The 55,741-nt window shown below is 71.2% G+C and carries 54 protein-coding genes and 6 tRNA genes (2 of these 60 running past the window's edge); 39 read left to right on the top strand and 21 right to left on the bottom strand.

Features of this window, described 5'->3' with window-relative positions; translation table 11 throughout:
• The 4 genes in view from argJ to ACIBK3_RS38870 are tightly spaced (at most 19 nt apart) and all read left to right on the top strand, a layout consistent with a single transcriptional unit that may run on beyond the window.
• Positions 1–524, top strand: the 3' portion of a protein-coding gene (argJ, locus tag ACIBK3_RS38885) for a bifunctional glutamate N-acetyltransferase/amino-acid acetyltransferase ArgJ (RefSeq protein ID WP_399372631.1). Its footprint begins 628 nt before the window's first position; the window shows 524 of its 1,152 coding nt (coding positions 629–1,152); its start codon lies off the left edge, out of view; it ends in the stop codon at positions 522–524.
• Positions 521–1,438: an acetylglutamate kinase gene (argB, locus tag ACIBK3_RS38880; protein ID WP_399372630.1), complete on the top strand. Its 918-nt coding sequence runs from the start codon at positions 521–523 to the stop codon at positions 1,436–1,438. Before argJ ends, argB begins: the two co-directional genes overlap by 4 nt.
• The gene (locus ACIBK3_RS38875) at positions 1,435–2,631 is read left to right on the top strand and encodes an acetylornithine transaminase (protein ID WP_399372628.1); all 1,197 of its coding nucleotides are present in this window, start codon (positions 1,435–1,437) and stop codon (positions 2,629–2,631) included. Before argB ends, ACIBK3_RS38875 begins: the two co-directional genes overlap by 4 nt.
• Before the next feature lie 19 nt (positions 2,632–2,650).
• Positions 2,651–3,190, top strand: coding sequence for an arginine repressor (locus tag ACIBK3_RS38870; RefSeq protein WP_399372627.1), 540 nt, complete (start codon positions 2,651–2,653; stop codon positions 3,188–3,190).
• A 59-nt stretch (positions 3,191–3,249) separates the two neighbouring features.
• Here the strand turns inward: ACIBK3_RS38870 and ACIBK3_RS38865 are convergent, their stop codons facing one another.
• From ACIBK3_RS38865 to ACIBK3_RS38845, 5 genes are all read right to left on the bottom strand, one after another.
• Positions 3,250–4,050: an FAD:protein FMN transferase gene (locus tag ACIBK3_RS38865; RefSeq protein ID WP_399372625.1), complete on the bottom strand. Its 801-nt coding sequence runs from the start codon at positions 4,048–4,050 to the stop codon at positions 3,250–3,252.
• Positions 4,043–4,840 (bottom strand): FMN-binding protein, encoded by a 798-nt coding sequence (locus tag ACIBK3_RS38860; RefSeq protein WP_399372624.1) that lies wholly within the window; start codon positions 4,838–4,840, stop codon positions 4,043–4,045. Before ACIBK3_RS38860 ends, ACIBK3_RS38865 begins: the two co-directional genes overlap by 8 nt.
• Positions 4,841–4,868: 28 nt before the next feature.
• Positions 4,869–6,251 (bottom strand): ferric reductase-like transmembrane domain-containing protein, encoded by a 1,383-nt coding sequence (locus tag ACIBK3_RS38855; protein ID WP_399372623.1) that lies wholly within the window; start codon positions 6,249–6,251, stop codon positions 4,869–4,871.
• Positions 6,252–6,329: 78 nt separating this feature from the next.
• Positions 6,330–6,815 (bottom strand): FMN-binding protein, encoded by a 486-nt coding sequence (locus ACIBK3_RS38850; RefSeq protein ID WP_399372622.1) that lies wholly within the window; start codon positions 6,813–6,815, stop codon positions 6,330–6,332.
• A 73-nt stretch (positions 6,816–6,888) separates the two neighbouring features.
• The gene (locus ACIBK3_RS38845) at positions 6,889–8,241 is read right to left on the bottom strand and encodes a ferric reductase-like transmembrane domain-containing protein (protein ID WP_399372621.1); all 1,353 of its coding nucleotides are present in this window, start codon (positions 8,239–8,241) and stop codon (positions 6,889–6,891) included.
• A gap of 157 nt (positions 8,242–8,398) precedes the next feature.
• On the opposite strand from ACIBK3_RS38845, the gene ACIBK3_RS38840 reads away from it, so the two are divergent.
• Together ACIBK3_RS38840 and ACIBK3_RS38835 are read left to right on the top strand one after the other, a co-directional pair.
• Positions 8,399–9,139 carry a response regulator transcription factor gene (locus ACIBK3_RS38840; RefSeq protein WP_399372620.1) on the top strand — a complete coding sequence of 247 codons (741 nt, stop codon included), beginning with the start codon at positions 8,399–8,401 and terminating at the stop codon, positions 9,137–9,139.
• Positions 9,136–10,614 carry a sensor histidine kinase gene (locus ACIBK3_RS38835; RefSeq protein ID WP_399372618.1) on the top strand — a complete coding sequence of 493 codons (1,479 nt, stop codon included), beginning with the start codon at positions 9,136–9,138 and terminating at the stop codon, positions 10,612–10,614. The genes ACIBK3_RS38840 and ACIBK3_RS38835 overlap by 4 nt, the downstream gene beginning before the upstream one ends.
• On the opposite strand, the gene ACIBK3_RS38830 is transcribed toward ACIBK3_RS38835, so the two are convergent.
• The 4 genes from ACIBK3_RS38830 to ACIBK3_RS38815 all read right to left on the bottom strand — a co-directional run bounded on the left by ACIBK3_RS38830 (position 10,601) and on the right by ACIBK3_RS38815 (position 14,257).
• Positions 10,601–11,302, bottom strand: a complete 702-nt coding sequence (locus ACIBK3_RS38830; RefSeq protein ID WP_399372617.1) for a L,D-transpeptidase — start codon at positions 11,300–11,302, stop codon at positions 10,601–10,603. The genes ACIBK3_RS38835 and ACIBK3_RS38830 overlap by 14 nt on opposite strands.
• A 173-nt stretch (positions 11,303–11,475) precedes the next feature.
• Positions 11,476–12,531, bottom strand: a complete 1,056-nt coding sequence (locus ACIBK3_RS38825) for a peroxidase family protein (RefSeq protein WP_399372616.1) — start codon at positions 12,529–12,531, stop codon at positions 11,476–11,478.
• A 69-nt stretch (positions 12,532–12,600) separates the two neighbouring features.
• Entirely contained in the window at positions 12,601–13,185 is a 585-nt protein-coding gene (locus ACIBK3_RS38820; protein ID WP_399372614.1) for a pyridoxamine 5'-phosphate oxidase family protein, read from the bottom strand.
• A gap of 148 nt (positions 13,186–13,333) precedes the next feature.
• Positions 13,334–14,257 carry a hypothetical protein gene (locus ACIBK3_RS38815; RefSeq protein WP_399372613.1) on the bottom strand — a complete coding sequence of 308 codons (924 nt, stop codon included), beginning with the start codon at positions 14,255–14,257 and terminating at the stop codon, positions 13,334–13,336.
• A gap of 618 nt (positions 14,258–14,875) precedes the next feature.
• Between ACIBK3_RS38815 and ACIBK3_RS38810 the strand changes: the two genes are divergently transcribed.
• The 5 genes from ACIBK3_RS38810 (at position 14,876) to ACIBK3_RS38790 (ending at position 20,965) form a co-directional block, all read left to right on the top strand.
• Positions 14,876–16,069 carry an argininosuccinate synthase gene (locus tag ACIBK3_RS38810; protein ID WP_399372612.1) on the top strand — a complete coding sequence of 398 codons (1,194 nt, stop codon included), beginning with the start codon at positions 14,876–14,878 and terminating at the stop codon, positions 16,067–16,069.
• 111 nt (positions 16,070–16,180) lie between these two features.
• Positions 16,181–17,614 (top strand): argininosuccinate lyase, encoded by a 1,434-nt coding sequence (gene argH, locus ACIBK3_RS38805; protein ID WP_399372611.1) that lies wholly within the window; start codon positions 16,181–16,183, stop codon positions 17,612–17,614.
• Between the two features lie 167 nt (positions 17,615–17,781).
• Positions 17,782–18,753, top strand: coding sequence for an aldo/keto reductase (locus ACIBK3_RS38800; protein ID WP_399372610.1), 972 nt, complete (start codon positions 17,782–17,784; stop codon positions 18,751–18,753).
• Between the two features lie 83 nt (positions 18,754–18,836).
• The gene (locus tag ACIBK3_RS38795; RefSeq protein ID WP_399372608.1) at positions 18,837–19,403 is read left to right on the top strand and encodes a TetR/AcrR family transcriptional regulator; all 567 of its coding nucleotides are present in this window, start codon (positions 18,837–18,839) and stop codon (positions 19,401–19,403) included.
• Positions 19,400–20,965: an MFS transporter gene (locus ACIBK3_RS38790; RefSeq protein WP_399372607.1), complete on the top strand. Its 1,566-nt coding sequence runs from the start codon at positions 19,400–19,402 to the stop codon at positions 20,963–20,965. The genes ACIBK3_RS38795 and ACIBK3_RS38790 overlap by 4 nt, the downstream gene beginning before the upstream one ends.
• A 114-nt stretch (positions 20,966–21,079) precedes the next feature.
• On the opposite strand, the gene ACIBK3_RS38785 is transcribed toward ACIBK3_RS38790, so the two are convergent.
• Positions 21,080–21,814 carry a lysophospholipid acyltransferase family protein gene (locus tag ACIBK3_RS38785; RefSeq protein WP_324606363.1) on the bottom strand — a complete coding sequence of 245 codons (735 nt, stop codon included), beginning with the start codon at positions 21,812–21,814 and terminating at the stop codon, positions 21,080–21,082.
• Positions 21,815–22,117: 303 nt separating this feature from the next.
• Here ACIBK3_RS38785 and ACIBK3_RS38780 point away from each other — a divergent pair, with 303 nt between their 5' ends.
• The 3 genes from ACIBK3_RS38780 (at position 22,118) to ACIBK3_RS38770 (ending at position 24,443) form a co-directional block, all read left to right on the top strand.
• Positions 22,118–23,320 (top strand): glycerophosphodiester phosphodiesterase, encoded by a 1,203-nt coding sequence (locus tag ACIBK3_RS38780; RefSeq protein ID WP_399372606.1) that lies wholly within the window; start codon positions 22,118–22,120, stop codon positions 23,318–23,320.
• Positions 23,321–23,393: 73 nt separating this feature from the next.
• Positions 23,394–23,900, top strand: coding sequence for a sigma-70 family RNA polymerase sigma factor (locus ACIBK3_RS38775; protein WP_399372658.1), 507 nt, complete (start codon positions 23,394–23,396; stop codon positions 23,898–23,900).
• A 45-nt stretch (positions 23,901–23,945) separates the two neighbouring features.
• Positions 23,946–24,443, top strand: a complete 498-nt coding sequence (locus tag ACIBK3_RS38770; RefSeq protein ID WP_399372657.1) for a GNAT family N-acetyltransferase — start codon at positions 23,946–23,948, stop codon at positions 24,441–24,443.
• Between the two features lie 21 nt (positions 24,444–24,464).
• Here ACIBK3_RS38770 and ACIBK3_RS38765 read toward each other — a convergent pair whose 3' ends face one another.
• The gene (locus ACIBK3_RS38765; protein ID WP_399372605.1) at positions 24,465–24,902 is read right to left on the bottom strand and encodes a hypothetical protein; all 438 of its coding nucleotides are present in this window, start codon (positions 24,900–24,902) and stop codon (positions 24,465–24,467) included.
• A complete protein-coding gene (locus tag ACIBK3_RS38760) occupies positions 24,883–25,242 on the bottom strand; it encodes a hypothetical protein (protein WP_399372604.1) in 360 nt (119 codons plus the stop codon). Before ACIBK3_RS38760 ends, ACIBK3_RS38765 begins: the two co-directional genes overlap by 20 nt.
• A 69-nt stretch (positions 25,243–25,311) precedes the next feature.
• Here ACIBK3_RS38760 and ACIBK3_RS38755 point away from each other — a divergent pair, with 69 nt between their 5' ends.
• The 9 genes from ACIBK3_RS38755 to ACIBK3_RS38715 all read left to right on the top strand — a co-directional run bounded on the left by ACIBK3_RS38755 (position 25,312) and on the right by ACIBK3_RS38715 (position 38,123).
• Complete coding sequence (locus tag ACIBK3_RS38755) at positions 25,312–25,962, top strand: HAD family hydrolase (RefSeq protein WP_399372602.1); 651 nt, start codon at positions 25,312–25,314, stop codon at positions 25,960–25,962.
• 375 nt (positions 25,963–26,337) lie between these two features.
• Complete coding sequence (locus ACIBK3_RS38750) at positions 26,338–27,381, top strand: methionine ABC transporter ATP-binding protein (protein ID WP_399372601.1); 1,044 nt, start codon at positions 26,338–26,340, stop codon at positions 27,379–27,381.
• Complete coding sequence (locus tag ACIBK3_RS38745) at positions 27,378–28,115, top strand: methionine ABC transporter permease (RefSeq protein ID WP_399372600.1); 738 nt, start codon at positions 27,378–27,380, stop codon at positions 28,113–28,115. Before ACIBK3_RS38750 ends, ACIBK3_RS38745 begins: the two co-directional genes overlap by 4 nt.
• Positions 28,116–28,181: 66 nt before the next feature.
• Positions 28,182–29,009 carry a MetQ/NlpA family ABC transporter substrate-binding protein gene (locus tag ACIBK3_RS38740; protein ID WP_399372599.1) on the top strand — a complete coding sequence of 276 codons (828 nt, stop codon included), beginning with the start codon at positions 28,182–28,184 and terminating at the stop codon, positions 29,007–29,009.
• A 170-nt stretch (positions 29,010–29,179) separates the two neighbouring features.
• Positions 29,180–29,818, top strand: a complete 639-nt coding sequence (locus ACIBK3_RS38735; RefSeq protein WP_399372598.1) for a GNAT family N-acetyltransferase — start codon at positions 29,180–29,182, stop codon at positions 29,816–29,818.
• A 106-nt stretch (positions 29,819–29,924) separates the two neighbouring features.
• On the top strand, positions 29,925–31,142 hold the full coding sequence (gene cbiE, locus ACIBK3_RS38730; RefSeq protein ID WP_399372597.1) for a precorrin-6y C5,15-methyltransferase (decarboxylating) subunit CbiE: 1,218 nt from the start codon (positions 29,925–29,927) through the stop codon (positions 31,140–31,142).
• Positions 31,143–31,521: 379 nt separating this feature from the next.
• Positions 31,522–35,793: a nicotinate-nucleotide--dimethylbenzimidazole phosphoribosyltransferase gene (gene cobT / locus ACIBK3_RS38725; RefSeq protein WP_399372596.1), complete on the top strand. Its 4,272-nt coding sequence runs from the start codon at positions 31,522–31,524 to the stop codon at positions 35,791–35,793.
• Between the two features lie 205 nt (positions 35,794–35,998).
• Positions 35,999–37,231 carry a uroporphyrinogen-III C-methyltransferase gene (gene cobA, locus ACIBK3_RS38720; protein ID WP_399372595.1) on the top strand — a complete coding sequence of 411 codons (1,233 nt, stop codon included), beginning with the start codon at positions 35,999–36,001 and terminating at the stop codon, positions 37,229–37,231.
• Between the two features lie 73 nt (positions 37,232–37,304).
• Complete coding sequence (locus tag ACIBK3_RS38715; protein ID WP_399372594.1) at positions 37,305–38,123, top strand: TrmH family RNA methyltransferase; 819 nt, start codon at positions 37,305–37,307, stop codon at positions 38,121–38,123.
• On the opposite strand, the gene ACIBK3_RS38710 is transcribed toward ACIBK3_RS38715, so the two are convergent.
• A complete protein-coding gene (locus tag ACIBK3_RS38710; RefSeq protein WP_399372656.1) occupies positions 38,090–39,628 on the bottom strand; it encodes a protein kinase in 1,539 nt (512 codons plus the stop codon). The two genes, ACIBK3_RS38715 and ACIBK3_RS38710, sit on opposite strands and share 34 nt — an antisense overlap.
• Positions 39,629–39,824: 196 nt before the next feature.
• Between ACIBK3_RS38710 and ACIBK3_RS38705 the strand changes: the two genes are divergently transcribed.
• The 4 genes from ACIBK3_RS38705 to ACIBK3_RS38690 all read left to right on the top strand — a co-directional run bounded on the left by ACIBK3_RS38705 (position 39,825) and on the right by ACIBK3_RS38690 (position 42,077).
• A complete protein-coding gene (locus tag ACIBK3_RS38705) occupies positions 39,825–40,100 on the top strand; it encodes a hypothetical protein (RefSeq protein WP_399372593.1) in 276 nt (91 codons plus the stop codon).
• Between the two features lie 196 nt (positions 40,101–40,296).
• A complete protein-coding gene (locus tag ACIBK3_RS38700) occupies positions 40,297–40,494 on the top strand; it encodes a hypothetical protein (protein WP_030670594.1) in 198 nt (65 codons plus the stop codon).
• Positions 40,495–40,712: 218 nt separating this feature from the next.
• Positions 40,713–41,711, top strand: a complete 999-nt coding sequence (locus ACIBK3_RS38695) for a phosphotransferase family protein (protein ID WP_399372591.1) — start codon at positions 40,713–40,715, stop codon at positions 41,709–41,711.
• Between the two features lie 81 nt (positions 41,712–41,792).
• On the top strand, positions 41,793–42,077 hold the full coding sequence (locus ACIBK3_RS38690; protein ID WP_399372589.1) for a zf-TFIIB domain-containing protein: 285 nt from the start codon (positions 41,793–41,795) through the stop codon (positions 42,075–42,077).
• Positions 42,078–42,148: 71 nt separating this feature from the next.
• Here ACIBK3_RS38690 and ACIBK3_RS38685 read toward each other — a convergent pair.
• From ACIBK3_RS38685 to ACIBK3_RS38665, 5 genes are all read right to left on the bottom strand, one after another.
• Positions 42,149–42,220: transfer RNA gene (locus ACIBK3_RS38685), tRNA-Val, on the bottom strand.
• A gap of 33 nt (positions 42,221–42,253) precedes the next feature.
• Positions 42,254–42,325: transfer RNA gene (locus ACIBK3_RS38680), tRNA-Val, on the bottom strand.
• A 40-nt stretch (positions 42,326–42,365) separates the two neighbouring features.
• Positions 42,366–42,437 (bottom strand) — tRNA-Val (locus tag ACIBK3_RS38675).
• Position 42,438: 1 nt separating this feature from the next.
• Positions 42,439–42,512: transfer RNA gene (locus ACIBK3_RS38670), tRNA-Cys, on the bottom strand.
• A 38-nt stretch (positions 42,513–42,550) separates the two neighbouring features.
• Positions 42,551–42,623 (bottom strand) — tRNA-Gly (locus tag ACIBK3_RS38665).
• A 179-nt stretch (positions 42,624–42,802) separates the two neighbouring features.
• Here ACIBK3_RS38665 and ACIBK3_RS38660 point away from each other — a divergent pair.
• The 3 genes from ACIBK3_RS38660 to ACIBK3_RS38650 all read left to right on the top strand — a co-directional run bounded on the left by ACIBK3_RS38660 (position 42,803) and on the right by ACIBK3_RS38650 (position 45,572).
• Positions 42,803–43,858 (top strand): chorismate-binding protein, encoded by a 1,056-nt coding sequence (locus ACIBK3_RS38660; RefSeq protein WP_399372587.1) that lies wholly within the window; start codon positions 42,803–42,805, stop codon positions 43,856–43,858.
• Positions 43,855–44,676: an aminotransferase class IV gene (locus ACIBK3_RS38655; RefSeq protein WP_399372586.1), complete on the top strand. Its 822-nt coding sequence runs from the start codon at positions 43,855–43,857 to the stop codon at positions 44,674–44,676. The genes ACIBK3_RS38660 and ACIBK3_RS38655 overlap by 4 nt, the downstream gene beginning before the upstream one ends.
• A 71-nt stretch (positions 44,677–44,747) precedes the next feature.
• Entirely contained in the window at positions 44,748–45,572 is an 825-nt protein-coding gene (locus ACIBK3_RS38650) for a GNAT family N-acetyltransferase (protein WP_399372585.1), read from the top strand.
• A 3-nt stretch (positions 45,573–45,575) separates the two neighbouring features.
• On the opposite strand, the gene ACIBK3_RS38645 is transcribed toward ACIBK3_RS38650, so the two are convergent.
• On the bottom strand, positions 45,576–46,097 hold the full coding sequence (locus tag ACIBK3_RS38645) for a DsbA family protein (protein WP_399372584.1): 522 nt from the start codon (positions 46,095–46,097) through the stop codon (positions 45,576–45,578).
• Between the two features lie 310 nt (positions 46,098–46,407).
• Between ACIBK3_RS38645 and ACIBK3_RS38640 the strand changes: the two genes are divergently transcribed.
• Positions 46,408–46,854, top strand: coding sequence for a hypothetical protein (locus ACIBK3_RS38640; RefSeq protein ID WP_399372582.1), 447 nt, complete (start codon positions 46,408–46,410; stop codon positions 46,852–46,854).
• Positions 46,855–47,002: 148 nt separating this feature from the next.
• Positions 47,003–47,185: a hypothetical protein gene (locus ACIBK3_RS38635; RefSeq protein WP_399372662.1), complete on the top strand. Its 183-nt coding sequence runs from the start codon at positions 47,003–47,005 to the stop codon at positions 47,183–47,185.
• A gap of 93 nt (positions 47,186–47,278) precedes the next feature.
• Here ACIBK3_RS38635 and ACIBK3_RS38630 read toward each other — a convergent pair whose 3' ends face one another.
• Together ACIBK3_RS38630 and ACIBK3_RS38625 are read right to left on the bottom strand one after the other, a co-directional pair.
• Entirely contained in the window at positions 47,279–47,839 is a 561-nt protein-coding gene (locus ACIBK3_RS38630) for a CGNR zinc finger domain-containing protein (protein ID WP_399372581.1), read from the bottom strand.
• 292 nt (positions 47,840–48,131) lie between these two features.
• The gene (locus ACIBK3_RS38625; RefSeq protein WP_004002642.1) at positions 48,132–48,545 is read right to left on the bottom strand and encodes an SsgA family sporulation/cell division regulator; all 414 of its coding nucleotides are present in this window, start codon (positions 48,543–48,545) and stop codon (positions 48,132–48,134) included.
• A gap of 191 nt (positions 48,546–48,736) precedes the next feature.
• On the opposite strand from ACIBK3_RS38625, the gene ACIBK3_RS38620 reads away from it, so the two are divergent.
• The 7 genes from ACIBK3_RS38620 to ACIBK3_RS38590 all read left to right on the top strand — a co-directional run.
• Complete coding sequence (locus tag ACIBK3_RS38620; protein ID WP_399372580.1) at positions 48,737–49,189, top strand: TIGR02611 family protein; 453 nt, start codon at positions 48,737–48,739, stop codon at positions 49,187–49,189.
• A 78-nt stretch (positions 49,190–49,267) separates the two neighbouring features.
• A tRNA-Val gene (locus tag ACIBK3_RS38615) sits at positions 49,268–49,339 on the top strand.
• A 400-nt stretch (positions 49,340–49,739) separates the two neighbouring features.
• On the top strand, positions 49,740–51,029 hold the full coding sequence (locus ACIBK3_RS38610; RefSeq protein ID WP_399372579.1) for an ABC transporter substrate-binding protein: 1,290 nt from the start codon (positions 49,740–49,742) through the stop codon (positions 51,027–51,029).
• On the top strand, positions 51,029–52,027 hold the full coding sequence (locus ACIBK3_RS38605; RefSeq protein WP_399372578.1) for a carbohydrate ABC transporter permease: 999 nt from the start codon (positions 51,029–51,031) through the stop codon (positions 52,025–52,027). Before ACIBK3_RS38610 ends, ACIBK3_RS38605 begins: the two co-directional genes overlap by 1 nt.
• Complete coding sequence (locus ACIBK3_RS38600; RefSeq protein WP_399372576.1) at positions 52,027–52,923, top strand: carbohydrate ABC transporter permease; 897 nt, start codon at positions 52,027–52,029, stop codon at positions 52,921–52,923. Before ACIBK3_RS38605 ends, ACIBK3_RS38600 begins: the two co-directional genes overlap by 1 nt.
• A gap of 11 nt (positions 52,924–52,934) precedes the next feature.
• Positions 52,935–53,534, top strand: coding sequence for a hypothetical protein (locus ACIBK3_RS38595; protein WP_399372575.1), 600 nt, complete (start codon positions 52,935–52,937; stop codon positions 53,532–53,534).
• 114 nt (positions 53,535–53,648) lie between these two features.
• Positions 53,649–55,741, top strand: partial view of a Tat pathway signal sequence domain protein gene (locus ACIBK3_RS38590; protein WP_399372573.1) — the 5' portion only. It continues 643 nt past the right edge of the window; the window shows 2,093 of its 2,736 coding nt (coding positions 1–2,093); its start codon is at positions 53,649–53,651; its stop codon lies off the right edge, out of view.

The following is a 55,741-nucleotide window of genomic DNA, read 5'->3' as shown; positions in this document are numbered from 1 at the left end:
TCGACTCCGACGGCTGCATGTCCACCAACGACACCGTGCTGCTGCTGGCCTCCGGAGCCTCCGGAGCCACGCCGGAATACGAGGAGTTCGCCGAGGCCGTACGGACGGTCTGCGACGACCTCGGACAGCAGCTGATCCGGGACGCCGAGGGCGCCAGCAAGGACATCAAGATCGAGGTCGTGAACGCGGCCACCGAGGACGACGCCGTCGAGGTGGGCCGGTCCATCGCCCGCAACAACCTCCTGAAGTGCGCGATCCACGGCGAGGACCCCAACTGGGGCCGCGTGCTCTCCGCGATCGGCACCACCCGGGCCGTCTTCGAGCCCGACCGGCTGAACGTCGCCATCAACGGCGTCTGGGTCTGCAAGAACGGCGGCGTCGGCGAGGACCGCGAGAAGGTCGACATGCGCTACCGCGAGGTCCACATCGTCGCCGACCTCGCCGCCGGCGCCGAGACCGCCACCATCTGGACCAACGACCTCACCGCCGACTACGTCCACGAGAACAGCGCCTACTCCTCATGAGCACCACGCGAAAGCACACCGCCCTGCCCAAGGCGCAGATCCTCATCGAGGCGCTGCCCTGGCTGGTGCGGCACAACGGCAAGACCGTCGTCATCAAGTTCGGCGGCAACGCCATGATCGACGAGGACCTGAAGGCCGCGTTCGCGCAGGACGTCGTCTTCCTGCACCACGCCGGCCTCAAGCCCGTCGTCGTGCACGGCGGCGGCCCGCAGATCAGCGCCGCCCTCGACAGGCACGGCATCGTCAGCGAGTTCAAGGCGGGCCTGCGCGTCACCACCGAGGACGCCATGGACGTCGTACGCATGGTGCTGGCGGGGCAGGTCCAGCGCGAACTGGTCGGGCTGCTCAACCAGCACGGCCCGCTCGCCGTCGGACTGACCGGCGAGGACGCCCACACCATCACCGCCACCAAGCACCAGCCCGAGATCGACGGCGAGTTGGTCGACATCGGGCGGGTGGGCGAGATCACCGACATCGACACGGGCGCGATCGAGGCGCTGCTGGCGGACGGCCGTATCCCGGTCGTCTCGTCGATCGCCCGGAGCCAGGACGATCACCATGTCTACAACGTCAATGCCGACACGGCGGCCGCGGCCCTCGCTGCCGCGCTCGGCGCTGAAACCCTCATGGTCCTCACGGACGTGGAGGGCCTCTACGAGGACTGGCCGAACAGCGACGAGGTGATCAGCCGCCTCACCGCTTCCCAACTGGAGAAACTTCTGCCGGAGTTGAGCTCCGGCATGGTGCCGAAGATGGAGGGCTGTCTGCACGCCGTCCGAGGCGGCGTGAACACCGCCCGCGTCATCGACGGCCGGGTCCAGCACTCGATCCTGCTGGAGATCTTCACCGACGAGGGAATCGGCACGATGGTCGTGCCCGACGAGCAGGACAACGAGCAAGAGGGGGAGTCATGAGCAACGAGGAACTGACCGCGCGGTGGCAGGGCGCGCTCATGAACAACTACGGCACCCCCCGCCTGCCCCTCGTGCGCGGCGAGGGCGCCAAGCTGTGGGACGCCGACGGCAAGCAGTACCTCGACTTCGTCGGTGGCATCGCCGTCAACGCGCTCGGCCACGCCCACCCTGCGATCGTCGAGGCGGTCAGCACGCAGATCGCCGCCCTCGGACACGTCTCCAACCTCTTCATCGCCGAGCCGCCCGTCGCGCTCGCCGAACGGCTCATCCAGCGCTTCGGCCGCGACGGCAAGGTGTTCTTCTGCAACTCGGGCGCCGAGGCCAACGAGGGCGCGTTCAAGATCGGCCGGCTGACCGGGCGGACCCACATGGTCGCCACCGACGGCGGCTTCCACGGCCGGACCATGGGCGCCCTCGCACTCACCGGCCAGCCCGGCAAGCAGGAGCCGTTCCTGCCGCTGCCCGGCGACGTGACGCACGTGCCGTACGGCGACCCGCAGGCGCTGGCCGCCGCGGTCACCGAGGAGACCGCCCTCGTCATCATCGAGCCGATCCAGGGCGAGAACGGGGTCGTGGTGCCCCCGGCCGGCTACCTCAAGGCGGCCCGGGCGATCACCGCGGCGACCGGTTCGCTGCTGGTGCTGGACGAGGTGCAGACCGGGATCGGCCGCACCGGGCACTGGTTCGAGTACCAGGCCCACGAGGGCGTCCTGCCGGACGTCGTCACGCTCGCGAAGGGACTCGGCGGCGGACTGCCGCTCGGCGCCACGGTCGCCTTCGGGCGGGCCGCGGAGCTGCTCCAGCCGGGCCAGCACGGTACGACGTTCGGCGGCAACCCGATCGCCTGCGCGGCCGGTCTCGCCGTACTCGACACCATCGCGGACGACGGGCTGCTGGAGAACGTGAAGCGGCAGAGCGAGAAGCTGCGGGACGGAATCGAGGGCGCCGGCGGCGGCTCTCGTCATCCGCTGGTCGCTCATGTCCGGGGCGCGGGCCTGCTGCTGGGTATCGTGCTCACCGAGCCGCTCGCACCGAAGGTGCAGCAGGCGGCTCAGGACGCCGGATTCCTGGTGAACGCGCCCGCCCCCGAGGTGATACGGCTCATGCCGCCGCTGAACCTCGGCGACGCGGAAGTGGACGCGTTCCTCCAGGCGCTGCCCGGCATCCTGGACGTGGCCAAGGGGGACGGATGATCCGGAGAATGGGACGACGATGAGCCAGGCGCAGGAGCACGAACAGACCGCCGGGCCTGCCGTACCGCAGACCCGCACCGCGCGGCACCGCCGGATCGTGGACATCCTCAACCGGCAACCGGTGCGTTCGCAGAGCCAGTTGGCGAAGCTGCTGTCCGACGACGGGCTGAGCGTCACCCAGGCGACGCTCTCCCGGGACCTGGACGAGCTGAACGCGGTGAAGATCCGTAACACCGACGGCGACCTGATCTACGCGGTGCCGAGCGAGGGTGGATTCCGTACCCCTCGGGTGCCGCTGGGAGGGTCGGCGAAGGAGGAGCGGATGCGGCGGCTGTCGGCCGAGCTGCTGATCTCCGCGGAGGCTTCCGCGAACCTGGTCGTTCTCCGCACCCCGCCGGGTGCGGCCCAGTTCCTCGCGTCGGCGATCGACCAGGCGGAGCTGCACGACATCCTGGGGACCATCGCCGGGGACGACACGCTGCTTTTGATCAGCCGGGATCCTGTGGGTGGGCAGGCGTTGGCGGATCACTTGTTGCGGCTGGCTCAGAACGGGCACTGAAGGGACAGTGAACGGGCACTGAAGGGGCCGTTCCGGGAGCTCCCTCGAGGTGGATCCCGTCAGCCCAGTCGAGCGGCCAGCCCTCCCGTGCACCTCACCTCGTCGCCCGCCGTGATCAGCAGCGCCTCCACGTCCGGGAGGCTCTCCAGCCAGCCCAGTGCCTCTCGTGATCCCATCGCGAAGGCCGCGGTTGCCCAGCAGTCCGCCCAGGTCAGTTGAGGGGCGACCACGGTGACGGCCACCAGGTCGGTCACCGCGGAGCGGCCGGTGCGGGGGTCGACTATGTGGGCCCCGCGCTCGGCTGTGCCGGAGGTGGCGACCGCCAGTTCGGGGGTGCCCGCGGCCGAGATGACCGCGGCCAGGCCGCCCGGCCGCAGGGGGTCCGAGACGCCGACCCGCCAGGGGCGTTGCTGCCCCGGTACGCCGAGGAGCTGGACGTCTCCGCCGCCGTTGACGCTCACGCCGGTCGCGCCGGACTCGGCCATGCGGCGGGCCGCGCGTTCCGCCGCCCAGCCCTTGACGATGCCGGTGGGATCCAGGCGCCCCTCGTAGCGCATGCTGAACCAGCCGTCGCTCGCCTGTTCCGCCTCGGCGCCCAGGGCGAGCACCTCGGCGACCAGCGGATCGCACTCCTCGACGGTCAGTTCGCCCCGGGCCAGCCGGGAGACCTGACTGTCGTCGCGGTAGGTGGTGAACACCTCGTTCACCCGGTGCAGCCCGTCGACCGTCTCCCGCAGGGCCGCCCGGACGGCCTCGGGATCCCCGCCGCGGACGTCAAAGGAGAAGACCGTCCCCATGACCTCCTCCGCATGACGTACCGCGGCGGGAGCTTGTGCCGGTTCGGCCACGGTGTCAGCCACCGGCCTGGTCCAGCGCCGACTGCAGGGACTGCTTGTAGCCGTTGCTGGTGTACGTGGCCCCGGAGACCGTGTCGATGTTCCCGCTGCTCGCCGCCACGGCCTCCTGGTTGAGCTTGGGCACGGACAGGGCGGTCTTCTGGTCGCTGGTGCCGCCCTTGGGTGCCTGGACGGCCTCGGCCTTGGTGATCTTGCCGCCCGCGACCGTGATGCGGACCTGGACCGGGCCGTACTGGGTCTGGGCGACGGCACCGGTGACGGTCTTGGCGGCCTGCGCGCTGCCCGCGCCCTGCCCCTGGGAGGAACCCTGTCCCTGGGAAGAACCCTGCCCCTGGGAGGACGCCGCCTTCGCCTTGTCCAGCGCCGACTGCAGGGACTTCTTGTAGCCGTTGCTGGTGTACGTCGCCCCGGAGACCACGTCGATGTCCGCGCTCTGCGCGGCGACCGCCTCCTGGTTGAGCCGGGGTACGGACAGGGCGGTCTTCTGGTCGCTGGTGCCGCCCTTGGGTGCCTGGACGGCCTCGGCCTTGGTGATCTTGCCGCCGGCCACGGTCAGCCGGACCTGGACGGCGCCGTACTGCGTCTGTGCCACGTCGCCGGTGACCGTGCCGGTCCCGGCGGCCTGGGCGCCGCCCTGGGCCGACTCCTGCGCCACGGGCGGCGGGGACACGGCGCCGCCCGCCGCCGCGGAGGCCGGGTCGGACGACGGCTTCAGCGACAGCAGCAGGACGACACCGGACACGGTGGCGGCGGTCGCGAGCACGACACGTCGGACGGGGTGACTCTTCCTCATCGCTTCAACAGCTCCTGAATCCCGTCGCTCACATCTCGAACGACTCGTGATGAATACGGCGGGCGGGCACACCCGCGCCGCGCAGTGCTTCGTACACGGACTGCGCGAAACCGGCCGGCCCGCACATGAAGACGTCGTGCTTGTCGATGTCCGGCAGCTTCTGCTGCAGCCGCTCCGCCGAGATGTCGGGGCGCGCCCCGTCCGGACTGTTGACCGCGTACATCAGCCGGGCCCCGCGCTCGTCGGCGATCGTGGCGAGCTCGTCCCAAAGGGCCAGGTCCTGGGTGCTGTTGGCGCGGTAGAGGAGGGTGATGTCACCGGCCGCGCCGGGCAGCGTCTCGAACAGCGCCCGCATCGGGGTGATGCCCACGCCGCCCGCGACCAGCAGCACCTTGCCGCGGCTGCGGCGGGACGCGGTCAGCGCGCCGTACGGGCCCTCGGCCCACACCTTGGTGCCGGGCCGCAGCTCGCGCAGCCGTTCGCTGTGGTCGCCGATCGCCTTCACCGTGATCCGCAGCATGTCGGGGCGCGGGGCCGCCGACAGCGAGTACGGGTGCGAGCTGAACCGCATGCCCGGGGCCAGGAACCGCCAGCGGAAGAACTGGCCCGCCTCCGCGCCCATCCGGTGCAGCTTCCGCCCGCCGATGAGCACCGACACGATGCCCGGGGTCTCCTCGATGACCGCCTCGACCCGCATCCGGTGCCGCAGGTTCAGCCGGATCGGGGTGAGGATCCGGTACCAGATCACCAGGGCCGTCACCGAGCCGTACAGCCCGTACCAGACCGTCTTCGCGACCGGCTCGACGGCGAAGTCGTTGCCGGTGGTCAGCTGGTGCCAGAACGTCAGGAACACCGCCGCGTACGTCAGCAGATGGACGTGGTACCAGGTGTCGTAGGGAATCCTGCGGCGGACGCCGCCGATCGAGATCAGCCCGATGAGGAACAGCAGGCCGGTGCCGATGGCGGCCTTGCCCATGTCCGGCAGTTGGTTGATGGAGTCGATGGTCTGCTGGACGATGTCGCCGAGGCCCTTGCCGGCCTGGAGGGCGTAGCCCCACATGATCAGGAAGACGTGGGCGAGGACCAGGCAGAGCGTGTAGCGGCCGCTCATCGCGTGCCAGCGGGCCACCCGGTCGGAGCCCACCCGGCGCTCCAGTGCGGGCACCCGGGCCATCTGCAGCACCACGAGCGCCATCAGATAGCCCGCGAGCAGACCCGTGATCCGGCCCGCGTTGAGGATCTTGCCGTTGTTGTCGCTGATCGACGGGGTGTTGGCCCACCACAGCCACAGCACACCGGCCGCGCCGGCCCACACGGCGATCAGCAGGATGGTCGCCGGTGAGCGGCGCGGGCGGATGCGGCGCATCGTCTGGCGGCGGGCGGCGCGGCCGCCTGCGAGCGTCGTGGTCACGATTCCTCCGGGGACGGGGCAAGGGGGGTGGCGAGGTGGTCCCTTGGCCCAGAGATACGTGACGCGACGCCGGTGTGTTCAGCCGCCTGCCGAGTCCAGTGCGGACTGGAGTGACTGGCGGTAACCGTCACTCGTGTACGTGGCCCCGGAGACGGTGTCGATGTTCGCGCTCTGGGCTTCGAGTGCCTCGCCGCGCAACCTGGGAATCGCGTAACTGTTGATCTCCTGGTCTCGCGGGTTCTCCGTGGGGTAGGTGACCGCTGTCACCTCGGTGAGCTTGCCGTCCTTGAGCGTGATGCGGACCTGGACGGGACCCCAGCGGGTCTGGACGGTGTCGCCGGTGACGGTCTTCGTGCCGGTGGCGGAGCCGCTCGATCCGCCTGAACCGCTCGATCCGCCGGAACCGCTCGAACTGCTCGAACTGCTCGACGGCGCGGGCACCGCCACGGCTGCCGCCGGCGTCGAGTGCGGCTTCAGCGACAGCAGCATCACCATCCCGGAGACGGTGGCGGCACTCGCCAGCACGATGCGGCGCAACGGACGGTTCTTCTTCAACGCGTGCACTGGTGGGGCCTCACATATCTCACAGTTCTCACAGTTCTCACTGCTCTCAGGGCTTTCCGGGCTCTCACAGCTCTCACAGCTCGAACGACTCGTGGTGGACACGCCGGTCCGGCACACCGGCGGCGCTGAGCGCCTCGTAGACGTCCCGGGCGAAGCCGTGCGGCCCGCAGATGTAGACGTCGTGCCCGGCGAGTGAGGGGATGGTCGCGCGCAGGGACTCGGCCGTGAGGTTCGGGCGCTGCCCGTCCGGCCCGTTGAGCGCGTACAGCACCTTCGCCCCGCGCCACCGTGCGATGGCCTCCAGCTCGCCGCCGAGGGCGAGGTCCTCGGCCGTCCGCGCCCGGTAGAGCAGGGTGACGTCGCCGGGCAGCGTCTCGAACAGGGCCCGCAGCGGGGTGATGCCGACCCCGCCCGCGATCAGCAGGGACTTCGGGGCGGTCTGCCGGTCCGCGGTCAGCGATCCGTACGGCCCCTCCGCCCACACCCGGGTGCCGGGCCGCAGCAGGGCGACGGCCGCGCTGTGGTCGCCGAGGGCCTTCACGGTGATCCGCATCAGGTCCTGGCGGGGCGGTGCCGACAGCGAGTACGGCGTCGACGTCCAGCCCATGCCCTCGCCGAGGAACCGCCAGCGGAAGAACTGCCCCGCCCGCGCGCCCAGCTCGTCGAGCCGCTGTCCCCGTACGACGACGGAGTACACGCCCGGCGCCTCCTTGTGCACGGAGTCCACCCGCAGCCGGTGCCGCAGGTTCAGCCGCACCGGCACCAGGAGCCGGAACCAGACCACCAGGGCCGCGACGCCCAGGTACAGCGCGTACCAGGCGGCCGTGGCCGTGGCGTTGCCGCTGAAGTCGTCGCCCAGCGTCAGCTGGTGGAAGAAGGCGAGGAAGACGGCGACGTACGTGAGCAGGTGGACGTAGTACCAGAACTCGTGGCTGAGCCGGCGGCGTGCGGCGCGTGCCGAGGTGATGCCGACCGCGAACAGGATGACCGTGCCGAACGTGGCCTTGAGCATGTCCGGGTAGTCCAGGACCACCGTGACCGTCTCGTGCCACAACGAGGCGCGGTCCTGGGCCGCGTACCCGAGAAGGATCAGCGTGATGTGCGCGACCAGCAGGCAGACGGTGTACCGGCCGGCCATCGCGTGCCAGCGGGCCACCCGGTCGGAGCCGATCCGCCGCTCCAGCAGCGGAACGCGCGCCATCAGAGCGACGAGCACCGCGCAGGCGTACCCGCACAGCAGCCCGGCGATCCGCCCGGCTCCGGTCAGCCACCCCGCCGCGCCCACCACCGAACCGGTGTCCGCCCACCACAGGGCCACGACGGCCGCCGCCCCCGCCCACAACAGGGCGAGTACGGGGCCCGCGGGGGAGCGGCGCGCGGCCGGTCTCACGGCCGGTGCCGTCCGCCGTTCGTACACGGTGGTCATGTGTGCGTCCTTTCGCCGGCCCTTTCGCCTGCCAGGCCACTGTGCGGCGCGAAGCTCTGAGCAGGCTCTGAACCGGCGCCCTCGGAGCGCACTCAGAGGAAACTCAGAGCCTTCGCGGGCGGTCGCCGTCGCCGCGAGGGGTGATCCTGGAGAGGTCATGAACACCACCCGCTCCGGCCACCCCGCCCTCACCCGCCCCGACGGCACACCGCTGCGCGTCCTGGTCGTCGACGACGACCCCGACCTCGCCGAGGTGCTCTCCGGCGCCCTGCGCTACGAGGGCTGGCAGGTGCGCACCGCCGGCGACGGGGCCGCCGCGCTGACGGAGGCCAGGGAGCTGATGCCCGACGCCGTCGTCCTCGACGTGATGCTCCCCGACACCGACGGCTTCGCCGTGCTGCGCTCGCTGCACACCGTGAAGGCGGACGTCTGCGTCCTCTTCCTCACCGCGCGGGACGCGGTGGAGGACCGTATCGCCGGCATCACGGCGGGCGGCGACGACTACGTCACCAAGCCGTTCAGCCTGGAGGAGGTCGTCGCCCGGCTCCGCGGCCTGCTGCGCCGCGCCGGGATGGCCCGGCAGCTGGACGAGGGGCCGCGACTGATCGTCGGGGACCTGGTCATGGACGAGGAGGCCCGCGAGGTGACCCGCGCGGGGCAGCTGATCGAGCTGTCCCCGACCGAGTTCGAGCTCCTGCGCTTCCTCATGCGCAATCCGCGGCGGGTGCTGAGCAAGGCGCAGATCCTGGACCGGGTGTGGTCGTACGACTTCGGCGGGCGCGCCCATGTCGTGGAGCTGTACATCTCCTACCTGCGCAAGAAGGTGGACGCGGGCCGGGAGCCGATGATCCACACCGTGCGCGGGGCCGGATATGTGCTCAAGCCGGTGACGTCATGAGGCTCCTGCGGCGGCTGCCGCGCCCGCACACCTTGCGCGCCCGGCTCACCTTCGGCCTGGTGGTGCTGCTGGCGGTGAGCTGCGCGGCGGTCGGTGTGGCCGCTGTCGTCGGGCTGAACGGTTTCCTCACCAGCCGTCTGGACGAGCAGCTGGGCCAGGTCGGGAACCAGTTCCCGGAGAGCCTCGAACACGGTGGCAGGCCGCCGGACGACCACGACGGCGACGAGCACGGTGACACCCGCCGGCAGAGCACGGGGACGTTCGGCGCCCGCTTGGTCGGAGTCGCGGTCACCAACGCGGCAGTGGTCCGGCCGGGAACGGTCACTCGCGTCCCCCTGACGTCCGGGGACGCGAGGCGCCTCGGCGCGGTCCCACGTGACGGCAGGGGCCACACCGTTCACCTCTCCGCACTGCACGCCTACCGCGTCAGGGCCTCCCAGGGGATCGACGGCGACGTCCTGATCACCGGCCTGCCCCTGGAGCCGGTGGAGGCCACCGTCCACCGCCTGGAACTGGTCGCCGGGATCGTCTTCGGGGCGGCTCTGACCGCCACCGGCGTCGCGGGCGCCCTCTGGGTGCGCTGGTCGCTGCGCCCGCTGAGCCGGGTCGCCGCCACCGCCACCCGGGTCAGCGAACTCCCGCTCGCCAGCGGCCAGGTGGCGCTGCCGCCCCGCGCCCCCGAGGCGGACCCGCGCAGCGAGGTGGGCCGGGTCGCGGGCGCCTTCAACCGGATGCTCGGCCATGTCGAGGACGCGCTCACCAAACGCCATGCCAGCGAGGAACGGCTGCGCAGCTTCGCCGCCGACGCCAGCCATGAGCTGCGCACCCCGGTCGCCTCGGTACGCGGCCACGCCGAGCTGGCGCTGCTGCACCCGGGCCCCGTGCCGCCGGAGGTCACCCGGGCCCTGGACCGTATCGCCGCCGAGTCGTCCCGGATGGGCGAGATGGTCGACGACCTCCTGCTGCTGGCCCGCCTGGACGCGGGCCGCCCGCTGGAACGCGCCCCCGTCGACCTCACCCGCCTGATCCTCGACGCGGTCGCCGACGCGCGCGCCGCGGGCCCCGGCCACCAGTGGGAGCTGGAGCTTCCGGAGGACCCGGTGACCGTGCCGGGCGACGAACACCGCCTGCAACAGGTGTTGGCCAACCTGTTGGCCAACGCCCGTGTGCACACACCTGTGGGCACCAAGGTGACGGTGACGCTGGACATCGCCGTGGACACCGCCTCGGACATCGAGGGCCCCTCAGCCGTCCTGAAGGTCCACGACGACGGCCCCGGCGTCCCCGAGGAGCTCCGCCCCGGCGTGTTCGAACGCTTCACCAGAGCCGACCGCCGCAAGTCCGAGTCGCCCGGCGGCGGCGCGGGCTTGGGCCTGTCGATCGTGGCGGCCGTGGTGGAGGCGCACGGCGGGAGCGTGAGCCTGGACAGCCGCCCCGGCGCGACGACGTTCACGGTCACCCTCAGTACCGCGTGATCGCGGTACCGCCTCCCGCCGTCCCCACAGCGATGTGCGGCTTCCTGGACGGCTCGGCCCACCGCAGCAGCAGCCGCATCGCCTCCGCGGACACCGACACACAACCGGCCGTGGCCCCTCGCCCGTTGACATGCAGAAAGATCCCGGCCCCCCGCCCCCGGACCGGTCTGTGGTAGTTGAAGCCGATGACGAACGCGTACGCGTACTGCTTCTCGTACGAGATCAGCCGCTCCGACTCACCCGCACGGCAGTCCGCCGGCCTGGGCTCCACCCACCGGTTGTAGAACCGCGAGTCAGTGTCCTCACACCACCAGGAGTTCTTCCGGACCACCCGGTACCTGTACGCCGTCCCACCCGGCGCCCCTTTGATCCCGAAGGCGTACGGCAGGTCGTACAGCCCGGTGGGCGTCGTGTTCGTCCCCTGTCGGCGCGCGGCCCCCTCGACGAGCCCCTTCGCCCCGAACCGGGCAGCCGCCGAACCGGCCTTCGTCCACCGCCCGTTGCGCCGTTCCCACCAGGTCAGCGTCCCCGACGTGGAGCCGGTCTTCGCGGCCACCGCGGTGATCAGCCGGCTGCCGCCCCCGGTGTCGGCCATCCGCGCGGGCAGGGGCGGCGGCGAACCACCCGGAGCGGCACCGAGGCCGAGCAGGGACGCGGACAGAAGGGCGGCGGCGACAGCGGGGCGCATGGCCCCGAACCTACGGCGAGACGACGGCGACGGCACCGGGGCTGACCTGTTCGGGTCTGACTCGGTCGGGTCTGACCTGTTCAGGTCCGACCCTTTGGGGTCCGCCCCCCCTTTGGTCCGGCCCTTGGGGACCGAGCACAAGGTGCCGTCGCCGCTCTCCGGACTGTCCGCGCTCACTCACCCAGCGGATTCAGCAGATCAGCCCGCTCCTGGAAGGCGTACAGCATCAGGTCGGTCATCTCGAACACGTGCTTGGCGTGGCGCTCCGCGACCGGGCTGAGGAAGGGCCGCCAGAACGGGTCGCGCACGATGGAGTACCGGCTGCCCTCCATGGCCCGGTGGAACACCTCGGCGACGATGCGGCCGCCGACGCCGGTCAGCCGTCCGCTGCCGTTCGCCTCGGCCTCGCGCAGGATGTAGAACCACAGCGGGCAGTGCTCGGCGAGCTTCTTGCGGAGCGGCTCGCTGAGCTGGGCGCCGCCGCCGTTCTCGAAGTCGGACGGCAGGAGCGGCTTCACGCCGAGGCGCTTGGCCATCTGCTGACCCGTGGCCAGGCTCATCATGTTCGCCCGGGTGAGGTTGCGGAAGGCGAGGTTCAGCTCGATCGCCGCGGGAGCCGGCCCGCCGCGACCGCCGAAGGAGCCGAGCGGAAGGTCGGCCAGCGGGTTGACCAGCTGGGTGTCGATCCGCTTGGCGACGTTGAACTTCTCGGCCGGCACGCCCGGGTCGTCCCGGCCCGCCGCACGGAAGTCGAACAGGCGCCGGAAGTCGGCGATCCAGTTGGTGGGCAGCCGCTCGAAGGTCCCCGCCTCCGGATCGCCGGCGTCGGCGGGCGGCGGCGAGAGGATCCCGCTGGTGCCGGTGAAGCGGAACAGCAACGGCAGTGTTCCCCCGCCGTTGTCGAAGATCCGGTTCCAGTTGTACGCGCCGCGGACCATGCTGTGGCCCAGCCGGTACGCGGCCACCGAGAACTCGATCGGCATGGTCGGGAAGTCGTGTTCGCCCGGGGCCGGCTCGAAGAACTTGCGGCCCTTGGTGAACACCTCCTCGACGATGCCCGGGTCGACGATCCTGGGCAGGAAGTCGTGCCGCAGCATCCACTGGTAGTGCTTGACCACCGTCTCGCGTGCCGTCTCGAACAGGACCGCGCTGGAGACACCCTTGTTGATCAGGTCGCCCACGACCCGGTTGTGGAACCGGATGAAGGCGCAGTGGATCTGGGCGACCACGAGGTCGTCCTAGTAGAATTCCGACAATATTAAGGCAAGTTGCTTGTGTGTGTATGGATGAAATAAAAGCTACGAAATCGGACGCAGCGGCAGCGGAAGCCCGGGCAGTCCGTCCAGGCTGGTGGCGATGTGCTCCTTCTTGGCGAAGTACTCGCTGAGTGAGGCGTCGTCCTCGCGCGCGAAGCGCCGGCCGTGCAGGTCGCGGTCCCCGTCGTACGACATGTAGGGCACCGCGTACCCGCAGGAGTCGCGGATGAGTTCGGCCCGTACGACGATCACGGCACGCAGCCCGTGGGCGGTCGGGTCGATGTCCGGGAAGTGGGCGAGCAGCTCGGGGAAGCGCGGGTCGTCGCGGAAGACCGGCTCTCCGCGGCCGTGCACCCGAACGATGTTCGGCGGCCCCTGGAAGGCGCACCACATCAGGGTGATCCGGCCGTTCTCCCGCAGATGCGCGATGGTCTCCGCGTTGGAGCCGGCGAAGTCGAGGTAGGCCAGGGTGAGTTCGTCAAGGATCACGAACGAGCCCTTGAGGCCCTTGGGGGAGAGGTTGACCGTGCCGTCGCCGGACAAGGGGGCGGACGCGGTGAAGAAGAGGGGCTGCGCCTCGATGAAGGTGCGCAGTCGGCCGTCGATGCGTTCGTAGGTCTTTCCCATGTCTGACGATTATGAGCGCAGGTCTTTTGTGTGTCTAAGGAATTCGGGTAGAGCGCTTGTGGTCATGCGGGCGTCCTTGCCGGGACATCCAGACGCCCGTGGCCGCCCCGGCCGGCGCTCGCACGGGGCGGCCACAGCGCCTGTCACGTCACTGGTTGACCGTGCAGGCGGCCAGGGAGTCCAGACCCTGCGGCTTCTCGGCGGTGCGGCCGATGGAGAGGGCGATGCGGTCGATGGTCGACTTCCGCTTGTCCGCCAGCGGGCCGAGGATCGCGTTCTGGACGAAGTTCGGTCCGCCCTGGCCGACCGTGTCCACGAGCCGCTTGTCGGCCTCCTGGATCTGGGTGTCGAGGAGGGCCAGGTTGCGGTCGACCTCTGCCTGGGCGGAGGCCGGGATCGCGGGCAACTGCGAGGCGACGTCGGGGCAGTTGACGGCGCCGGCCGCGGCGGCGCCGCCGCCCGTCTCCGCGCCGCCCTCCTGCAGGGCGGTCTCGCTCGGCGTGGCCGCGGCCTCGCCGCCGCCGGCCTCCGCGCCCGCACCGGCGTCCGCACCGGCTTCCTGGCCCGCGCCCGCCTCACCGCCCGCGCCCGCCTCCTCGCCCGCGCCGGCGGCACCGTCGGCGTTGAGGGCGCACGGCGCGAGCGCGTCGAGCCCCTGCGGCTTCTCGGCCGTTCGGCCGATCGCGGTGGCGATGCGGTTGACGGTGGCGATCCGCTTGTCCTCCAGCGGACCGAGGATCGCGTTCTGGACGAAGTTGGGCCCGCCCTGGCCGACCGTGTCCACGAGCCGCTTGTTGGCCTCGTCGAGCTGGGTCTGCAGCAGGGTCAGGTTGCGGTCCACCTCGGCCTGGGCGGACGCCGGGACGTCCGGGAGCTGGGAGGCGACGTCCGGGCATGCGATGGTGCCGGGGCCGGCGGCCAGCGTCTTGGCGTTCGTACTCCCGCTCTGCGTGGAGCCGGGCGTTCCGGCGAGGGCGGAACCGGCGATCACCGCGCCGGACAACACCACCGCGGCAGCGCCGCCGATCAACGCGACGCGACGCTTGTTGTACTTCGGAAGAGCCCTGGACATGCGGATGCCTCACTCGGGTCGGGGGGTCTGCCATTCACAAACGCGGCGCCTGCGTTCGGCGAGAGGTACGGGTAAGCGGTTTCGGGTGTTCAAAGGCCGAGCAAATTTTCTGCCGACGGGCTGGGGGAGGGGGCTGTCGTCGGTGGGCGGCGCGGCTGCGTTTCTCGGCCGACGGGCCTTGGCCCCGCCCGCGACAGACCTGCGCCCGGCCGGCGATCCGCCGACGGAGTCGGCCATGACCGGCGAGCCCGGTCGGCTGCGGGCCGTGGCCCGTGTGGGCCGCGGCGGGGGCCGCGGCCGACGGCGGCCCGCTCCCCGTCGGCAGGCTCCTTGGGCGTCGCCCGCCCCCCGGCCGGCGCCGTGCCCGGGGTCTGCGGGTGAAGGGCGGCCGGCGACCGGGTCCCGGTCGACAGGCGCCCACCGGAGCTTGCCGGGCGTCGGCAAGCCCGCGCGGACGCCGGCAAGCCCTGCGGCCGTCGGCAAGCCCCCGCGGCCGTCGGCAGGCCCCGCAGCCACCGGCAGGCCCCTGCGGCCGCCGCCTTGACCTGCTGGATTGACGAATCATGCACTGGCCTGCATACTCATGCATGACACCGTATGCACCGTGAGGAGAAACCCGTGGCCGAGCGCGTCGTACTCGCCTACTCAGGCGGTCTGGACACCTCCGTCGCCATCGGCTGGATCGCCGAGGAGACGGGCGCCGAGGTCATCGCCGTCGCGGTGGACGTCGGCCAGGGCGGCGAGGACCTGGACGTCATCCGTAAGCGGGCGCTCGCGTGCGGGGCCGTCGAGGCCGAAGTGGCCGACGCCAAGGACGAGTTCGCCGACGAGTACTGTCTCCCGGCGATCAAGGCCAACGCCCTCTACATGGACCGCTACCCGCTGGTCTCCGCGCTCTCCCGGCCGGCGATCGTCAAGCACCTGGTCGCCGCCGCCCAGAAGCACGGCGCCACCACCGTCGCTCACGGCTGCACCGGCAAGGGCAACGACCAGGTCCGCTTCGAGGCCGGCATCGTCGCCCTCGCCCCCGGCCTCAAGTGCATCGCCCCCGTCCGCGACTACGCGATGACCCGCGACAAGGCCATCGCGTTCTGCGAGGCCAGGAACCTCCCGATCGCGACCTCCAAGAAGTCCCCGTACTCCATCGACCAGAACGTCTTCGGGCGTGCCGTCGAGACCGGCTTCCTCGAGGACATCTGGAACGCCCCGATCGAGGACATCTACGAGTACACCCAGAACCCGGCCGTCCCGCGCGAGGCCGACGAGGTGGTCATCACCTTCAAGGCGGGCGTCCCGGTCGCGATCGACGGCCGGCCCGTCACCGTCCTGCAGGCCGTCCAGCAGCTCAACGAGCGCGCCGGCGCCCAGGGCGTCGGCCGGATCGACATGGTCGAGGACCGCCTCGTCGGCATCAAGTCCCGTGAGGTGTACGAGGCTCCGGGCGCCATCGCGCTCATCACGGCCCACCAGGAGCTGGAGAACGTCACCGTCGAGCGTGAACTCGCCCGCTACAAGCGGCAGGTCGAGCAGCGCTGGGGCGAACTCGTCTACGACGGCCAGTGGTTCTCCCCCCTCAAGCGTGCCCTGGACGGCTTCATCGAGGAGGCCAACCAGCACGTCGACGGCGACATCCGGATGACCCTGCACGGCGGCCGCGCGGTGGTCACCGGCCGGCGCTCCGAGTCGTCGCTGTACGACTTCGACCTCGCCACCTACGACACCGGCGACACGTTTGACCAGGCCGCCGCCAAGGGCTTCATCGACATCTACAGCCTGTCGTCGAAGATCGCGGCAAAGCGGGACCTCGCGTAGGCGATAGCGTGAACGCCGCCTCCCTGACCGCCGGTGCGCAGGGAGGCGGTGACACACCAGGTGACCCGGGTGACCCGTCAACAACCTCCGAGACTCCGAGGAGCAACGCAAGTGAGCAGCAACAGCGGTGACGTACGGCTCTGGGGCGGCCGTTTCGCCGACGGTCCCGCCGAGGCCCTGGCGAAGCTGTCCGCCTCCGTCCACTTCGACTGGCGGCTGGCGCCCTACGACATCGCCGGATCGCGTGCCCACGCGCGCGTGCTGCACAAGGCGGGGCTGCTCACCGAGGACGAGCTTCAGCGCATGCTGGCCGGACTGGACCAGCTGGAGGCGGACGTGGCGTCCGGCGACTTCGTCGGCACCATCGCCGACGAGGACGTCCACACGGCCCTGGAGCGCGGCCTCCTGGAGCGCCTCGGTCCCGACCTCGGCGGCAAGCTGCGCGCGGGACGGTCGAGGAACGACCAGGTCGCGACCCTCTTCCGGATGTACCTGCGCGACCACGCCCGGATCATCGGCGGTCTGGTCGCAGACCTCCAGGACGCGCTGATCGGCCTGGCCGAGGCCCACCCCGACGTGGCGATGCCCGGCCGTACCCACCTGCAGCACGCCCAGCCGGTGCTCTTCGCCCACCATGTCCTCGCGCACGCGCAGTCCCTGTCCCGGGACGCCGAGCGGCTGCGTCAGTGGGACGAGCGGACCGCCGTCTCGCCGTACGGCTCCGGCGCACTCGCCGGTTCCTCCCTCGGCCTCGACCCGGAGGCGGTCGCCGAGGACCTCGGTTTCGAGCACGGCAGCGTCGGCAACTCCATCGACGGCACGGCGTCCCGCGACTTCGTCGCCGAGTTCGCCTTCATCACCGCGATGATCGGCGTCAACCTCTCCCGGATCGCCGAGGAGATCATCCTCTGGAACACGAAGGAGTTCTCCTTCGTCACCCTGCACGACGCGTTCTCCACGGGCTCGTCGATCATGCCGCAGAAGAAGAACCCGGACATCGCGGAGCTGGCGCGCGGCAAGAGCGGCCGTCTCATCGGCAATCTCACCGGGCTGATGGCGACCCTCAAGGCCCTCCCGCTCGCGTACAACCGCGACCTCCAGGAGGACAAGGAGCCCGTCTTCGACTCCTGCGACCAACTGGAGGTCCTGCTCCCGGCCTTCACCGGCATGATGGCGACGCTCACCGTGCACCGCGAGCGCATGGAGGAGCTGGCCCCGGCCGGGTTCTCGCTCGCCACCGACATCGCCGAATGGCTGGTCAAGCAGGGCGTGCCCTTCCGGGTGGCGCACGAGGTGGCCGGCGAGTGCGTCAAGGTCGCCGAGGCCGAGGGCAAGGAACTCGACGAGCTGACCGACGAACAGTTCGCGAAGATCTCCGCCCACCTCACCCCCGAGGTGCGGTCCGTCCTCAACGTCCCGGGCGCCCTCGCCTCCCGCGACGGCCGCGGCGGTACGGCACCCAGCGCGGTCGCCGTCCAGCTCGCCGAGGTGAAGGCGGACGTGGCGGGGCAGCACCAGTGGGCCACGGCGAAGGCGAAGTCGTAACGGAGACGCCCGGTAGGGAGCGCGGGGAACGGCACGACAAGCCACGACGCACCCGCACCCCCGCCCACACTCACCGCACCACCGCACGAACCGAGCTCTGAGGCGAAGGTCATCGCGGGTTACGTTGGTCGCAAGCCGTACCGGAGCCGACCGAACGGAGCCCGCGCATGCCCTTCGCCCGACTGGCCACAGCGACAACCCCCACCTGCCACCTCGGACTCGGTCTCGCCGCCGTCGGCCGCCCCGGCTACATCAACCTCGGCCGAGACCAGGATCTCGGAGAGGACCGCAGCGTCGAGACCCTGCGCACCCGCACCCACGAACTCCTCGACGCCGCCTACGCCCAGGGCGTCCGCTACTTCGACGCGGCCCGCTCCTACGGCCGTTCGGAGGAGTTCCTCGCCGAGTGGCTCGGCGCCCGCCCCGGCATCGACGACGTCGTCGTCGGCAGCAAGTGGGGCTACACGTACACGGCCGACTGGAGCACCGACGCCGAGCAGCACGAGGTCAAGGACCACAGCGTGCGGACGTACGAGCGGCAGCGCGCCGAGACCGCCGCACTGCTCGGCGACCGGCTCGACCTGTACCAGATCCACTCGGTGACCCCGGACAGCCCGGCCCTCACCGACAAGGAGCTCCACGCCAGGCTGGCGGAGGCCGCCGCCCAGGGCCTGACCATCGGCTTCTCCACCAGCGGCCCCGCACAGGCGGACACCGTCCGCGCCGCGCTCGCGGTCACGGTCGACGGCGAACCTCTCTTCCGTACCGTCCAGTCCACCTACAACGCGCTGGAGACCTCCGCCGCCCCGGCCCTCGCCGAGGCCCACGACGCCGGTCTCACGGTGATCGTCAAGGAGGGCATGGCCAACGGACGTCTGGCCGGGCCGTACGCGCCGGAGGCCCTGAAGGCCGTAGCGGAGGAAACATCTCTCGGCTGCGACGCCGTCGCCCTCGCGTTCGTCCTGCGCCGGCCCTGGGCCGGTGTCGTGCTCTCCGGCGCCGCCACCCCCCTCCAGCTCGCGTCCAACCTGCAGGCAGCCGTGGTCGACCTCGACGAGGAGCAACTCGCGCGCCTGGCGACGCTGACGGAGGACCCGCACACCTACTGGGGCAAGCGCGGACAGCTGCCCTGGCACTGACGGACACACTCGTCCACCTGGGACGATGAGACGCGATCGCCCGGAATGAGACGTGAATGTCTCACATGGGTTACCCTTGTCTCATGGCCGTCGATCGTGATCACGTACTCCGCAGCGCAGCCGCCCTGCTCACCCGCAAAGCCACCGCGACCATGGACGAGGTCGCCAAGGCCACCGGGATCAGCCGGGCCACGCTGCACCGCCAGTTCGCCGGGCGCGACGCGCTCGTGCGCGCGCTGGAGGCGCTCGGCATCTCGGAGTGCGAGGCCGCCCTGGACGCGGCCCGCCTGGACGACGGGCCCGCGAGTGAGGCCGTACGACGTCTGGTCCGCGAGCTGCAACCCGCCGCCGCCCTGCTCGCCTTCCTCTACACCGAGAACCAGTTGTTCGAGGGCGAGGAACAGAACGCGGGCTGGTCCCGGATCGACGACCGCATCTCCGCCCTGTTCCGGCGCGGCCAGGCGGCCGGCGAGTTCCGTATCGACCTGACCCCGGGCTGGCTCACCGAGGCGCTCTACGGCCTGCTGGCCTCCGGCGCCTGGGCCGTGACGGAGGGCCGGGTCGCCCGCAACGACATCACCCACATGATCGCCGAACTGCTGCTCGGCGGCGCACTGCTCAGAGACGAACCCCGAAGAGAGGAATCATGACCAGCACCCTGCAGCCGGCGGACCTGACCGAGGCGGTGAAGCGTCCCGGCCGTTGGCTCGCGCTGTCCGTCCTCGTGCTCGCCGTGCTGCTGGTGGCCGTCGACGCGACCGTCCTCGGTCTCGCGACCCCCTACATCAGCGAGGACCTCAAGCCCACCGGGACCCAGCTCCTGTGGATCGGCGATGTCTACTCCTTCGTCATCGCCGGTCTGCTCGTCTCCATGGGCAGCCTCGGCGACCGCGTCGGCCGCAAGCGGATCCTGCTCGTCGGCGCCACGGCGTTCGGAGCGGTCTCCGTCCTCAACGCCTACGCCACGACACCCGAGATGATGATCGTCGCCCGCGCCCTGCTCGGCGTCGCCGGCGCGACCCTGATGCCCGCCACCCTCGCCCTCATCCGCAACCTCTTCCACGACCGGCGCGAACGCAGCCTGGCGCTGGGCATCTGGGGCGCGACCGCCTCCGCCGGTACCGCCGTCGGCCCGATCGTCGGCGGCTTCCTGCTGGAGCACTTCTGGTGGGGTTCGGTCTTCCTGATCAACCTGCCGGTGATGGCGGTCCTGGTCCTCGTCGGCATCAAGCTGCTGCCCGAGTCGCGGAACCCGCGTCCCGGTCCGTGGGACATGCGCAGTGTCGTCCTGTCGCTGGTCGGCGTGATCGGTGTCGTGTACGCCGTCAAGGAGGCGGCCACGCACGGCATCACCTGGGAGGTCCTCGTCGCGGCCCTGCTCGGCGCGGGTGCGCTGTACGGCTTCGTACGCCGCCAGCTCACCCTGCCGACCCCCCTGCTGGACATGCGGCTGTTCCGCAACCGCGGCTTCAGCGGCGCGGTCCTGGCCGACCTGCTCACCATCCTCGGTCTGTCCGGCCTGGTGTTCTTCCTCTCCCAGTACCTGCAACTCGTGCAGGGCAGGCAGCCGTTCGAGGCGGGCCTCGCCGAACTGCCCGCCGCCGTCGGCGCGGTGGCGTCCGGTCTGGTCGCCGGTACGGTCGCCCGGCGCTTCTCGGTGCGGTCCGTCGTCTCCGGCGGTCTCGCCGCCGTCGGCCTCGCCCTGGCCTCGCTCACCGTCATCGGCCAGTCCACGGGCTACCCCCTGCTGGGGGCCGCACTGCTGGTCGTGGGCGTGGGCGCGGGCTTCTCGTTCACCGTGACGGCCGACGTGATCCTCGGATCGGTGCCCAAGGAGCAGGCGGGCGCGGCGTCCGCGGCGTCGGAGACGGCGTACGAACTGGGCGCGGCCCTCGGAATCGCCGTACTCGGCTCCATCGTGACCGGCGTCTACCGTGACTTCACCGGCCCGGCGGGCACTCCGACTGAGGCCCATGAGTCGCTGGGCGGCGCGGTGGAGGCGGCGGCGACCCTGCCCGCGCAGACGTCCGAGGCGCTGTTGGACGCGGCCCGGCAGTCCTTCGTCGACGGACTCGCACTCGCGGCGGGCGCCGGCGCGACGGTGCTGCTCGTGGCGGCGGTGGCCGCCTGGTTCATGCTGCGGGGGCAACGGCTGGACGGCGGGCGCCAGGATCCTGGGATTCCCGTCCCCGCCCCCCGGGGGGCCCAGTGACACACGAACGGCGGGCCGCCAGAAGAGCGGCCCGCCGTATGACCCGCCGTGCGAACCGTCCAGCCGGACGGCCCGGTCCAGCCCGAAACAGTCGTGTCGAAGCTCCCCGGCTTCCTACGCCGCCTTGGCCTTGGTGGCGTACATGTCCACGTACTCCTGCCCGGACAGCCGCATGACCTCGGTCATCACGGAGTCGGTCACCGCCCGCAGGACGTACCGGTCGCGGTCCATGCCCTCGTACCGGGAGAACTCCATCGCCTCACCGAAGCGGACCGTGACCCGGCCGGGGCGCGGCATGCCGGAGCCGCCCGGCTGGATCTTGTCCGTGCCGATGATGGCGAACGGTACGACGGGCGCGCCGGTCATCATGGCCAGCCGGGCGATGCCCGTACGGCCCCGGTAGAGCCGGCCGTCGGGGGAGCGCGTGCCCTCCGGGTAGATGCTGAAGACCTTGCCCTCCTCCAGCACCCGGCGTCCCGTCATCAGCGCCGCGACACCGCCGCGGCCACCGTCCCGGTCGACCGGGATCATGCCGCAGCCCGTGAAGAACCAGGCCATCAGGCGGCCCTTGACGCCCTTGCCGGTGACGTATTCGTCCTTGCCGATGAAGAAGACCTGACGGTCGCAGAAGAGCGGCATGATCATCGAGTCGATGAACGTGAGGTGGTTCCCGGCGAGGATCACCGGACCCTCGCCGGGGATGTGCTCCGCGCCCTCCACCCGTGGGCGGAACATCAGGCGCATGATCGGTCCGAGCACTGCCTTGATGAGTGCGAAGCGGGACAACGGGCCCTCCGGTGTCAAGAGAACGGCCAGGGAATCTGTATGAGTCTGTGCAGGTGAGGACATTACTCGCGGTTCAGTGGCTCGCGCACATCGGGCACACGGGGTTCACCGAGGTCTTACGCACTGTTGACGCTCGTTCACCTGCGGGGCCCCGCGTTGCCCGGCGGAAACCCGCCCGGAACGATGTGACGCAGGTCGCGTACCCCGGCGTCTCCGCGTGAAGCCGACGGAGCATCAGACAACTGTTCCCATCGATCCCATGTGACATCCCGTGTCACCCACGTGTTCCGCCGCGGGTCTCCCGCCCGCCATGTGCGCCCACCTACGATCGGCGCGCATCACGAGCCGACGTCAGGGAGAGCGCTCATGGCACCGCAGGAGTCGCAGCACGAGTCCACCAGGTCCACCAGTCCCGCCGAGGCCGCCGAGCAAGGGCGGACGGGGCGCCGGGCGCTCCTCGGTGCCGCGGTGCTCGGCGCGGGCGGCGCGGTCCTCGGACTGTCCGGCACCGCGAGAGCGGCGGGCGCGGGACACGGCGGTGGCGGTCTGAAGGCCCTGCCCGTGCCCACGGTCATCGGCCACCGGGGCGCCAGCGGCTACCGTCCTGAACACACCTTCGGCTCCTACCAGCTGGCTCTCGACCTGGGCGCCGACATCGTCGAGGCCGGCGACCTCGTGCCCACGAAGGACGGCCACCTCGTCTGCCGTCACGAGCCGGAGATCGGCGGTACCACGGACGTCGCGAACCACCCCGAGTTCGCCGGCCGCAAGACCACCAAGGTCCTCGACGGCGTCCCCACCACCGGCTGGTTCACCGAGGACTTCACGCTCGCCGAGCTGAAGACGCTGCGCGCGATCGAACGCATCCCGGCCAACCGCCCGCACAACACCCTCTACAACGGCCGCTGGGAGATCCCCACCTTCGAAGAGGTCCTGAAGTGGCAGGACGAGCAGACCCGAGGGCGCGGCAGGCAGGTCTGGATCTACCCGGAGACCAAACACCCCACCTACTTCCGGAAGCTGGGCCTGGGCCTGGAGGAGCGGGTCGCCAAGCTGCTGCGCAAGTACGGCAAGGACAAGCGGAACTCGCCGGTCATCCTGCAGTCCTTCGAGCCGACCAGCATCCAGCGCCTGAACAAGCTCGTCGACAACCCGCTGGTGGTACTGCTGTCCGCCGCGAACAGCCGTCCCTGGGACTTCGTCGAGACCGGCGACCCGCGTACGACCGCCGACCTCATCACCCGCAAGGGCCTGAGGGAGATCGCCGGCTACGCCCAGGGCGTCGGCCCGACCCTGGACCTGGTCATCCCGAAGGACGCCGACGGCAGGCTCACCACCCCGACCACCCTGGTGAAGGACGCCCACGCCGTCGGCCTGGTCCTGCACCCCTACACGATGCGCAACGAGAACCCCTTCCTGCCCGCCGAGTTCCGCAAGGGCACGGACGCGGACGCCTACGGCGACGCCTTCGGTGCCTTCCAGGTCTACTTCGCCACCGGCATCGACGGCGTCTTCACCGACAACCCGGACACCGGCCTGCTGGCCCGCCAGGACTTCGTCAACGGCTGAGCCGCCCATCCCGGTTGGGGTGACGTCCGGCGGCCCGGGCAACCCGGGCCCGGGCCGCCGCGTCGCCCTGAATATGACGCACGACCTGCTCACCACCCTGCGCCCCTTACTCACCGCCGAGGCCTCCGCGGAGGCACATGCCACCGGAACGGAGCCCGGCGACCTGGAGCAGGCGGTCTGGCTCCGCCTCCTGGAACGCCTGGACGCCCAGGACCCGCCCCTCGACCCGCACGGCTGGCTCCGCCGCGCCGTCCGCTCCGAGTCCCGCCGCACCCGCCGTACGAACCGTGTCGAACGGCCGTACGGCATCGAACCGGCCGATGACGGGAACCGCACTCCCGAACAGCTCGCCCTCGCCGCCGCGCGCCGCCGCGCCCTGCATGACGCCGTACGCCGGCTGCCCGGCCGCTGCCCCCGCCTCATGGAGGCGCTCCTGTCGCCGCGGGACCTGACCTACCGCGAGATCGCGGGGGAGTTGGGTATCTCACAGGGCAGTCTTGGCCCGGAACGTTCCAGATGTCTGGGATGTCTTCGGCGATTGCTCACACCGGAGGTTGCGGCCCACGGAGGGCGGGGATAGGAGTGAGGGACAACAGGTGATCAGGTGAGCGGGAGGCGTGCGCACATGGGCATGAGCGTGACCATCTCTGCGGCGGCCGAGCAGGACGCGGAGCAGATCTTCAGGTTGCAGTACCTGTGCTTCCAGAGTGAGGCGGCGCTGTACGGCAACTACCGCATCGACCCGCTCGTCGAGAGCCTGGACTCGGTCCGCGAGGAGGTCGCCGCCGACTGCGTCTTCGTGGCCCGGCTCGGCGACGAGGTGGTCGGCTCGGTCCGCGGCCGCGTCACCGAGGACGGCTCGGCCGCCATCGGCAAGCTCTGCGTCCACCCCCGCCTCCAGGGCCACGGCATCGGCGCACGGCTGCTGCGTGCGGCGGAGTCGGCCCTGGCGGAGGAGCGCGGCGCCAAGAAGTTCCGCCTCTTCACGGGCCACCGCAGCGAGGGCAACCTGCGCCTGTACCGCCGCGTGGGCTACGAGACGGTGGGCACGTCGAGGGGCGCGGACGGGCTCGAGATGATCGTCCTGGAGAAGCACGCGGGCACGTACGCGGCCACGGCCTGAGGGGTGCCGGGGTACCGGTTGCTACGCGGTGCGTGCCTTGCGCAGCCAGTAGATGGCCGACACGGGCAGCAGCACCGGGATGAACAGGTACCCCATCCCGTAGTCGGACCAGACGGTCGCGTCCGGGAACGCCGAGCGGTCCACGAGTGTCCAGGTGCCGACGGTCAGTACGCCCACCAGCTCGGCGGCGCAGCACACGAGCGCCGCCTTGCGGGCCGTCTCCCCGCCGCGCACCAGCGTGTACGTGATGAACCCGTAGACCACACCCGCGACCGCCGACAACGAGTACGCGAGCGGCGCCCGGTCGAACTCGGTCGCGATCTGGTAGACGGAGCGCGACACCGCCCCGACCACCATCACGCCGTACAGCCACACCAACAGCGTGCCCGGCCCGCTGATCAGCCGAGACCTGGTCCGCTTCCGCTCCGTCACGGCCACCTCAGCCTCCCCAGATGTCATAGAGCCGTACCTCCAGCACCGCCAGCACCACACCGCCCGCGGCGACCGTCACCGACCCCCACCGGGTCCGCTCCGCCAGAGACATGAACCCGGCCGCCGGTATGCACGCGAACGCCCCGATCAGATACGCCACGAAGATCGTCGTGCCCTGGTCCGGCTTCTCGCCCCGTGCCAGCTGAACGATCCCGATCACCAGCTGCACCAGCGCCAGCACCGAGACCACTGCCATCCCGATGAAGTGCCAGTCCTTCGTCGGCTGGTCACGGTACGCGGCCCAGCCGCACCACGCGGCGAGCAGAAGTGCGGCGACGCCGGTCACGAGCGTCAGGGCATCAAGCATGCCGTGACCCTATTACGGGCCAAAAGACCCGGCGCGGCCGACCCCGCCGAGGGTCGTAGGGTCGGGGGCATGAAGATCCACGCACAAGCCCTCCTGTTCGACAACGACGGCACCCTCGTCTCCTCCCTCGCCTCCGTGGACCGCTGCTGGACGCGGTGGGCCGCGGAGTACGGGATCACCGTCGAGGACTTCGCCCGCGTCGAACTGCACGGGCGGCCGGCCGTGGAGATAGCCGCCGACCTGCTGCCCGCCGACGTCGTCCCGGAGGCCGTCGCGCGGATCGAGAAGCTGGAAGTGGAGGACGTACCGAACGGCGGCGTGCACCTGCTGCCCGGCACCAGGGCTTTCCTCGACGCGCTGCCGGCCGACCGCTGGGCCGTCGTCACCTCCGCCACCCGGCGCCTGGCCGAGGCCCGCCTCGACGCCGTCGGCATCCTCCCCAAGACGCTGATCGCCGCCGACGACATCACCCGCGGCAAGCCCGACCCCGAGCCCTACCTGCTCGCCGCCCGCCAACTGGGCGTCGACCCCGCCCACTGCGTGGTCTTCGAGGACGCCCCGGCCGGACTCCAGGCCGGACGTGCCGCCGGAATGACCACCGTGGCCTTGACCACAACCCACCAGGCCCACGAACTCACCGCCGACCTCGTGGTGAAGGACCTGTCGGCCTTGTCCGTCGTGGTCACCGACGGGGGAGTGGAGATCTCCCGCCGCACCTGAGGGGCGTGAGCCCCGTCCAGCATGCGGACAGTGGCGCACTGTCAGGACCGTAGGTCTGTTTTACTGATCGCATGACCACGACGAGCAGCCGCACCCTTGCGACCGAGGCGATCCTGACGCCCGGTGTTCGTTGTCCGTGTCGAATGTGCGCCTTCTAGAGGGCCCCCGCACCACCCTCAGGCCCGCGCCGCCCCGCGCCCCGAAGCGAGTCGCCGCGGCCTGTCCGTACGCCCATCCCGTACGTGACTGACGCGGCCCCGCGCACCTGTTCTCCCCCGGCTCCCACGCCACCGCACGAGAACCGTGCCGCGCTCCGACCGAACGCACCCGCCAGGGCACACCCACGCCCTGTACACGACAGTGACGGAAATCCACGTGATCACCACATCGGGCCTCACCAAGGTCTACCGATCCCGCGGCCGCGAGGTCACCGCCCTCGACGGCGTCGACCTCCACGTCCGCGAAGGCGAGGTGTACGGCGTCATCGGCCAGTCCGGCGCCGGCAAGTCCTCGCTGATCCGCTGCATCAACCTCCTCGAACGCCCCACCGCCGGGACGGTGACCGTCGCCGGCCAGGACCTCACCGCCCTGGCCGGGCGCGGACCCCGGGCCGGCCGGGAACTGCGCCAGGCGCGCAGCCGTATCGGCATGGTCTTCCAGCACTTCAACCTGCTGTCGACGCGGACCGTGCAGGACAACGTGGAGCTGCCGCTGGAAATCCTCGGCACGTCGGGCAAGGAGCGTTCCCGCAAGGCGCTGGAACTCCTCGACCTCGTCGGTCTCGCCGACAAGGCCAGTGCCTACCCCGCCCAGCTCTCCGGCGGTCAGAAGCAGCGTGTCGGCATCGCCCGCGCCCTCGCCGGTGACCCCAAGGTGCTGCTGTCCGACGAGGCGACCAGCGCCCTCGACCCCGAGACCACCCGTTCGATCCTCCAGCTGCTGCGCGACCTGAACCGCCAACTCGGCCTGACCGTCCTGCTCATCACCCACGAGATGAACGTCGTGAAGTCGATCTGCGACTCGGCCGCCCTGATGGAGAAGGGCCGCGTCGTCGAGTCCGGCACGGTCAGCGAACTGCTCGCGACCCCGGGCTCCGAACTGGCCTCCGCGCTCTTCCCGGTGGGCGGCGAGGCCTCCGGCGACGACCGGACCGTCGTCGACGTCACCTTCCAGGGCGAGGCGGCGACCCGGCCGGTCATCTCCCAGCTCTCCCGCACCTACAACATCGACATATCGATCCTCGGCGCCGCCATCGACACCGTCGGCGGCCTCCAGGTCGGCCGGATGCGCATCGAACTGCCCGGCCGCTACGAGGACAACGTCGTGCCGATCGGCTTTCTGCGCGAACAGGGCCTGCAGATCGACGTGCTCGACGCGGCGGGCCAGGAATCCCTGCCGGTGAAGGAAGGTGCCAAGTGACCTGGTCCGAAATGCAGCCCCTGCTGGAGCAGGCGTGTTGGGACACCCTCTACATGGTGGGCTGGTCCACGCTGATCGCCGTCGTCGGCGGGCTTCCGCTCGGCGTCCTCCTCGTGCTCACGGACCGGGGCGGACTGCTTCAGAACGTCGTCGCCAACAAGGTCATCGGCCAGGTCGTGAACGTCGCCCGCTCGATGCCGTTCATCATCCTGATGGTCGCGCTGATGAACTTCACGCGCTCCCTCACGGGCACGACCATCGGCCGCGAGGCCGCCATCGTGCCCCTCGCGATCGGCGCGATCCCTTTCTTCGCCCGCCTGGTCGAGACGGCTGTCCGCGAAGTGGACGGAGGGCTCGTCGAGGCCGTGCAGGCGATGGGCGGCAACACCTGGACGATCGTGCGCAAGGTGCTCGTACCGGAGTCCCTGCCGTCCCTCATCTCCAGCACCACGACCACGATCGTCGCCCTCATCGGCTACTCCGCGATGGCCGGCACGGTCGGCGCCGGCGGCCTCGGCGACATCGCCATCCGCTACGGCTACCAGCGCTTCGAAACCGACCTGATGTGGATCACCGTGGCGATCCTCGCCGTGGTCATCTCGGTCATCCAGTTCGCCGGCGACTACGCGGCCCGCTCCCTGCACCGCCGGGGCGGCCGGTCCGGTCCCGGGCCGAAGCTGCGCCTGCTGAAGGCGAAGGAGCCGGCCGCGGCCGACATCAGCAAGGTCGCCTGACCCCTCTCCCGGACTCCCCGCACACCCACCGCGGGGCCGCTCCACCCATAAGGAAAGGCACTTTTCGTGCGTAACACCGCCAAGATCACCACCGCCGTCCTCGCCGTCGGAGCCCTCACCCTCGGGCTCACCGCGTGCGGCTCGGACAAGGACTCCGGCCCCGGCGCCGACGGACCGCTGGTCGTCGCCGCGAGCCCGACCCCGCACGCCGAGATCCTCGACTACGTCAAGGGCCACCTGGCGAAGAAGGCGGGACTCGACCTGGAGGTCAGGGAGTTCACCGACTACGTCACGCCGAACACGGCGACGGAGGACGGCTCCGTGGGCGCCAACTACTTCCAGAACCAGCCCTACCTCGACGACTTCAACAAGAAGAACGGCACCCACATCGTGCCCGTCGTCACGGTCCACCTGGAGCCCCTCGGCCTCTACTCCCACAAGGTCAAGAGCGCCGACGGCCTGAAGAGCGGTGCCACCGTCGCCGTCCCGAACGACAGCGTGAACGAGGCGCGGGCGCTGAAGCTCCTCGCCGCCCACGGGATCATCACGCTCAAGGACGGGGCGGGCAACGACGCGACCCCCTCCGACATCGCGAAGAACCCCAAGAACCTCACCTTCAAGGAGCTGGAGGCGGCCCAGACCCCGCGCTCCCTGGACGACGTGGACGCCGCGGTCGTCAACGGCAACTACGCCATCGAGGCCGGCCTCAAGCCCGCCAAGGACGCCCTCGTACTGGAGTCCGCGAAGAACAACCCGTACGGCAACTTCCTCGCCGTCAAGGAGGGCGACCAGGACGACCCGCGGGTGAAGAAGCTCGCCCGGCTCCTCACCTCCGCCGAGGTCAAGAAGTTCATCCAGGACACGTACGACGGCTCCGTCATCGCGTCCTTCTGATCCCCGCGGCCGCCGGCCGGCCCCGGCCGAGGGCGCGTATACGGCGTATCACCACGCACGGGGTCCATCCGATGACTCGGGGTGGACCCCGTCGTGCGGTTCCGGGCTCACATGCTGCATGCTGGGCAGCTCAGCAGGCTGAAGGTTTCCCGACGGTTACGGAGCGGCGCATGACGAGCACCTTCCCCAACATCTCCATCAGCACGGAGCGGTTGGTGCTGCGTCCCCTCGACGAGGACGACGTGCCCGCGCTGGCCGAGATGATGAACGACGAGCAGGTCGGAGCCTGGACCGACGTCCCCCAGCCGTACACCGAGGACCAGGCCCGCACCTGGATCACCGAGTACGCCCCCACGGAACGCACCGCCGGCCGCGGCCTCGACCTCGCGGTCACCGAGTTCCTCACCCAACGACTCGTCGGCATCGTCCAACTCGGCAAGACCAACTGGCACATCCGCTCCACCGAACTGTCGTACGTCATCGCCCCCTGGGCCCGCGGCGAGGGCTACGCCTCCGAAGCGGCCCTGGCCACCGCCCAGTGGCTGCTGGGCGACCAGAAGTTCGAACGCATCGAGCTGCGCACGGCGGCCGACAACACCGCCTCCCAGCAGGTCGCCCAGAAGATCGGCTGCATCAGCGAGGGCGTCCTGCGCAACGCCTGCATAGCCCACGTCCGCGCCGAGGACGGCACCTGGACCGACGTCCGTACCGACTTCATCGTGTGGAGCCTGCTCCCGGAGGACCTGGACGGAGCGGGCGAGCAGCTGGCCGACTCCCGCGGATTCACCTCCTTCTCCGACTGGAACTGAACCGGGTGCCACGACCCGGCCGCCTCCACCAGGTACCCTCACGGAGCCCGCACCCCCGGGTGCTGCCCCTGACAACCTGCGCAAACCCCCTGGAGACTGAGAGACGATGGCCGACCGGGTCACGGTGATCGGCTGGGACGGCTCGCCGCTGACCGCCGCGGCACGCTCCGCTCTGGGCGCCGCCACCCTCGTGGCCGGAGCCGCCCACCACCTGGCGCTCCCCGAGGTGCCGGCCCGCGCCGAACGCATCCGCCTCGGCAGCGTCGCCCTCGCCGCCCGCCGCATCGCAGGGCACCGCGGCACCGCGGTCGTCCTCGCCGACGGCGACCCCGGCTTCTTCGGTGTCGTACGCACCCTGCGCGCACCCGAGTTCGGCCTCGAGGTCGAAGTCGTCCCCGCCGTCTCCTCCGTCGCCGCCGCCTTCGCCCGTGCCGGTATGCCCTGGGACGACGCCCAGGTGGTCGTCGCCCACCGGCGCACCCTGCGACGCGCCGTGAACGTGTGCCGCGCCCACACCAAGGTCGCCGTCCTCACCTCGCCCGGCGCCGGTCCGGCCGAACTCGGCCTCCTCATGGAGGGCGTCCACCGCACCTTCGTCATCTGCGAGGAACTCGGCACCGAACACGAGCAGGTCACCGTCGTCACCTCCGACAAGGCCGCCGACCACACCTGGCGCGACCCCAACGTCGTCATCGTCATCGGCGGTCCCGCGGGCACGGGGGCCGGGGAGAGCGGCGGCTGGATCTTCGGGCGCGACCCGGGCACCGGACCGCGCGGCTGGGCCCTGCCCGCCGAGGCGTACGGCGGCGACCTCGGCGAAGGAGAGGCGGAACTGCTCCGCGCGGCCCAACTCGCCCGCCTGGGACCGCGCGTCGGCGACCTCGTGTGGGACATCGGCTGCGGCAGCGGCGCGTTCGCCGTGGAGGCCGCCCGGGCCGGCGCCGCCGTCATCGCCGTCGACCGGGAGTTTCCGGCGTGCGCCCGCACAGAGGCCGCCGCACGGGGCTTCGGGGTCCAGCTGCAGATCATCCGCGGCACCGCCCCGCACGTCCTGGAGGACCTGCCCGAACCGGACGTCGTCCGCGTCGGCGGCGGGGGAGCGGCCGTCGTCTCGGCGGTGGCCGACCGCCGCCCGCAGCGCATCGTCACCCACGCGGCGACCCGCGACGCCGCCGAACTCGTCGGCCGTGACCTGACCGAGCACGGCTACCGGGTCGAGTGCGCCCTCGTCCAGTCCGTCGAACTCGACACCCGGGCCTGGACGGAGACCGAGCGGAGCGTCGCGTTCCTGCTCAGCGGTGTCCTGCCGGACCGTACGGCCTGATTCCCGTTCCGTCCCGGATGCTGTCCCCGTGATCCTGTTGTCGTACCGCGCGCGGTAGGCTGGCCGATCGTTGTACCGCACTCGGACACCCGGCGCTTCGTAGGCCAATGTCCGGAAAACGCGCCCGATTTGGGGTGGGTGTGGTACGGCAGAACCGGAGGACGCGCAACGTGGCGCAGTCCACAGCGGGCCGTCGCGGATCAAGCTGTCGTGACGGCGCAACGGCCGCGACAATGCCAGTTAATGGCTTTGTCGTCTTTTGGCGACGGGTCGTTCGTGCCGCTGGGCACGCACGCTCGTTCTTCACTGCGGGGCGGTCGGTGCGCCGTTCCGGGTGAACCGGCCGTAGAAGCACTAACCGATTGGGCGAGGGGTACGCATGACCGACACCGGCCAGATCCCGGCCGAGGGGCTGCCGGAGAACGCAGGCATGGTGGATCAGCCGGGCGCCTCCGCGCACGGTGCGTACACCTACCTCTCCGAGACCACCGCCGAGGACGAAGACCTTTTGCTGCTGCCGGGTGCCCAGGGCGCCTGGGGCAACGAGGTACCGCCGCCCGCGCCGGAGCCCGTCGTCGAGGCCGTGCACGAGCCCGGCCCGCACGAGATCTCGGGCCGCGACAGCGGTTCCGTCGACCTCAGTGCCGTCCGCCTCCCCAACCCGCCGGTCCAGCCCGCCATGCCCAATCCGCCCCGCCGCCCCCTCCACCTCGGGCCGCCCATTCCCGACACCTCCGCGAGCCCGGTCCGCTCCCTCGCCGACCGCGGCGCCGTCGGCGCGCCCGTCCGGCACTCCGGCCCGCCCACGACGGACCCCGAGTACCTCGACGTCCCGCAACCGCGCGAGATGTCCCCGCAGGGCGCGACGCCGTGGGGTGCGCCGACGGCGGTGCAGACCGAGGTTCAGGGTGCGGTGCAGTCCGGGGTTCAGGCGCCGGTGAGCGCGGAGGCCACGGCTGCTGAAACGGTTGTTCCCGTGGAGGGTCAGCCGGTGGAGAGTCAGCCGGCCGAGCCGACGGATCCCGCACAGACGACCGCCGCGGAGGCGGCTCCGGTACGTCCGTCGGCGGACCCCGGTGTCGGGCCGCAGTCGACGGAATCCGGCTTCGCACCCCAGCCGCAGCCCCAGTTCGCGGACGCGGGTCTCGCGGTGCCGGGTCATGAGGCGGAACTCCACGCGCAGCCTCCGCAAGGGGGCGAGACGCCGCTCGACGGTGCGGCCGAGCCGGGTGCCGCGTCGGCGCAGACGTGGGATGCCGACGGGTCGACGGAGGGCGCCTACGCCCCGGACGCGGTCGCGCAGCCGACGGAGGGGGCCGAGGTCCCGGGTACCGGGCAGACGCCGGAAGGCGCGTACGGCCCCGATGGCGGTCAGTTGCCGGTGGGCGCTCCTGTGGCGGATGCCGGGCCACTGTCGCAGAGCACCCGAGGTGCGGATGCCGGGCATCTCGCGGCGGGCGCGCACGGTCCGGATGCCGGTCAGCTGCCGGGCGCTCCTGCTCCCGACGCCGGTCAGCCGTCGGAAGGCGCCCCGGCTTCGGAAGGCGAGCAGCTTTCGGGCGCGGTACCGGTTTCCGACACCGCCCAGAACGTGACGGCGACGGAACCCGGGCCGGACGTCGCCCCGGGCCCGGACTCCGAGCCCGGCGCGGTGGCGGCCGTGGGCGACGATCAGACACCCGGAGCTGAGGCCGACGCGGACACCGGCGAGGTTCCGGCAACGACCGCTGTGCCGGACGCCGGTCAGGACGAGGCGGGTGCGGACGGCCCAGGTGCCCTCGCCGTGGGTCCCGGTGAAGGTGCGCCAGGTGCCGTCGCACCGGCCCCGGGTGACCTTGCGTCTGGCGCCGTGGCGCCCGACGCCGGTCAGTTGCCGGAAGACGCCGTGGCGCCGGACACCGGTCAGTTGCCGGAAGGCCCCGTGGCCCCGGACGCCGCTCAGCGTCCCGAAGGCGTCCCGGTCGAGGACGCCGGGCAGCGTCCCGACAGCGCGGACGTCGCCGAGCCCGTGTCCGCGGTCGCCGCGTCCGAGCCCGCGCCGCACGGTGACCCCGCTTCAGGAGCAGCCCCTACCGGCATCGCGCCGACGCCCGAGGCCGGCGCTCCCGAGCCCGCGATCCCCGACGACGGATCGGCCCCGACCGCCGGACAACTTCCCGAAGCGGACGCCATGCAGGCGCCCGGCGCCGACTCGGCCCCGGTCACCCACTCCACCTCGGTCACCCACCCCACCCCGGACGCCGGAACATCCCCGGCCACCGAGCAGATCCCGTCGGCCGCCCCCGCGTCGGACCCCGGACAGCCCCCCGAGGCCGCCGCTGTCGCCCCCGGCGCACCGCGGTCCCCCGAAGCCGTGCCCTTCCCGGCCGCTCCGGACCCCGCGCACGAGGCCCGGTTCACGGACGGCACCCCCGCCCCCTTCCCGGACACCGAAGGCACCGCCGCCGCGATGCCCCACGACGCGTCACCGCAGCAGGCGATGCCCGAGCACGCCGTACCGGACCCCGGCCGGACACCCACCGCTCGGGACGTCCACCAGGCCCAGGGCCCGCAACTCGCCCCCGCCATGCCCGTCATGGACGACGCACCCCATCCCGCGGACAGCCCCGCACACACACCCGTCGGCCTAGCAGCCGAGCAGCCCCCGGCCCAGGCCGCGGAGTACGCGCCGACACCCCCGCGCGCTTTCACCCTCCCCCCGGAGGACCAGTCGGCGCCGGAACCCGTCACCGCCGTCCCTACTCCCCGTGACGGCGACCCCCAACTCACGCAGCACGCCGAGGACCTGGCCACCCGGGCCGCCGACCAGGAAGACCAGGAAGACCAGCGAGCCCCGCACCACCAGCGAGACCCGCACGACCCGCAGCACCCGGAAGAAGAGAGCACGGCCGCAGTGGAAGACGTACGACCGTCCACCGGCCCGGCCGCGCCCGCCTACGACGACGCCGAGCGCGAGGCGGTCCTCAAGGTCATGCGTGAACGCAGAGACATCCGCAACGGATTCCGCAGCGACCCCATCCCGCACGAGGTGCTGCTCCGGGTCCTGGAGGCGGCCCACACCGCGCCCTCCGTGGGCCACTCGCAGCCGTGGGACTTCGTCGTCATCCGCTCCGCGGGCACTCGCCGTTCGATGCACGAACTGGCGATGCGCCAGCGCGACGCGTACGCCAAGTCCCTCCCCAAGGGCCGGGCGAAGCAGTTCAAGGAACTGAAGATCGAGGCGATCCTCGACACTCCGGTGAACATCGTCGTCACCGCCGACCCGACCCGCGGCGGCCGTCACACCCTCGGCAGGCACACCCAGCCGCAGATGGCCCCGTACTCCGCCGCCCTCGCGGTCGAGAACCTCTGGCTCGCCGCCCGCGCCGAGGGCCTCGGCGTCGGCTGGGTCAGTTTCTTCGACGAGCGTGAGATGGTCCGCGCCCTCGGCCTGCCCGAGCACCTCGAGGTCATCGCCTACCTGTGTGTCGGGTACGTCGACGAGTTCCCGGACGAGCCCGAGCTGATGCAGGCGGGCTGGTCCAAGCGCCGCCCGCTGTCGTGGGTCGTCCACGAGGAGACGTACGGCCGTCGCGCCCTGCCCGGAGAGGAACCGCACGACCTGCTCGCCGAGACCGTCGCCCAGATCCGCCCGCTCGACGCCAAGGCGCTCGGCGAGGCGTGGGAGCGCCAGAAGCGCATGACCAAGCCGGCCGGCGCGCTCGGCATGCTGGAGATCATCTCCGCCCAGTTGTCCGGTCTGTCCCGGCAGTGCCCGCCGCCGATCCCGGAGCCCGCGGCCGTCGCGATCTTCGCGGGCGACCACGGGGTGCACGCGCAGGGGGTCACGCCGTGGCCGCAGGAGGTGACGGCCCAGATGGTCGCCAACTTCCTCGGCGGTGGCGCGGTCTGCAACGCGTTCGCGAGCCAGGTGGGCGCCGAGGTCTGCGTCGTGGACGTGGGCGTCGCCTCCGACCTCCCGGCGACCCCCGGCCTGCTGCCCCGCAAGATCCGCGCGGGCACCTCCGACATGACCACCGGCCCCGCCATGACCCGCGAGGAGGCCAAGCAGGCCATCGAGGTCGGCATCGAGACCGCCCGCGACCTGGTGGCGGCCGGCAACAAGGCCCTGCTCACCGGTGAGATGGGCATCGCGAACACCACGGCGTCCGCGGCGCTCATCTCGGTCTTCACCGGCGCCGACCCGGCCGAGGTCACCGGCCGGGGGACCGGCATCAACGACGAGACGCTGGCCCGCAAGACCGAGGTCGTCCGCCGCGCCCTCGACGTCCACCAGCCGGACCCGGCCGACCCCATCGGCGTTCTCGCGGCCGTCGGCGGCTTCGAACACGCGGCGATGGTCGGCCTCCTCCTCGGCGGCGCCTCCCTGCGTACGCCGGTGATCCTGGACGGCGTCAGCGCCGGCGCGGCCGCCCTGGTCGCCCGCGCCATCGCCCCCGAGGTCCTCGCGGCCTGCATCGCCGGCCACCGCAGCGCCGAACCCGGTCACGTGGCCGCCCTCAACAAACTGGGCCTGCGCCCCCTGGTCGACCTCGACCTCCGCCTGGGCGAGGGCACCGGCGCCCTGCTGGCCCTGCCGCTGGTCCAGAGCACGGCGAGAGCCATGCACGAGGTGGCGACGTTCGACTCGGCGGGGGTAACCGAGAAGTAGGGGTTGTCCGCGGCACTGGAGCACGGGAGGGGGATTCCGGGACGAGGGTCCCGGACCCCCTTCCCTCCTGCCGCCGCTGTGCCCACACACCCCCGCCCGGCAACGCCCGACCAGTGGGCCGCCTGAGCCACCCCACCCCACAGCCCCGTAAAATCCGCACGTCAGGGCCACCGCACCGCACCGCCCCAAGAGGAGCCGCACCCTCATGGCCGAACACCCCGCCTACCCCGTAGGCCTCCGCTTCACCGGCCGCCGAGTCGTCGTCCTCGGCGGCGGCCAGGTGGCCCAGCGCCGCCTCCCGGCCCTGATCGCGGCAGGCGCGGACGTCCTCCTCGTATCCCCCGAGGCCACCCCCTCCGTCGAGGCGATGGCGGACGCGGGCGAGATCGCCTGGCGCCGGCGCCCGTACGCCGAGGGCGACCTCGCCGACGCCTGGTACGCCCTGATCGCCACCAGCGACCCCGAAGCGAACGCACGGGCCTCCGCCGAGGCGGAGGCCCGCCGCGTCTGGTGCGTCCGCTCCGACGACGCCGAGGCCGCCACCGCCTGGACCCCGGCCACCGGCACCAGCGAGGGCGTCACGGTCGCCGTCCTCACCACAAGCGCCCGCGGCCGCGATCCCCGCCACACCGCCGCCATCCGCGACGCGGTCGTCGAGGGCCTGCGCGACGGCACGCTGGTCGCCCCGCACCACCGCACCCGCACCACCGGCGTCGCCCTGGTCGGCGGCGGCCCCGGCGACCCGGACCTGATCACCGTCCGCGGCCGTCGCCTGCTCGCCGAGGCGGACGTCGTCATCGCGGACCGCCTCGGCCCACGGGACCTCCTCGCCGAACTCCCCCCGCACGTCGAGGTGATCGACGCGGCGAAGATCCCGTACGGCCGTTTCATGGCCCAGGAGGCCATCAACAACGCGCTGATCGAGCACGCCAAGCAGGGCAAGTCGGTCGTCCGGCTGAAGGGCGGCGACCCGTACGTCTTCGGCCGTGGCATGGAGGAGCTCCAGGCGCTCGCCGAGGCCGGCATCCCCTGCACCGTCGTCCCCGGCATCTCCAGCTCGATCTCGGTCCCGGGCGCGGCCGGGATCCCGGTCACCCACCGCGGGGTCGCCCACGAGTTCACGGTGGTCAGCGGCCACGTCGCCCCGGACGACGAGCGCTCCCTGGTCGACTGGCCGTCGCTCGCGAAGCTGACCGGCACCCTCGTCGTCCTCATGGGCGTCGACAAGATCGGCCGGATCGCCGAGACCCTGATCGCGCACGGCAAGCCGGCCGACACCCCCGTCGCCCTCGTCCAGGAAGGCACGACGGCCGCGCAGCGCCGGGTCGACGCCACGCTGGCGACCGTCGCCGAGGCCGTACGGACCGAGGACGTGAAGCCGCCGGCCGTCATCGTCATCGGCGAGGTCGTGCAGGTCGGTCCGCCACCATCGGTGTGATCACGCGTAACCCGGGGTAACACTCCCGTTCCCAGCCGTTGGCACCACACCCAGGACAAGGCAGTATCACCCTGTGGCCGATCTCATCACCGTCGAGGATCCCGACGACCCGCGCCTGCGCGACTACACGGGCCTGACCGACGTCGAACTGCGCCGCAAGCGCGAGCCGGCCGAGGGCCTGTTCATCGCCGAGGGCGAGAAGGTCATCCGGCGGGCCAAGGACGCCGGGTACGAGATGCGCTCCATGCTGCTGTCCGCGAAGTGGGTCGACGTCATGCGGGACGTCATCGACGAACTCCCGGCCCCGGTCTACGCGGTCAGCCCCGAGCTCGCCGAACAGGTCACCGGCTACCACGTGCACCGCGGCGCGCTCGCCTCGATGCAGCGCAAGCCCCTGCCCACGGCGGCCGACCTCCTCCGCCGTGCCCGCCGGGTCGTGGTCATGGAGTCGGTCAACGACCACACCAACATCGGTGCGATCTTCCGCTCGGCCGCCGCACTCGGCATGGACGCCGTCCTGCTCTCCCCGGACTGCGCCGACCCCCTCTACCGCCGCAGCGTGAAGGTCTCGATGGGCGCGGTCTTCTCCGTGCCGTACGCCCGTCTGGACACCTGGCCCAAGGGCCTGGAGTCGGTCCGCGAGGCCGGCTTCACCCTGCTCGCCCTCACCCCGGACGCCAAGGCCAGGACCCTCGACGAGGCCGCCCCGCACAAGATGGACCGGGTGGCGCTGATGCTCGGCGCCGAAGGGGACGGCCTGTCCACCCAAGCCCTGGTCGCCGCCGACGAATGGGTCCGCATCCCCATGGCCCACGGCGTCGACTCCCTCAACGTGGGCGCGGCGGCCGCAGTCGCCTTCTACGCGGTGGCCACCGGCCGCCCCGAGCTCTGAGGCACGCTCGTGAGGGCAGCCCGGGTCGCCCGGCCGTCCCGATGCGGCGTCGACTCGTACCGCTGGGACACCAACTGCCCCTGCGACGGCTCATGGTCCGCCGGTACCCGTACCCGCTCCGGCCGCTGCTCCCGTACGACGCCAGGGTCGCCGCCGAGTCCCCGCGACGGCCCCTGGCAACCCTGGGCCGCCGCGATGCCGAGGGCCACGAGCAGCGTGACCACGACGAACACGACCAGCCGCTGACGCAGCAGCCGCGGATTGGCCGGCCGCCGCCCGGTCCCGGTGTTCCTGGACGCCGGACGCCCCCCACCGCTGCGCGGCGCCGGACGGCTCCCGCTGCGGCCGGTGTTCCGCGAGGACGGCGTGGGCCGCGCCCCGGACCGGGAGGACGGTGTCCCGCTGCCGCGCGTGCCGTTGGCGCCGCCGCCCCGTGCGGGGCCCGCACCACGCGACGGCGTGCCACCCCGTACCGGCCCGGACCCGCGTGACCCGGACCCGCCTCGCGGCGGCGGAGTGCCCTGGGTGCCCGGAGCGCCCTGCGTACCCGGTCCGCCGCTCGACGGCCCCAGCGGCCGCCGCTGCGCCGCCCGCTCCGGATAGGTGTCGGCGATCCGTCCGGTGGGCCGGTCCGCCTCCGCGGCGCGCTGCGCCGGCGGACGCAGTTCCGCGAGCCCCTGCGCCTCCCGGGCCGCGATCTCCTTCAGCCGCAGCGACAGCTGAAGCGTGCTGGGCCGCTCCTCGGGATCCTTGGCGAGGCACGCCCGCACGAGCGGGGCGAGCGCGTCCGGCACTCCGTGCAGCTGCGCCTCCTCGTGCACCACGCGGTACAGCATCACCTCGGAACTGCCGTGCCCGAAGGGCGAGTCGCCCATCGACGCGTACGCCAGGGTCGCCCCGAGCGAGAACACGTCCGTGGCCGGGGTGACGGCGGCGCCGCGCACCTGCTCCGGCGCGAGAAAGCCGGGGGAGCCGACCGCCGTGCCGACGTGGGTGAGCGTCGAGGCCCCGGTCGCCCAGGCGATACCGAAGTCGATGATCCGCGGCCCCTTGGGGGACAGCAGGATGTTGGACGGCTTGAGATCCCGGTGCACGACACCGGCCTCGTGCACGGCGACGAGCCCCTCGGACAGCGCGGCCCCCACGGAGGCCACGTCGGCCGCGCCCAGGGGACCCTCGTCGGCGACCTTGTCGTGCAGGGAGGGCCCGGGCACGTACTGCGTGGCGAACCACGGCCGGTCGGCATCCAGATCCGCCGCGACGAGCCGTGCCGTGCACCCGCCGCGAATCCGCCGCGCCGCCGAGACCTCGCGCGCGAACCGCGAGCGGAACTCCTGGTCCTCGGCCAGGTCCGGCCGGATCACCTTCAGTGCGACCCGCTGCCCCTTGCGGTCGGAGCCGAGATAGACGACGCCCATCCCGCCCGCTCCGAGCCGTCTGTGAAGCCTGAACGAGCCGACGACGCGCGGGTCCTCGCGCCTCAGGCGCATCATCGCCATGTTCATCCCCGCTGCCCGGTCCGTGTGACGTGCCACAGCTTACGTTTCCACGGCCCGCCGCGCGCAGAGGCCGCGCCCTCTCGGCCCGATGGATTGTCAGTGCCGGGTGGGAGACTCGAAGAGTGGTCAGGGGCCGCGCGAACAGGCCTGCTTCGCCGTTCGCGTGATCTCAACGACCCGTCACAGAAGGGGGATTGAACCCGTGAAGGGTGATCGCGTGGAAATAGTCGTGGACGCCGGGGACACGACACGTACCTACGAGGTGGTGGCGAGCAGGGCGGGCCGCCGGGTGGAGACAGCGGTACGCCGAGGTGTCGTGGAAGTGAGCGAAGTCACGCGTAACGGGACAGTGGTGCGTACGGCCCGCTTCATGGCGAACCGGGTGCTGGCACTGGTCGAGCAGCCGGTCCCGCGGGAGGACAGCTCGGAAACATCGGGGCACTCCGGACGCCCCCTCCGGGAAGACCCTGAGACCTAGAACGTCGTCTCCACCCAGGGGAGTACGCCGCAGGTCATGGCTCATCCTCCGGGAGGCCCGGCAATCGGTACGAGGGCATGACGCCCGCGAGGCGCCGGACGCCTAGATTTGAGGTCAAGCGGCGGGTGCAGCACTCGTCCCCCGAGGTCAGACACCCGCCGCTGCCAACGACAACGAGACGGTCAGGAGAGGGACCATGGCTCTGACGGCACCGCGGACACTGGTCCGCACCCAGGAGCGCATCGCGCTCCGCCCCCGCCGGACAGGCCGCCGCCACCCCCTGGTGGCGACACTCATGGCCCTTCCCCTGGCGGCACTGCTCCTCCTCGTCTTCGACGGGTGGGAGACAGTGGCCACACAGGCGTCGTCCGTGGGCGTGATGCTGGGGCGCTGAGCGGCGACCCCAGGCCCGGAAGAGCGGTCCGGGCGGGGACATCCACCCATGAAACCCCGTGGGGACGGGGGTGCGGCGGACGGCACAAAATGCCGGCGCAGCTGGGGAGCTGCGCCGGCATTGCTGTGCGCCGAGCCGGCGATCGCGCCCTCGCGGCCCCGGCCCCCGAAGACCTGCGTACCCTCACGGACGAGCAACCCGCCCGCCCGAGGAGTCCCTTGACCACCACCCCCCTCCTCACCGAGCTCAAGACCCGAGCCACGGCCCAGGCCCACGCGACGACCTCGGCCTGCCCGTGCGGAGCCCCGGACGGAACACTGGACGGAGTCGGAGTACGAGGCGAAGCGACAACCGGTGAGTCGACCACGACCCTCGCCGACCGCCCCGACGCCACCGTCGTCCGTCACGCCCACACCGTCGCCAAGGCCCACGCCCCGGACACGGTCCCCCCGGAACTGACCCGCCGCCTCATCACCGCCACCCACCTCCCCGGCATCCTCCTCCCCCCGCTCAGTCCCACGCCCGTCACCCTGCACGGCCGACTCGTCACGTTCTGGCCGTACGGCACTCCCGTGGACCCGGACAATCCGGACGCGGCCCCCTGGGAGGCCGCCGCCACCCTCCTCGCGCGCCTCCACCGCGCCCCGGCCCCGACCACCCCGCTTCCCCCCATGCGCGGCCCCGCCAAGGCCGCCCTCGCCGTGGCCCGTCTCCGTACCGCCGGCGCCCACCCCGCCACGCGCCCGGTTCTGCGCGCCTGGGCCACCCTCCCGTCCTGGGCCCGCGCCGATGCCCCCATGCCGGACACCACCACCCTCTGCCACGGCGACCTCCACCTCGGCCAACTCGTCCGCCACCCGGCCCCCGACGGCCCTTGGCTGCTGATCGACGTCGACGACCTCGGTCTCGGCGTCCCGGCCTGGGACCTCGCCCGCCCGGCCGCATGGTTCGCCTGCGGACTGCTCGCGCCCGACGACTGGACCCGTTTCCTCACCGCCTACCGCACGGCGGGCGGCCCGGCCGTCCCCGCGGACGGCGACCCCTGGCCCGCACTGGACGTCCCGGCCCGCGCCCTCGCCGTGCAGACCGCCGCCCGCTCGATCGCCAAGGCCATCGCCGCGGACCGCCCGCTGGACGACGTGGAGCAGGCCCTCGTCGACGCCTGCGACCGCATGGGTTCCGCCCTGCCGGACGTGCCGCGAGGTTTCCCGACGTAAGGTGCAACCGACCGCAGCCGGACGGGAGTCTGTCCTGGCGAAACGCGTAGCAGGACCGACCGGCGAGGAGTTGAGCCGACCATGCAGTGTCCGAAGTGCCATGCGCCGATGCACACGTACAACCGCAACGGCGTCCAGATCGAGCAGTGCAGCGGCTGCCGCGGCATCTTTCTCGACTACGGCGAGCTGGAGGCGCTGACCCGCCTGGAGTCCCAGTGGGGCGGCGGCCCCGCCGTCCCGCCCCCACCGGCCGCCCCGCAGTACCCGGCCGCTCCCGCCTGGGGCGCCCCGCACGGCGGCCACCACGGCGGCCACCACGGCGGTCATCACAACCGCGGCTTCGGCCACATGCTGTTCTCGAGCTGACGGCAGCCGGTCGGCTCCGGCCGGCCGGCGCACGAAGAAGCCCCCGGCCGATCGGCCGGGAGCTTTCTCTGTGGACGATACTGGGATTGAACCAGTGACCTCTTCCGTGTCAGGGAAGCGCTCTCCCGCTGAGCTAATCGTCCTCGGGACGTGACCCGAGGATCACGGCTACCACGTGCGCGATACTGGGATTGAACCAGTGACCTCTTCCGTGTCAGGGAAGCGCTCTCCCGCTGAGCTAATCGCGCGGGTCGAAGCCTCGCGGCTCCAGAAGCCCGAGGGCTTCAGTGGACGATACTGGGATTGAACCAGTGACCTCTTCCGTGTCAGGGAAGCGCTCTCCCGCTGAGCTAATCGTCCTTGGAGGTGGAGACGGGATTTGAACCCGTGTAGACGGCTTTGCAGGCCGTTGCCTCGCCTCTCGGCCACTCCACCAGGAGTGCGGGGGTCGGGAAGATCCCCCACTTCCTGCGAGCGGACGACCAGGTTCGAACTGGCGACCTCAACCTTGGCAAGGTTGCGCTCTACCAACTGAGCTACGTCCGCTTGTCGTTTCCGGTTCGCGTGCGCGTCCCGGCGACGTGTTGAACTCTAGCGGATTCCGGGGCCAGTACAAAAACGCGTTTGCGCAGCGTGCTGCGCTGCGCCTGCTCACAGCGGTGGGCGCGGGGCCCGGAGGGACAACACCAGGTCACCCCCAGGACACCCGCCATAGACTCGGCTGCGTGCTCCACCTGCCTCCTCTCGCCCGTTTCGGTGACCGGGTCGCCTCCGGGCTCCTCGACGTCACCCGCGACCCCGCCGCTCTGGACTCCACCGGTTTCTGGGCCGTGGCCGCCGACTTCGAGGGCCGGCTGACCTGCGCCCGCTTCCGTGACGTACATCACCGGCCGGTTCCGGCCCCGGTGCCGGGGGCCTGGCGCGGGCCGGCCGCCGACGAGTGGGTCTCCTCCCTCGACCGGGCCGCCTACCAGGCGGGGGTGACCCGTATCCGCGCGTACATCGCGGCCGGGGAGGTCTACCAGGCCAACCTGTGCCGCGTGCTGTCCGCGCCCGTGGACCCGGGCGCGGACGTGGACGCCCTCACCGCCCTGCTGGCGCGCGGCAACCCGGCGCCGTACGCGGGAACGATCCGGTTGCCCGCGCACGGGGTGGAGATCGCCACCGCCTCCCCGGAGCTGTACCTGCGCCGCGACGGCCGTACGGTCCTCTCCGGGCCGATCAAGGGCACCGGTCGGACGGAGGCGGACCTGCGGGACAAGGACTACGCCGAGAACGTGATGATCGTGGACCTGGTCCGCAACGACCTGGGCCGGGTGTGCGCCACCGGCAGTGTGACCGTCCCGGACCTGTGCGTCGTGGAGAAGCATCCCGGCCTGGTCCATCTCGTGTCGACGGTACGGGGCGAGCTGGTCGCCGGCGCGGGCTGGCCGGAGCTGCTGGCCGCCGCCTTCCCGCCCGGTTCGGTCACCGGGGCGCCCAAGCCGAGCGCGCTGCGGATCATCGAGGCACTGGAGACCGCGCCCCGGGGGCCGTACTGCGGCGGGATCGGCTGGGTGGACGCCGACCGCGGCACCGGTGAGCTGGCCGTGGGCATCCGCACCTTCTGGATCGACCGCGCGGACGGTGCGCTGCGGTTCGGAACCGGCGCCGGCATCACCTGGGGCTCCGACCCCGAGGCCGAATGGCGGGAGACCGAGCTCAAGGCGTCCCGGCTGCTCGCGGTAGCGTCGGGAGAGTACTCGGGGCAGTACGAGGCGAACGGAGAGGGACCGACGTGAAGATCTGGCTCGACGGCGGGCTGCGGGACATCGAGTCCGCCCGTGTCTCCGCCCTCGACCACGGGCTGACCGTGGGCGACGGCGTCTTCGAGACGGTGAAGACGGTCGACGGGAAGCCGTTCGCGCTCACCCGGCACCTGGACCGGCTGACCCGCTCCGCACGCGGCCTCGGTCTGCCGGACCCCGACCTCGACGAGGTCCGCCGCGCCTGCGCCGCCGTCCTGGCCGCCGAACCGATGCCGCTCGGCCGCCTGCGCATCACCTACACCGGCGGTTACGGCCCCCTCGGCTCCGACCGCGGCGACCAGGGACCGACCCTCCTGGTCGCCCTCGGGGAGTCCACGTGGCGCCCGGACTCCACGGCCGTGATCACCGTCCCCTGGACCCGCAACGAACGCGGCGCGCTCGCCGGCCTCAAGACGACGTCGTACGCCGAGAACGTCGTCGCCCTGGCCAGGGCCCGCCGACACGGTGCTTCCGAGGCGCTGTTCGGCAACACGGTGGGACAGCTCTGCGAGGGCACCGGGTCCAACGTCTTCGTCGTCCTCGACGGCGAGATCCACACCCCGCCGCTCGCCTCCGGCTGCCTCGCGGGCATCACCCGCGCCCTGGCGGCCGAGTGGACCGGGGCCAGGGAGACGGACCTGCCGCTGGAGATCCTGGGGCGTGCGGACGAGGTCTTCCTGACCTCCACGCTCCGGGACGTACAGGCCGTGCACCGCGTCGACGACCGCGAACTGCCGGGCGCCCCGGGCCCGGTGACCGCCAAGGCCATGCGGATCTTCGCCGAGCGGTCGGGGCACGACCAGGATCCGTAGGACGGCCGAGACCCACGGGCGTGCGGGAAAATGGGCTGACGCGAGCCTCCGTGATGGGTAGAACACCCCTGATGACCACGACTCTGCGGCCGACCGAGCCGCTTCAGCACGGTGCCGGCGGAACGCGTTCACGCCGCTACCAGGTATGCGTGAACAGCCGTCCCGTCGGCCGGATACACCTCGACACGTCCCCGTCCTTCGGAGACGCGGTCGCGCGGATCCTGGACCTGCACATCGAGGAGCCGGACCGCCGGCGCGGCCGGGGGACGGTGGCCGCTCTCGCCGCCGAGGAGGTGGCGCGCGGCTGGGGCTGCAAGCGGATCGACGTGTCGGTGCCCGCCGAGGCCGAGGCGGCCCTGCGGGCGGCGACCGCCCTCGGATACGTCGTACGCAACCGTCTGATGGGCAAGGCACTCGGCGCCCACGCGCCGGAACTGGCCGCCGGGAGCCGTGGCCGTCCCCTGACCCCGACGGAGTACGACGCCTGGCTGGAGCACGGGAAGGAGGCCTACGCGCAGAGCTGGATCTCGCGCGGAGTGCCCGAGGCCGAGGCACGCGCCAAGGCCGAACGGGACTACGCCACTTTGCTGCCGGACGGCCCGACCACCGAGGGAGTGCTCGTGAGCGTCCTGGAACACCAGGGCACCCGGGTCGGCACGCTGTGGGTGGCGGAGCGAGAGGGCATGGGCTTCGTCTACGACGTCGAGACCGAGAAGGCGCACCGGGGCCGGGGACACGGCCGGACGCTGATGCTTCTGGCGGAGGCGCAGGCCGTGGCCTCGGGATGGACCGGTATCCGTCTCAACGTCTTCGCGGGCAACACCCCGGCCGAGCGGCTCTACGAGTCCCTCGGCTACCGGACGCTCACCCACCACTTCTACAAGGACCTGCTCTGAACCTCACGCGCCCCCGGCCAGCAGCCGGTCGGCGATCTCCTCGACGCGCTCCCGCAGCCCTTCCTGGCTCTTGCCGCCGTCGAGGCGCTCGCCGCCGATGACATAGGTGGGCGCGCCGGTGACGCCGATCGCCTTGCCCTCGGCCTGGTCCGCGTCCACGATCAGGATGTGCCTGCCGTCGATCAGCGCGGTGTCGAATTCCTCGGCGTCCAGGCCGAGTTCCCGGGCGGCCTCGATCAGGAAGGCTTCCCCGGCGCGGTCCAGCTCCTCGACCCGGCCGAGCACCGCCTCGACGTACGGCCAGCCCTGTCCCTGCTCCGCGGCCTCCTCGGCGGCCTGGGCGGCGGCGAAGGCGTGCTGGTTCTTCTCCAGGGGGAAGTGCCGCAGACGCAGCTCGAGCCGCTCGCCGTAGCGGGCGCGCAGGGCCCGGAGGTCGTCCAGGGCGCTGCGGCAGTCCGGGCACTGCAGGTCGCACCAGACGTCGAGAACGGGGGCCGCGGGGCGGGCGGGGGAGGAGTCGCTCATGTCCCCAGTCTCCCAGCCCGGCGCGCCACGACCCAATCGGAACCGGGCGGTCACGCGGGCCGCCTGAGGCCTACGGCGCATACGCTCGGGCAGCCCGAGTCGTACGGCTCGACCGCTCAGGCTTCCCGGGTCGTGGCACATGCGGCACATCCCGAGTCGTACGGTTCACGGCTCGTACGGCACCTGCGGAGGAGCCGACCCGGAGATGTCCCTGATGTCCGGCCGGAGCATGGCCCGTCCGGGTGTGACGGGTGCAGGATGGAAGGGACGAAAGCGGCCCGTGCCGACTGAGCCCTGCCTGGAGGACCGGATGATTGCCGAGACCGTCTGTTCCGCCGTCGCCGTGGCAGGCCTGGGTATCGCGGCGGTCACGGCGTACCGCAAGCGTTTCCTGGCGGCCACCCGCATCGCCGCCTACTCGCTCGTTCCCGTCGGTCTGGTCATGACCGGTGTCGTCAAGTGGGTCGCGGACAGCGCCTTCAGCCTGACGGCCTGGGCCGGCTTCGGGGTGCTCGGTGTCTCCTGGCTGTTGTTCATGACCACGCGCGCGGTGGAGCGCCGCCGAGGCGGTACCCGCAAGGAGCGCAGGGCGGCCGCGAAGGAGGCCCGGCGCGAGGCGGTGGCCCCGGCGGCTTCGGCGCCCTCCCTGGGCCCGGCCACCCGCCCGGCGGCCCAGCCCGCGAGCCGGCCGCGCAAGGAGTCCGCGGCCGACGACTTCAGCGACATCGAGGCGATCTTGAAGAAGCACGGCATATGACCTGGCCGGTGCGGTGGCATATGACTTCCGCATGACGACTGAAACGTCACAGACAGGTCCCCGCCCGCCCGGAAATGATCACTACCCGAACGGGACATCACGGAATACTGCGAACTCCCGCTCATTACGGGCGTGTTGATCGCGTGGCGTGCGCGGACTGCGTCATCATCGCCGCGAGATGCTGGACACGAAACAGAGCGACGCCGCGCCACCTCAGGACGAGCCGCGCGGGTGCCTCTTCGCCCTTTCCCAGCCACCGCTGATGATCTTCCTTGCGGTGATCGGGTGTCTCCTGCTCATGGCTGCGCTGCACGATCTGCTGCTGCTCTGAGCCGTACTCGCGGTCTCCGGCGTCACCCGCCGGGGGCCGCGTCGACATCGCTGTGACGTCCAGGCGGACCGGATCGGCCGCAACGACCGGGTATCAGCTCGCCGCTTCCTTGCGCCGCGCCCGGTACGCGGCCACATGGAGCCGGTTTCCGCAGGTGCGGCTGTCGCAGTAACGTCGCGAGCGGTTGCGGGAGAGGTCCACGAAGGCACGCCGGCAGTCGGGCGCCTCGCAGCGGCGCAGCCGTTCCTGCTCACCGGCCACCACGAAGAACGCCAGCGCCATCCCGCAGTCGGCGGCCAGGTGGTCGGCGACGGAGGCGCCGGGCGCGAAGTAGTGGACATGCCAGTCGTAGCCGTCGTGGTCCGTGAGCCGCGGGGTGGTGCCCGCGGCGGCGACCAGCTCGTTGATCAGTCCGGCGGCGGTCCGGGGGTCCGGGGCGGCGAAGACCGCGGCGAACCGTCCGCGGATCTTGCGCACCGCCGAGAGATCGAATTCCGAGAGCACGCCGACGTCGCTCATTTTGTGGTTTTGTACGAAATTCTCCAGGGCCGCGACATCCTGCAGCCCGTCCGGCGTCGTGTCGTCCTCCGGCGCCGTGTTGACCAGATCCACCACGGTGTCGAGGGCGCACCGGGTGTCGTGGGTGATCAGCACGTTTCGCTCCCTGGCCTGGGGGTCGGGCGCACGCCCGCCGATGCTGGCCGATGGTAACGGCTCGCAGGGAGTGTCAGTATCCGCTCGTTCCCGCTGCCGGGCGGCGGAAGTATCCGCCCGTTCCCGGTGCCGGTCGGCGGAAGCCGCCCCTCAGGAGCCGGAAAGCACGCGCACCGGCGCCGCCCCGCGAGGATCCGCGGCGACGGCGCCGGCGTGTGCCGTATGCGGTTGTCTGGGCCCGAGCCGTCTCCCCGAGTGGACGGCGCCGGGCGGCTCTGTGCGGTCTCGCCCCCTAGCTTTCCGCCAGGATGTGCGAGAGCTCCTGATCGAGATCGAAGTGCCGGTGTTCCGTGCCGGGCGGCACGGCGGCGTCAGTGCGCTTCAGGAAGGATTCCAGGGCCCGCGCCGGGGCCTCGAGCAGGGCCTCGCCCTCCGGAGAGCTCAGGGCGATGCAGACGACGCCCTGGCCGTGACTGCGCGACGGCCAGACACGGACGTCGCCGGTTCCGGTGGGCCGGTGGAGGCCCTCCGCGAGGAGGTCGCGGGCGAACACCCACTCGACGGTCTCCTCGGCTCCGGTGTGGAAGGTGGCGTGCACGGCGTAGGGGTCGGCCGTGTCGTACCGCAGGCCTGCGGGGACAGGCAGGGAGGACTCGCTCGACACAACGAGGCGCAGGTGCAGCTCGCAGCTGACCGTGGTGTTCATAAGCGCCAGGGCCTTTCGCTCAGTGTGCGCTCGGGGATTCGCACGTCGGCGAAATCGACATGCCACCTACGGTGCCGTTGTAAACCCCTCTGAGTGTTTTGCGTGCCTTTACGTAACTCTTCCGGCCGAGAGTGTGTTCGCACGGTACGACCATTCCGGTGACTGGTTTCTGTCCGGTAGGGTTTGGCCGTATGAATACGGGGAGTGACGAGCCGGGCAAGGTTGCCGTGGCGGCGGACGGGGCGAAGGTGGACGGACCGACGGGCGAGCAGGGGCTCGGCTCCAAGGCGCCCGAATTCATCAAGGCGCGCCGCATGCTGCACCTGAGCTGGCAGGTCGGGATCTTCGTCATCGGGCTCGCGGTCGTGGTCCTCGGCATCATCATGCTGCCGCTGCCCGGACCGGGCTGGGTGGTGATCTTCGGCGGCATGGCGATCTGGGCGACCGAGTTCGTCTGGGCCCAGCTGGTGCTGCGCTGGACCAAACGCAAGGTCACCGAGGCGGCCCAGCGTGCCCTGGATCCCAAGGTGCGGCGGCGCAACATCATTCTGACGTCGGTCGGCCTGGTGATCGTGGCCGCCATCGTCGGCGTCTACCTCTGGAAGTTCGGTCTCGTGATGCCCTGGAAGATCAAGGACCAGTGATCCGCGGCGGGGGTGCGCGGGCCGCTTGCCGGCGGTCACCCGCACCCCCTGACATGCGGTAATGTTCTTCGTGCGCCCGGGCGATTAGCTCAGTGGGAGAGCGCTTCGTTCACACCGAAGAGGTCACTGGTTCGAACCCAGTATCGCCCACCCGGATACGGCGGCCCGTCTGCGAGAGAAGCGGACGGGCCGCCGTCGTCTGTGCGTCGGGCGGGCGCCATCCCTGGCCCGGGTGCCGGGTGCCGGGTGCCGGGTGCCGGGTGCCGGGACTGTTCGGCCTCCGGGTCCGGGCGAGTTCTGGCCGATCGATATCCGCGTGTCCAGGGCCCGTTCGTGTTCGGCCCGCCGATCGTGTGCGCCTCACCTGCGGCATCGCCTTCCTGCGAACGCGATGCGGACCCGACGTACCGTCAACTCGCCCTGCCTGCCGGTGAGAAATTCCTGTCCGAATCATTGACGCACCACGGGGCCCTCCGTACCTTGTGCCAGCAAGCGCTTACTTGAAACGATTCATGCAGGCGGCAACGACGCTGCGCGGGGAGGCCCGACTGTGGGAAACAGCAGGAATGTCGAGAGGCGAACGATCCTCAAGGCCGCGGGGGCCACGGCGGTCACAGTGGGCCTGGCCGCGACCACGGGGTGCGGGGGAGACAGCGGGACCTCCGCGGACGGGACGGTGACGATCCGTTACGCGTGGTGGGGAGCCGAGGACCGCGCCCAGCGGATCAACAAGACCATCGCGCTCTTCGAGAAGAAGTACCCGAAGATCAAGGTGAAAACGGACTTCCAGCCCTATCTCGACTTCTGGAAGAAGTTCAACACCCAGGCTTCCGGCGGGAACCCGCCGGACGTCTTCCAGAATGCCATTGGATTCCTGCGGAAATACGACGCGAAGAACGTGCTGCTGGATCTCAGTGAGCAGGTCAAGGCGGGCAATCTCTCCATGGACGGCTTCCGGGCCGGGCTGGAGAAGTTCGGCGAGATCGACGGCAAGCTCCTCGGCGTTCCGGTCGGCTCCAACTCGATGGCCCTGGTGATCGACAAGCCCGTCTACACCAGAGCGGGCGTGAAGCCGGAGCAGGGCTGGACCTGGGACGATTTCGACGCGGCGATGAAGAAGATCCGGGACAAGAGCGGGCGTGCCGGTGACAGCGGCATGTACGGCGTCATGTACCTGTACGACCTCTACCTGCGCCAGAACGGCAAGGCGTTCTTCACCGAGGACGGGCTCGGCTTCACCGAGGCCGATCTGACGGACTGGTGGACGAAGGCCAAGAAGGGCATCCAGGAGGGCGTCTTCGCCGACGCCAAGAAGGTCGCCCAGGTCAAGCCCAAGTCGGCCGTCTCCGCGGAACTCGCCGCCAGTGAGTTCACCTGGGACAACTTCACCGTCCGCTACACCTCCGAAGGCAAGAGCGAGTACGGTCTGGCCCCCATCCCGACCACCGACGGCAAGAAGACCGGCCAGTACCTCGGCTCCCTGATGCTCAGCGGCTCCAAGCGGACGCAGCACCCCAAGGAAGTCGCGCAGTTCATCGACTTCATGGTGCACGACCCCGAGGTCGCCAAGATCATGGGCTACGACCGTGGGGTGCCCGCGACACAGGCCCAGTACGACGCCTTCAAGCCGACCGACGAGGTCAACAAGGCCATCGCCGCCTATGAGGAGTCCCTCGTCAAGGCGGGCGTCCTGGAGCCGATCACCCCGCACCCGAACGGCGCCGACATCTGCGAGGCCGCCTTCCTGCGCATCGCCGAGGAACTCGCCCTGGGCACGCGCTCGGTCGCCGACGCCGTCAAGCAGTTCTTCACCGAGTCGAAGACGGCTCTCGTCGCCTGATGGGAACCACCGTGACACACGCCCCCGCGATGGAGGGCCTGTCCAAGGACTCCGAGCCGCGGCACGGTCCGGTGGACTCCCCGCGCCCCGCCGCACTCAAGCGGCGGGGCCGCCGGGAGACCCTGGCCGGCTACCTCTTCATGTCCCCCTGGATCGCCGGCTTCCTGCTGCTCACAGCGGGTCCGATGATCGCCTCGCTCTACTTCGCGTTCACCGACTACAACCTGTTCGACGCGCCGAAGTGGATCGGCCTCGACAACTTCTCCGAGATGTTCGGCGACCCGCGCTGGCGCCACTCGGTGAAGGTGACGATGTGGTACGTCGTCATCGGGACCCCGCTCAAGCTGCTGCTGGCTCTCGGGGTGGCGCTGCTGCTCGCCCAGAAGCGGCGCGGGCAGGCCTTCTACCGGGCTGCCTTCTACGCGCCGTCGCTGATCGGGGCGAGCGTCTCCGTCGCGATCGTCTGGAAGGCGATCTTCTCGGACGACGCGATCGTCGACCGTACGCAACAGCTCTTCGGGATCGACGTCGGCGGCTGGACCGGCGACCCCGAGATGATCATCTACAGCCTGGTGGCGCTCACCGTCTGGCAGTTCGGCGCCCCGATGGTCATCTTCCTGGCCGGCCTCAAGCAGGTCCCGCGTGAGCTGTACGAGGCGGCCGAGGTCGACGGGGCGGGCAAGTGGCGGCGGTTCTGGAACATCACACTGCCGATGATCTCCCCGGTCCTCTTCTTCAACGTCCTGCTGGAGACCATCCACTCCTTCCAGATCTTCAGCTCGGCGTACATCGTCGGCGGCGGCGCCGGAAGCAACGCCTGCGGTCCGGCGGACGGCTCGATGGTCTACACCTGCTATCTCTACGTCCAGGGCTTCGAGAACAGCCGCATGGGTCTGGCCTCCGCGATGGCCTGGATGCTGCTCGTCGCGGTCGCCCTGGTGACGGCGGTGCTGTTCTGGTCCCAGAAGCGCTGGGTGCACTACGAGGAGGGCGCCTGATGAGCGCACAGGCCACCGGCATCGCCCCGGCCCCGTCCACGAAGGCGCAGGGCGCCCTCAGGCGCAAGCTGCCCGGCTCCCTCGCCTGGCACATCGGATCCCTGGCGATCCTCGCCGTCATCCTCTACCCGGTGATCTGGGTCATCGGAGGCTCGCTCAAGAAGAGCGAGGACATCGTCGGCAGCCTGGACCTGCTCCCGGGCTCCCCGACGACCGCGAACTACACGCGGCTGACCGAGGGCATCGCGGACATCTCGATCTCCACGTTCTTCCTCAACTCGCTGACTCTCGCGGTCGGTTCCGTGATCGGGATCCTGCTGTCCTGCTCGCTGACCGCGTACGCCTTCGCGAAGATCAAGTTCGCGGGCCGCAACCTCCTGTTCACGCTGATGATCGGCACGCTCCTGTTGCCGTACCACGTGCTGCTGATCCCGCAGTACGTGCTCTTCCGCAACATGGGAATGATCAACTCGTACACCCCGCTGCTGCTCGGGAAGTACCTGGCCACCGAGGCGTTCTTCGTCTTCCTGATGATGCAGTTCATGCGCAACCTGCCCAGGGAACTCGACGAGGCGGCCCGCCTCGACGGCTGCGGGCACCTGCGCATCTACTGGTCGATCGTGCTGCCGCTGTGCCGTCCGGCCCTCATCACCAGCGCGATCTTCACCTTCATCAACTCCTGGAACGACTTCATGGGGCCGCTGATCTACCTCAACGAGCCCGACAAGTACACGGTCTCCCTCGGCCTGAAGATGTTCGTGGACCAGGAGGGAGTGGCCGACTACGGCGGCATGATCGCCATGTCGCTGGTCGCGCTGCTGCCGGTGCTGGCCTTCTTCCTGGCCTTCCAGCGTTATCTGATCGACGGTATGGCGACGTCCGGACTGAAGGGCTGAGGCGGGTTTCCATGGCCGAAGCACGCGTGAAAGCCCGCGCCCCACGCAAGGAGTCCGTCTTCGCCGAGCGGTTCGCGGTGTTCGCCGAGTGTCTGCTCACCGGGGTGTGGATCGCGGTGGCCTCGCTCGGCGTGGTCACCTACCCGGCCGCCTTCGCCGCCGGCGCGCGGCACCTGCGTCGCCGTACCGCTCATGAGGGCGGCGGCTGGCTGGAGTTCGTCGCCGACTTCCGGGTGGCCGTACGCGGCGGATGGATCGCCGGGCTGTCCGGCTGGGCCGCGGCGGCCGCGGTCTGGGTGGACGTGCAGGCCGTGCGGGCCGGGATCCCGGGCGGGCCGCTGGTCGGGGCCGTCGGTGTGTTCGCGCTCATCGGGTTCGTCGTGGCCGGGCTGCGCGCGGCGGCGGTGTGGACGCCCGGCGCCACCTGGCGTTCCCTGCTCGCCCAGGCCGGCCGCCGGACCGTGCTGGACCCCGTCGGCTCCTTCCTGGTCGTCGGCGGACTGGCCGTGGTGGTCGTGTCCGCGTGGTTCGCCGCGCCGCTGGCGGTCCCCGTCCTCGGGGCTGTCGCGGCGGCAGCCGTCGCCGTGGAGGAGCGCCACCGGCGCCGCTGACCGGCGGCTCCCCTCACCTCCTGTCACCAGGTCGGCGCCCCGAGCGCCGTACCTCTCCCTGTCATGCCCCTGACCACCTCCTGCACCCCGCACGGAAGGAAAGGCTGCATCCCCATGTCTCCCATCCCCCGTAGGTCCATTCTGAAGGCGGCCGCCGTCGCCGGAGCCGCCGCCCAGTTCAGCTGGGCCCTGGGAACGAAGGACGCACAGGCCGCCCCGCGAGCCGCGGGCGCCGACGACGACCCGGTGACCCTGGACTGGCTGGAGGACGGCGGCCTCGGCGCCGCCCCCGGCTCCACCGTCGGCGTGCCCTGGCCCAAGGGCGTCCACCGGGACGACCAGAGGTTCTCGGTCACGGACGCCGACGGCAAGGCCGTGCCCGTACAGTCCTGGCCGATCGCCTACTGGCCGGACGGCTCGCTCAAGTGGACCGCTCACGCGGTGAGTTCCGGCTCCGGCAAGCTGACTCTCGCGGCCGGTGAGGCCGCCGCCCCCGACAAGAAGGTGACCGTCGACCGGAGCGGCGGCACGATCACCGTCTCCACCGGCGTCATCACGGCCAGGATCGGCACGTCCGGCGCCACGCTGATCAAGTCGGTCACCCGTGGCTCGACGGAGATCGCCAGGAACGGCCGGCTCGTGCTGATCCGGCAACCCGAGATCGAGGACGAGGACCAGGGCTCGGTGAAGACCGAGCGCTTCGAGGGAGCCATCTCCTCGGTCACCGTCGAACAGGACGGCCCGGTCCGCGCGGTCGTCAAGATCGACGGCAAGCACCGCAAGGGCGACCGGAGCTGGCTGCCGTTCTCGATCCGGCTCTACTTCTACGCGGGCGCCGACTCCTTCCGCATGGTGCACACCATCACGTACGACGGCACGCAGGAGCCCGGAAAGGCCAGCGGCGACTTCATCCGCGGCCTCGGCGTCCGCTTCACCGTACCGATGCGGGACCAGGCGTACGACCGCCACATCCGGATCGGCGGCGAGGGCACCGGTCTGCTGCGCGAGGCGGTCAAGGGCATCACCGGACTGCGCCGCGACCCGGGCGCGGCCGTGCAGGCGGCGCAGTACGAGGGGAAGAAGCTGCCCGACCCGTCCACCTGGGACCAGCGGGTCACCACCAGGCTCCAGTACATCCCCGAGTGGGGCGACTACACCCTCTCCCAGCTCTCCGCCGACGGCTTCACCCTGCGCAAGCGCACCAAGAAGGGGCACGGCTGGATCGGCGCCGGCGGCGGCAAGCGGGCCTCCGGATTCGGGTACGTCGGCGGCGCGAGCGGCGGACTCTCCTTCGGCCTCAGGGACTTCTGGGAGAAGTTCCCGGCCCAGCTCGACATCCGCGACGCCCAGACCGACGAGGCCGAGGTCACCCTCTGGCTCTGGTCGCCCGAGGCGCAGCCCATGGACCTGCGCTTCTACCACGACGGCATGGGCCAGGACACCTTCGCCGAGCAGCTCGAAGGCCTCAACATCACCTACGAGGACTACGAGCCCGAGTTCGGTACCCCGTACGGCATCGCCCGCACCTCCGAACTCCTCTTCTGGGCCAACGAGTCCACGCCGAGCGCCGACCAGCTCGCCGAACAGGTCGAGGCCGTACGGGTGCTGCCGCAGCTGGCCGCCCCGCCCAAGCAGCTCATCAAGGCCGGGGTCTTCGGCCCGAGCCTCTACTCCGAACCGGACCGCTCCACGCCCGCCAAGGCGAAGATCGAGGACCACCTCGACTTCCTCTTCACCTACTACAAGGACCAGGTGGAGCAACGCCGTTGGTACGGCTTCTGGGACTACGGCGACATCATGCACACGTACGACGCGGCCCGGCACGTGTGGCGGTACGACATCGGCGGCTACGCCTGGGACAACTCCGAGCTGTCGCCCGACCTGTGGCTCTGGTACGCGTATCTGAGAAGCGGACGCTCCGACATCTTCCGGTTCGCCGAGTCGATGACCAGGCACACCGGAGAGGTCGACGTCTACCACCTGGGCAAGTGGGTCGGCCTCGGCACCCGGCACGGTGTGCAGCACTTCGCCGACAGCGCCAAGCAGCAGCGCATCGCCAACACCACCTACCGGCGCTTCTACTACTTCCTCACCGCCGACGAACGGGTCGGCGACCTCATGCACGCCAACGTCGACTCCGACGAGACGTTCCTGGTCCTCGACCCGCTGCGCAAGGTCCGCACCGACCCCTACACCCCCGACCGGCA

Origin of the sequence: Streptomyces sp. NPDC050287 (genome assembly GCF_044459385.1) — a bacterium.
GTDB lineage: Bacteria > Actinomycetota > Actinomycetes > Streptomycetales > Streptomycetaceae > Streptomyces.
The sequence above is the reverse complement of the archived record's forward strand: the minus strand, read 5'-3'. Positions and strand labels throughout refer to the sequence as shown.

Coding starts and splice junctions, on each gene's coding strand:
- ACIBK3_RS38760 (WP_399372604.1), bottom strand. CDS start 25,242: ATGCTTGATGCCCTGACGCTCGTGACCGGCGTCGCCGCACTTCTGCTC.
- cobT (WP_399372596.1), top strand. CDS start 31,522: ATGACCGACACCGGCCAGATCCCGGCCGAGGGGCTGCCGGAGAACGCA.
- ACIBK3_RS38600 (WP_399372576.1), top strand. CDS start 52,027: ATGAGCGCACAGGCCACCGGCATCGCCCCGGCCCCGTCCACGAAGGCG.
- ACIBK3_RS38650 (WP_399372585.1), top strand. CDS start 44,748: ATGACCACGACTCTGCGGCCGACCGAGCCGCTTCAGCACGGTGCCGGC.
- ACIBK3_RS38710 (WP_399372656.1), bottom strand. CDS start 39,628: ATGAACATGGCGATGATGCGCCTGAGGCGCGAGGACCCGCGCGTCGTC.
- ACIBK3_RS38860 (WP_399372624.1), bottom strand. CDS start 4,840: ATGAGGAAGAGTCACCCCGTCCGACGTGTCGTGCTCGCGACCGCCGCC.
- ACIBK3_RS38700 (WP_030670594.1), top strand. CDS start 40,297: ATGGCTCTGACGGCACCGCGGACACTGGTCCGCACCCAGGAGCGCATC.
- ACIBK3_RS38735 (WP_399372598.1), top strand. CDS start 29,180: ATGACGAGCACCTTCCCCAACATCTCCATCAGCACGGAGCGGTTGGTG.
- ACIBK3_RS38770 (WP_399372657.1), top strand. CDS start 23,946: ATGGGCATGAGCGTGACCATCTCTGCGGCGGCCGAGCAGGACGCGGAG.
- ACIBK3_RS38780 (WP_399372606.1), top strand. CDS start 22,118: ATGGCACCGCAGGAGTCGCAGCACGAGTCCACCAGGTCCACCAGTCCC.
- ACIBK3_RS38845 (WP_399372621.1), bottom strand. CDS start 8,241: ATGACCACCGTGTACGAACGGCGGACGGCACCGGCCGTGAGACCGGCC.
- ACIBK3_RS38790 (WP_399372607.1), top strand. CDS start 19,400: ATGACCAGCACCCTGCAGCCGGCGGACCTGACCGAGGCGGTGAAGCGT.
- ACIBK3_RS38815 (WP_399372613.1), bottom strand. CDS start 14,257: ATGTCCAGGGCTCTTCCGAAGTACAACAAGCGTCGCGTCGCGTTGATC.
- ACIBK3_RS38625 (WP_004002642.1), bottom strand. CDS start 48,545: ATGAACACCACGGTCAGCTGCGAGCTGCACCTGCGCCTCGTTGTGTCG.
- ACIBK3_RS38640 (WP_399372582.1), top strand. CDS start 46,408: ATGATTGCCGAGACCGTCTGTTCCGCCGTCGCCGTGGCAGGCCTGGGT.
- ACIBK3_RS38785 (WP_324606363.1), bottom strand. CDS start 21,814: ATGTCCTCACCTGCACAGACTCATACAGATTCCCTGGCCGTTCTCTTG.
- ACIBK3_RS38605 (WP_399372578.1), top strand. CDS start 51,029: ATGGGAACCACCGTGACACACGCCCCCGCGATGGAGGGCCTGTCCAAG.
- ACIBK3_RS38765 (WP_399372605.1), bottom strand. CDS start 24,902: ATGACATCTGGGGAGGCTGAGGTGGCCGTGACGGAGCGGAAGCGGACC.
- cobA (WP_399372595.1), top strand. CDS start 35,999: ATGGCCGAACACCCCGCCTACCCCGTAGGCCTCCGCTTCACCGGCCGC.
- ACIBK3_RS38645 (WP_399372584.1), bottom strand. CDS start 46,097: ATGAGCGACTCCTCCCCCGCCCGCCCCGCGGCCCCCGTTCTCGACGTC.
- ACIBK3_RS38795 (WP_399372608.1), top strand. CDS start 18,837: ATGGCCGTCGATCGTGATCACGTACTCCGCAGCGCAGCCGCCCTGCTC.
- ACIBK3_RS38830 (WP_399372617.1), bottom strand. CDS start 11,302: ATGCGCCCCGCTGTCGCCGCCGCCCTTCTGTCCGCGTCCCTGCTCGGC.
- ACIBK3_RS38800 (WP_399372610.1), top strand. CDS start 17,782: ATGCCCTTCGCCCGACTGGCCACAGCGACAACCCCCACCTGCCACCTC.
- ACIBK3_RS38775 (WP_399372658.1), top strand. CDS start 23,394: ATGACGCACGACCTGCTCACCACCCTGCGCCCCTTACTCACCGCCGAG.
- ACIBK3_RS38820 (WP_399372614.1), bottom strand. CDS start 13,185: ATGGGAAAGACCTACGAACGCATCGACGGCCGACTGCGCACCTTCATC.
- ACIBK3_RS38840 (WP_399372620.1), top strand. CDS start 8,399: ATGAACACCACCCGCTCCGGCCACCCCGCCCTCACCCGCCCCGACGGC.
- ACIBK3_RS38835 (WP_399372618.1), top strand. CDS start 9,136: ATGAGGCTCCTGCGGCGGCTGCCGCGCCCGCACACCTTGCGCGCCCGG.
- ACIBK3_RS38870 (WP_399372627.1), top strand. CDS start 2,651: ATGAGCCAGGCGCAGGAGCACGAACAGACCGCCGGGCCTGCCGTACCG.
- ACIBK3_RS38595 (WP_399372575.1), top strand. CDS start 52,935: ATGGCCGAAGCACGCGTGAAAGCCCGCGCCCCACGCAAGGAGTCCGTC.
- ACIBK3_RS38875 (WP_399372628.1), top strand. CDS start 1,435: ATGAGCAACGAGGAACTGACCGCGCGGTGGCAGGGCGCGCTCATGAAC.
- ACIBK3_RS38690 (WP_399372589.1), top strand. CDS start 41,793: ATGCAGTGTCCGAAGTGCCATGCGCCGATGCACACGTACAACCGCAAC.
- ACIBK3_RS38620 (WP_399372580.1), top strand. CDS start 48,737: ATGAATACGGGGAGTGACGAGCCGGGCAAGGTTGCCGTGGCGGCGGAC.
- ACIBK3_RS38755 (WP_399372602.1), top strand. CDS start 25,312: ATGAAGATCCACGCACAAGCCCTCCTGTTCGACAACGACGGCACCCTC.
- argB (WP_399372630.1), top strand. CDS start 521: ATGAGCACCACGCGAAAGCACACCGCCCTGCCCAAGGCGCAGATCCTC.
- cbiE (WP_399372597.1), top strand. CDS start 29,925: ATGGCCGACCGGGTCACGGTGATCGGCTGGGACGGCTCGCCGCTGACC.